53 protein-coding genes, 1 other RNA gene and 1 other annotated feature (1 of these 55 running past the window's edge) are annotated in these 55301 nt (G+C 69.1%); of the genes, 15 read left to right on the top strand and 39 right to left on the bottom strand.

Annotated elements, in window-relative coordinates:
• From ftsZ to murC, 8 genes are all read right to left on the bottom strand, one after another.
• A protein-coding gene (ftsZ, locus tag ACE3PU_RS13005) for a cell division protein FtsZ (protein WP_374390447.1) crosses the window boundary here: on the bottom strand, positions 1-622 show its 5' portion. The gene continues 968 nt to the left of window position 1, outside the view; 622 of the gene's 1590 nt are visible here — the first part of the coding sequence; the start codon lies at positions 620-622; the stop codon falls past the left edge of the window.
• Positions 623-850: 228 nt separating this feature from the next.
• The gene (locus tag ACE3PU_RS13000; RefSeq protein ID WP_374390445.1) at positions 851-4114 is read right to left on the bottom strand and encodes a TonB-dependent receptor domain-containing protein; all 3264 of its coding nucleotides are present in this window, start codon (positions 4112-4114) and stop codon (positions 851-853) included.
• 226 nt (positions 4115-4340) lie between these two features.
• Positions 4341-5633, bottom strand: a complete 1293-nt coding sequence (gene ftsA, locus ACE3PU_RS12995) for a cell division protein FtsA (protein ID WP_374390526.1) — start codon at positions 5631-5633, stop codon at positions 4341-4343.
• Positions 5634-5697: 64 nt separating this feature from the next.
• Entirely contained in the window at positions 5698-6576 is an 879-nt protein-coding gene (locus ACE3PU_RS12990) for a cell division protein FtsQ/DivIB (protein ID WP_374390443.1), read from the bottom strand.
• Positions 6564-7505: a D-alanine--D-alanine ligase gene (locus tag ACE3PU_RS12985; RefSeq protein WP_374390441.1), complete on the bottom strand. Its 942-nt coding sequence runs from the start codon at positions 7503-7505 to the stop codon at positions 6564-6566. Before ACE3PU_RS12985 ends, ACE3PU_RS12990 begins: the two co-directional genes overlap by 13 nt.
• 113 nt (positions 7506-7618) lie before the next feature.
• Positions 7619-8533: a UDP-N-acetylmuramate dehydrogenase gene (murB, locus tag ACE3PU_RS12980; RefSeq protein ID WP_374390439.1), complete on the bottom strand. Its 915-nt coding sequence runs from the start codon at positions 8531-8533 to the stop codon at positions 7619-7621.
• Entirely contained in the window at positions 8530-8964 is a 435-nt protein-coding gene (locus ACE3PU_RS12975; protein WP_374390437.1) for a GFA family protein, read from the bottom strand. Before ACE3PU_RS12975 ends, murB begins: the two co-directional genes overlap by 4 nt.
• The gene (gene murC / locus ACE3PU_RS12970; RefSeq protein WP_374390435.1) at positions 8961-10388 is read right to left on the bottom strand and encodes a UDP-N-acetylmuramate--L-alanine ligase; all 1428 of its coding nucleotides are present in this window, start codon (positions 10386-10388) and stop codon (positions 8961-8963) included. Before murC ends, ACE3PU_RS12975 begins: the two co-directional genes overlap by 4 nt.
• Before the next feature lie 114 nt (positions 10389-10502).
• Between murC and ACE3PU_RS12965 the strand changes: the two genes are divergently transcribed.
• The 3 genes from ACE3PU_RS12965 (at position 10503) to ACE3PU_RS12955 (ending at position 15189) form a co-directional block, all read left to right on the top strand.
• Entirely contained in the window at positions 10503-11579 is a 1077-nt protein-coding gene (locus ACE3PU_RS12965) for a site-specific DNA-methyltransferase (protein WP_374390433.1), read from the top strand.
• Between the two features lie 206 nt (positions 11580-11785).
• Positions 11786-12901, top strand: a complete 1116-nt coding sequence (locus ACE3PU_RS12960; RefSeq protein ID WP_374390431.1) for a glycosyltransferase family 4 protein — start codon at positions 11786-11788, stop codon at positions 12899-12901.
• Positions 12902-13041: 140 nt separating this feature from the next.
• On the top strand, positions 13042-15189 hold the full coding sequence (locus ACE3PU_RS12955) for a glycogen debranching N-terminal domain-containing protein (protein WP_374390429.1): 2148 nt from the start codon (positions 13042-13044) through the stop codon (positions 15187-15189).
• Here the strand turns inward: ACE3PU_RS12955 and mutY are convergent.
• On the bottom strand, positions 15186-16235 hold the full coding sequence (mutY, locus tag ACE3PU_RS12950; protein WP_374390427.1) for an A/G-specific adenine glycosylase: 1050 nt from the start codon (positions 16233-16235) through the stop codon (positions 15186-15188). The two genes, ACE3PU_RS12955 and mutY, sit on opposite strands and share 4 nt — an antisense overlap.
• Positions 16236-16255: 20 nt before the next feature.
• On the opposite strand from mutY, the gene ACE3PU_RS12945 reads away from it, so the two are divergent.
• The 6 genes from ACE3PU_RS12945 (at position 16256) to ACE3PU_RS12920 (ending at position 22496) form a co-directional block, all read left to right on the top strand.
• Positions 16256-16807, top strand: coding sequence for a DUF721 domain-containing protein (locus tag ACE3PU_RS12945; protein WP_374390425.1), 552 nt, complete (start codon positions 16256-16258; stop codon positions 16805-16807).
• A 96-nt stretch (positions 16808-16903) separates the two neighbouring features.
• Positions 16904-17551, top strand: coding sequence for a DsbA family protein (locus ACE3PU_RS12940; protein ID WP_374390423.1), 648 nt, complete (start codon positions 16904-16906; stop codon positions 17549-17551).
• Positions 17552-17559: 8 nt separating this feature from the next.
• Positions 17560-18180 (top strand): DsbA family protein, encoded by a 621-nt coding sequence (locus ACE3PU_RS12935; protein WP_374390421.1) that lies wholly within the window; start codon positions 17560-17562, stop codon positions 18178-18180.
• A 12-nt stretch (positions 18181-18192) separates the two neighbouring features.
• Positions 18193-21630: a chromosome segregation protein SMC gene (smc, locus tag ACE3PU_RS12930; RefSeq protein WP_374390419.1), complete on the top strand. Its 3438-nt coding sequence runs from the start codon at positions 18193-18195 to the stop codon at positions 21628-21630.
• A complete protein-coding gene (locus tag ACE3PU_RS12925) occupies positions 21627-22040 on the top strand; it encodes a hypothetical protein (RefSeq protein ID WP_374390417.1) in 414 nt (137 codons plus the stop codon). The genes smc and ACE3PU_RS12925 overlap by 4 nt, the downstream gene beginning before the upstream one ends.
• Positions 22041-22109: 69 nt before the next feature.
• Entirely contained in the window at positions 22110-22496 is a 387-nt protein-coding gene (locus ACE3PU_RS12920; RefSeq protein ID WP_374390415.1) for an endonuclease domain-containing protein, read from the top strand.
• On the opposite strand, the gene ACE3PU_RS12915 is transcribed toward ACE3PU_RS12920, so the two are convergent.
• The 15 genes from ACE3PU_RS12915 to sppA form a co-directional block, all read right to left on the bottom strand.
• Complete coding sequence (locus tag ACE3PU_RS12915) at positions 22417-23595, bottom strand: mechanosensitive ion channel family protein (RefSeq protein ID WP_374390413.1); 1179 nt, start codon at positions 23593-23595, stop codon at positions 22417-22419. The genes ACE3PU_RS12920 and ACE3PU_RS12915 overlap by 80 nt on opposite strands.
• 109 nt (positions 23596-23704) lie before the next feature.
• Positions 23705-24829 (bottom strand): undecaprenyldiphospho-muramoylpentapeptide beta-N-acetylglucosaminyltransferase, encoded by a 1125-nt coding sequence (gene murG / locus ACE3PU_RS12910; RefSeq protein ID WP_374390411.1) that lies wholly within the window; start codon positions 24827-24829, stop codon positions 23705-23707.
• 262 nt (positions 24830-25091) lie between these two features.
• Positions 25092-26270: a putative peptidoglycan glycosyltransferase FtsW gene (locus tag ACE3PU_RS12905; protein ID WP_374390409.1), complete on the bottom strand. Its 1179-nt coding sequence runs from the start codon at positions 26268-26270 to the stop codon at positions 25092-25094.
• Positions 26267-27670 carry a UDP-N-acetylmuramoyl-L-alanine--D-glutamate ligase gene (gene murD, locus ACE3PU_RS12900; RefSeq protein ID WP_374390407.1) on the bottom strand — a complete coding sequence of 468 codons (1404 nt, stop codon included), beginning with the start codon at positions 27668-27670 and terminating at the stop codon, positions 26267-26269. The genes ACE3PU_RS12905 and murD overlap by 4 nt, the downstream gene beginning before the upstream one ends.
• Positions 27671-27674: 4 nt before the next feature.
• Entirely contained in the window at positions 27675-28784 is a 1110-nt protein-coding gene (gene mraY / locus ACE3PU_RS12895) for a phospho-N-acetylmuramoyl-pentapeptide-transferase (protein ID WP_374390405.1), read from the bottom strand.
• Positions 28785-28795: 11 nt separating this feature from the next.
• Positions 28796-30235: a UDP-N-acetylmuramoyl-tripeptide--D-alanyl-D-alanine ligase gene (gene murF / locus ACE3PU_RS12890; RefSeq protein ID WP_374390403.1), complete on the bottom strand. Its 1440-nt coding sequence runs from the start codon at positions 30233-30235 to the stop codon at positions 28796-28798.
• A complete protein-coding gene (locus ACE3PU_RS12885; protein ID WP_374390401.1) occupies positions 30228-31697 on the bottom strand; it encodes a UDP-N-acetylmuramoyl-L-alanyl-D-glutamate--2,6-diaminopimelate ligase in 1470 nt (489 codons plus the stop codon). Before ACE3PU_RS12885 ends, murF begins: the two co-directional genes overlap by 8 nt.
• Positions 31694-33373: a peptidoglycan D,D-transpeptidase FtsI family protein gene (locus ACE3PU_RS12880; protein ID WP_374390524.1), complete on the bottom strand. Its 1680-nt coding sequence runs from the start codon at positions 33371-33373 to the stop codon at positions 31694-31696. Before ACE3PU_RS12880 ends, ACE3PU_RS12885 begins: the two co-directional genes overlap by 4 nt.
• Before the next feature lie 95 nt (positions 33374-33468).
• Entirely contained in the window at positions 33469-33900 is a 432-nt protein-coding gene (locus ACE3PU_RS12875) for a cell division protein (protein ID WP_374390399.1), read from the bottom strand.
• On the bottom strand, positions 33897-34862 hold the full coding sequence (gene rsmH, locus ACE3PU_RS12870) for a 16S rRNA (cytosine(1402)-N(4))-methyltransferase RsmH (RefSeq protein WP_374390397.1): 966 nt from the start codon (positions 34860-34862) through the stop codon (positions 33897-33899). Before rsmH ends, ACE3PU_RS12875 begins: the two co-directional genes overlap by 4 nt.
• Complete coding sequence (locus tag ACE3PU_RS12865; RefSeq protein ID WP_374390522.1) at positions 34859-35335, bottom strand: division/cell wall cluster transcriptional repressor MraZ; 477 nt, start codon at positions 35333-35335, stop codon at positions 34859-34861. Before ACE3PU_RS12865 ends, rsmH begins: the two co-directional genes overlap by 4 nt.
• 350 nt (positions 35336-35685) lie before the next feature.
• Positions 35686-36064, bottom strand: an RNA gene (gene rnpB, locus ACE3PU_RS12860) — RNase P RNA component class A.
• 32 nt (positions 36065-36096) lie between these two features.
• On the bottom strand, positions 36097-36858 hold the full coding sequence (locus ACE3PU_RS12855; protein WP_374390395.1) for an N-acetylmuramoyl-L-alanine amidase: 762 nt from the start codon (positions 36856-36858) through the stop codon (positions 36097-36099).
• A gap of 12 nt (positions 36859-36870) precedes the next feature.
• Positions 36871-37194 carry a hypothetical protein gene (locus ACE3PU_RS12850; protein WP_374390393.1) on the bottom strand — a complete coding sequence of 108 codons (324 nt, stop codon included), beginning with the start codon at positions 37192-37194 and terminating at the stop codon, positions 36871-36873.
• A gap of 114 nt (positions 37195-37308) precedes the next feature.
• On the bottom strand, positions 37309-39093 hold the full coding sequence (gene sppA / locus ACE3PU_RS12845) for a signal peptide peptidase SppA (protein WP_374390391.1): 1785 nt from the start codon (positions 39091-39093) through the stop codon (positions 37309-37311).
• Positions 39094-39316: 223 nt separating this feature from the next.
• On the opposite strand from sppA, the gene panD reads away from it, so the two are divergent.
• A complete protein-coding gene (panD, locus tag ACE3PU_RS12840) occupies positions 39317-39673 on the top strand; it encodes an aspartate 1-decarboxylase (RefSeq protein ID WP_249749884.1) in 357 nt (118 codons plus the stop codon).
• 46 nt (positions 39674-39719) lie between these two features.
• Here the strand turns inward: panD and ACE3PU_RS12835 are convergent, their stop codons facing one another.
• Entirely contained in the window at positions 39720-41381 is a 1662-nt protein-coding gene (locus tag ACE3PU_RS12835; RefSeq protein WP_374390388.1) for a putative bifunctional diguanylate cyclase/phosphodiesterase, read from the bottom strand.
• A 23-nt stretch (positions 41382-41404) separates the two neighbouring features.
• Positions 41405-42007, bottom strand: a complete 603-nt coding sequence (locus ACE3PU_RS12830) for a GNAT family N-acetyltransferase (protein ID WP_374390386.1) — start codon at positions 42005-42007, stop codon at positions 41405-41407.
• Between the two features lie 92 nt (positions 42008-42099).
• Positions 42100-42163: a sequence feature (sul1 is cis-regulatory element that is thought to sense ions involved in sulfur or methionine metabolism; They are found in Alphaproteobacteria), on the top strand.
• A 54-nt stretch (positions 42164-42217) separates the two neighbouring features.
• On the opposite strand from ACE3PU_RS12830, the gene ACE3PU_RS12825 reads away from it, so the two are divergent.
• Together ACE3PU_RS12825 and ACE3PU_RS12820 are read left to right on the top strand one after the other, a co-directional pair.
• Complete coding sequence (locus tag ACE3PU_RS12825; RefSeq protein ID WP_374390384.1) at positions 42218-43702, top strand: SulP family inorganic anion transporter; 1485 nt, start codon at positions 42218-42220, stop codon at positions 43700-43702.
• A gap of 48 nt (positions 43703-43750) precedes the next feature.
• Complete coding sequence (locus ACE3PU_RS12820) at positions 43751-43921, top strand: hypothetical protein (protein WP_374390382.1); 171 nt, start codon at positions 43751-43753, stop codon at positions 43919-43921.
• Here the strand turns inward: ACE3PU_RS12820 and ACE3PU_RS12815 are convergent, their stop codons facing one another.
• Positions 43922-44119 (bottom strand): hypothetical protein, encoded by a 198-nt coding sequence (locus ACE3PU_RS12815; RefSeq protein ID WP_374390380.1) that lies wholly within the window; start codon positions 44117-44119, stop codon positions 43922-43924.
• Positions 44120-44332: 213 nt separating this feature from the next.
• Between ACE3PU_RS12815 and ACE3PU_RS12810 the strand changes: the two genes are divergently transcribed.
• Complete coding sequence (locus ACE3PU_RS12810) at positions 44333-44545, top strand: cold-shock protein (RefSeq protein ID WP_249749874.1); 213 nt, start codon at positions 44333-44335, stop codon at positions 44543-44545.
• An 80-nt stretch (positions 44546-44625) separates the two neighbouring features.
• Here the strand turns inward: ACE3PU_RS12810 and ACE3PU_RS12805 are convergent, their stop codons facing one another.
• Positions 44626-44970 (bottom strand): glycine zipper domain-containing protein, encoded by a 345-nt coding sequence (locus ACE3PU_RS12805; protein ID WP_374390377.1) that lies wholly within the window; start codon positions 44968-44970, stop codon positions 44626-44628.
• Positions 44971-45379: 409 nt separating this feature from the next.
• Between ACE3PU_RS12805 and ACE3PU_RS12800 the strand changes: the two genes are divergently transcribed.
• The gene (locus tag ACE3PU_RS12800; protein WP_374390375.1) at positions 45380-45742 is read left to right on the top strand and encodes a hypothetical protein; all 363 of its coding nucleotides are present in this window, start codon (positions 45380-45382) and stop codon (positions 45740-45742) included.
• Between the two features lie 114 nt (positions 45743-45856).
• Here the strand turns inward: ACE3PU_RS12800 and ACE3PU_RS12795 are convergent, their stop codons facing one another.
• Positions 45857-46399 carry a GNAT family N-acetyltransferase gene (locus ACE3PU_RS12795; RefSeq protein ID WP_374390373.1) on the bottom strand — a complete coding sequence of 181 codons (543 nt, stop codon included), beginning with the start codon at positions 46397-46399 and terminating at the stop codon, positions 45857-45859.
• A 146-nt stretch (positions 46400-46545) separates the two neighbouring features.
• Between ACE3PU_RS12795 and ACE3PU_RS12790 the strand changes: the two genes are divergently transcribed.
• A complete protein-coding gene (locus ACE3PU_RS12790) occupies positions 46546-46767 on the top strand; it encodes a hypothetical protein (RefSeq protein WP_374390371.1) in 222 nt (73 codons plus the stop codon).
• A gap of 126 nt (positions 46768-46893) precedes the next feature.
• Here the strand turns inward: ACE3PU_RS12790 and ACE3PU_RS12785 are convergent, their stop codons facing one another.
• The 10 genes from ACE3PU_RS12785 to ctaD all read right to left on the bottom strand — a co-directional run bounded on the left by ACE3PU_RS12785 (position 46894) and on the right by ctaD (position 55240).
• Complete coding sequence (locus ACE3PU_RS12785) at positions 46894-47448, bottom strand: NADPH-dependent FMN reductase (protein WP_374390369.1); 555 nt, start codon at positions 47446-47448, stop codon at positions 46894-46896.
• A 61-nt stretch (positions 47449-47509) separates the two neighbouring features.
• Positions 47510-48721 carry a M16 family metallopeptidase gene (locus tag ACE3PU_RS12780; RefSeq protein WP_374390366.1) on the bottom strand — a complete coding sequence of 404 codons (1212 nt, stop codon included), beginning with the start codon at positions 48719-48721 and terminating at the stop codon, positions 47510-47512.
• Between the two features lie 70 nt (positions 48722-48791).
• A complete protein-coding gene (locus ACE3PU_RS12775; RefSeq protein ID WP_374390364.1) occupies positions 48792-49523 on the bottom strand; it encodes an SURF1 family protein in 732 nt (243 codons plus the stop codon).
• A 109-nt stretch (positions 49524-49632) separates the two neighbouring features.
• A complete protein-coding gene (locus ACE3PU_RS12770; RefSeq protein WP_374390362.1) occupies positions 49633-50541 on the bottom strand; it encodes a cytochrome c oxidase subunit 3 in 909 nt (302 codons plus the stop codon).
• 122 nt (positions 50542-50663) lie between these two features.
• Positions 50664-51113, bottom strand: a complete 450-nt coding sequence (locus ACE3PU_RS12765; protein ID WP_374390360.1) for a hypothetical protein — start codon at positions 51111-51113, stop codon at positions 50664-50666.
• 275 nt (positions 51114-51388) lie between these two features.
• Positions 51389-51811, bottom strand: a complete 423-nt coding sequence (locus ACE3PU_RS12760) for an NUDIX domain-containing protein (protein WP_374390358.1) — start codon at positions 51809-51811, stop codon at positions 51389-51391.
• Positions 51808-52347: a cytochrome c oxidase assembly protein gene (locus ACE3PU_RS12755; RefSeq protein WP_374390356.1), complete on the bottom strand. Its 540-nt coding sequence runs from the start codon at positions 52345-52347 to the stop codon at positions 51808-51810. The genes ACE3PU_RS12760 and ACE3PU_RS12755 overlap by 4 nt, the downstream gene beginning before the upstream one ends.
• Positions 52344-52529 (bottom strand): hypothetical protein, encoded by a 186-nt coding sequence (locus ACE3PU_RS12750; protein ID WP_374390354.1) that lies wholly within the window; start codon positions 52527-52529, stop codon positions 52344-52346. Before ACE3PU_RS12750 ends, ACE3PU_RS12755 begins: the two co-directional genes overlap by 4 nt.
• Positions 52530-52533: 4 nt before the next feature.
• On the bottom strand, positions 52534-53499 hold the full coding sequence (gene cyoE, locus ACE3PU_RS12745) for a heme o synthase (protein WP_374390352.1): 966 nt from the start codon (positions 53497-53499) through the stop codon (positions 52534-52536).
• An 88-nt stretch (positions 53500-53587) separates the two neighbouring features.
• Positions 53588-55240 carry a cytochrome c oxidase subunit I gene (ctaD, locus tag ACE3PU_RS12740; protein WP_374390350.1) on the bottom strand — a complete coding sequence of 551 codons (1653 nt, stop codon included), beginning with the start codon at positions 55238-55240 and terminating at the stop codon, positions 53588-53590.
• Positions 55241-55301 lie beyond the last annotated feature (61 nt).

Below are 55301 nucleotides of genomic sequence, written 5' to 3'. Positions count from 1 at the left end.
CCGGCAGGATCATCAGGTCGGTGATCGAACGCACGCCCGAGTGCAGAACCTGGTCGGCCATGCCGAAGGCGTCGGCGAAGGTCGTGCGTTCGTTAGCGACGCGGAACAGGTTCTGATTCGGAATGACGATCAGCGTGTCGACATAGCGCTGCAGCTCGGCGATGCCGGCGTCGGCCAGGCGCATCCGGTGGCGGCCCTCGAAGGTGAAGGGCTTGGTCACCACGCCGACGGTCAGGATGCCGCGATCACGCGCGCACTTGGCGATGATGGGCGCAGCGCCCGTGCCGGTGCCGCCGCCCATGCCGGCGGTGATGAAGACCATGTGCGCGCCTTCCAGGTGCGCATGGATCTCGTCGGCGCTCTCTTCGGCGGCGTTCATGCCGACCTCGGGGTGAGCGCCCGCGCCCAGCCCTTGCGTGATCGTCTCACCCAGCTGGATGCGGCGGTCCGTCTTGGCGAAGCTCAGGTGCTGCGCGTCGGTGTTGGCCACCACGAATTCGACGCCCTCAAGACCGGCGTCGATCATGTTGTTGACGGCGTTGCCGCCCGCCCCGCCGACGCCGAAAACGACGATCCGGGGCTTCAGTTCAGTGTGTTGCGGCTTGACCAGCGAGAGTGACATTATTTTTCCGACCTTCCGACCCTGCCTCGGAAACCAAGCGAACGCCCCGCCGAATCGCATTGGTTATGAGCGCGTTAAGGAGTGCGCCCATGAGGGTTAAGAGAAGGTTACGGCGATAATATGAGTCGGGGCTCTCGCCACCCTTAAAGGGAAGCTTGGCCGAAGTTTTCGGGCAAAGAAAAGGGGCGGCCCGTTAAGGCCGCCCCCATTCCATCATTTGTTCGCCGATTACCAGGGACGATAGTTCAGGCTGATGGAGTAACGACGGCCGTAGGGGTCGAAGTTGGAATACAACGTCGCCCCGAGCCAGCGCGCTTGTTCGGCGTCGAAGGCGTTCTGGACCGTGGCGGTCACCGACAGATCATCGCGAACCTGGTAACGCGCCGAGAAGTCGTTCCGCATGAAGTTCTTTGTATCCAAATACTTCATGTCCCGGGAATCGGCGTTCTGAACAAAATCACGACGCTGGACGATGTCCTGTGCGGTCTGCCAGTCCGCAGTCCACGAAAGACGAAGCGCTTCGATTGGCGTCTGCCAAGTCAGCTGAGACGTGAAGCGAACGCGCGGATAGAACAGCGTGCTAGACAGCTCCGTAAAATCATTCGGGTTTTCGATGTTGTTGAAGTTTTTCTGCTCAATCAGCCAAGACCCATTGAGAGAATGAGAGAACTCACCCCAGTTGCGGCCCAGCATTTCCTGGGTGTCGAAGCGGTAGTTCGTGGTGAAATCCAGACCACGCACGTTGCGTTTCGCGTAGTTGATCGAGCTCTGGAGGAAATCCACCAGCAAGAACCGATCATCCCGAGGAGTCGCTGGGTCGTTCGTGCCCGTTCTCGTCAGGGTTTGGCAAGCGCTGGTATTCAGCGACGGCCCGTTGACGCAGTTTTCTGCGGCGACCTGAGCGCTAACGGCCGCGATGACCTTATCGATAGTGATTTCGTAATAGTCGAGCACCAGCGAGAAGTTCGGGATGAAGCGCGGCTGAAGGACAGTCGAGAAGGTGAACGATTCCGACTCTTCAGGCTGAAGGTCCGGATTGCCGCCGTTGCGACCTGCGACGCTGGATCCATATTCGGGACGATAGGCGTTGGCGGCCGTCGGATCTTGGAAGTTGAAGGTGAGACCGAACTGCTGAGCCAAAGCAGCGCAGTTCACGATCCGGTTAGCGGCCCGCTCGCGATCCGCCAGGTTTTGGATGGTCACGGTGGCGCAGGGATCGTTGAAGGACAGGAAGGTTTGGGTCTGAGGCGAGTTCGTTTCAGAGAGCGTCGGTGCGCGGACGGAGGTGTTGAACGAGGTCTTGAAGGCGATGTCCCTTATCGGACGATAGACAAGGTTGACGCCATAGACATCGCTCCCGCCGAAGGTCGAGAAGTCACTGTAGCGGTAAGACCCGCTGATTTCGGCATATTCTCCCAAGAAGCTGTCGCGGATCAGCGGAATCGACAGTTCGGCGAAGGCTTCCTTTGTCTCATAGGAAGCCGGCAGGAAGTCGGCCCCACTGTTCAGCTGAGCGTAGGTTGTGCCCAACGAGCGGCTGCGCCCGGTGCCTTCCGTGTATTCCCGGCGATATTCCGCGCCCAAAGCCACGCCGATGGCGCCGGCGCCCCAGAAGTCCCACAGTTGTCCCGAGACCGTCCCCAGAGCGTCGTGCTGCTCGTTGATCTGATCGATGGTCAGCTGAGCGCGCACGTACTGAAGCGCTTCTTCGCTCTGGTTGCCCAAACCGAAGACGTTCAGCGGCTTACAGTTCTGAACGACCGCTGACTGTGCATTCAAGGTGCCGGGAACGTTGGGGTTGCGGCTGGTGACCGTTCCGCCGTTGGCGGTCAGGGCCTGAACCCGGCAAACGATATCGCCGGACGCGTTCCGGACGGCGTCCATGGCGTAGGAGAACCGCTCGATGTCAAGGCCGCGTTCAACGTTCTTGTTGTCCATCCGGCCATAGGTGTAGCCGATATCCCAGTCGATGTTCTTGACGAAGCCCAGATCACCGGCGGAACCATTCAAGCCGGCGACGTAACGCTGAACCTGTTTCTCGTTGGTCTGCGGACGGTCCAGAAGCCAGGCGCTGTACCGTGCGAAGGGCGCAGCCGTAGTTCCGGTTTGAGCGCCGGGGGCCGTAGCCGTCGCTGAGCCGTAAACTGGAGTCGTGTTCGCCCGGATAGCCGCGGCCAGATTGGCGGGAAGGAACGCATTGTCCGTGCGCGTCGTATAGGCGGACGTGCTGAGAATCTGCATCGAGTTTGCAGGGTTCAGCGAGTCTGAAATGTAGATGTCGCCGAACGAATAGCCGGTAGCGAGGTTGGTGGTTTCATCCACATACTTCGCTTCGACATAGAGGTTGATGTTGTTCGTGACTTTGAAGTTCGCGCCCGTCTGGAAGCGCGCATTTTCAGACTTCGGCAACGTCGAGTCGACGTTGAAGATGATGTTCGGGTTCTCTCCATCCCCGCCCACGTTGACCACACGGTTGGTCCCCGTTTGTTGAACCCAGTTTCCGAAGTCGGCGAGACGAGCATTGGGACCATCAAACACCCAGGTCTTGCCGGGGGCGACGCCGAAGCAGGAGGCCGAGGTGATGGACGTGCTGGTGCACTGACCCGTAGGAATGGTGTTGGGGTTGTTCAGCGCGCTGGGCTGGTAGTTGTTGGCCAAAGTGACCTGGCCCCAGCGAAGCAGCTGGAGCGTCCGACGATCCTTGTAGAGCATTGAGTCGGTGATGCCGTCATAGGAGGCGGCGGCCGTATCGGCGTCGCGCCCGACCAAGCCCCATCCGCCCTGGAGCCAATCGATATCGGCCGCCAGCACTTCATCCAGCTCTTCGTATTCCGCGAAGCCATAGACGTTCAGGCGATCGTCGAACAGATTCTTGCCGGCCAACACGGAAAAGCGCTTGGAGTCTTGCCCGCCGTCGTTCAGCTGCGCCCAACGGGTGTCGACCTCCAGGCCTTCGAAATCCTTGCGAAGCTTGAAGTTCAGCACGCCCGATACGGCGTCGGCGCCATAGACCGAGGCCGCGCCGCCGGTGACGATCTCCACGCTCTCGATCAGAAGGCGGGGAATCGTGTCGACGTCCACGGCCAGCGTTCCTTGCGGGGATCCGACATGGCGCCGACCGTCAACGAGGGTCAAGGTGCGTCCAGAGCCGAGCGAGCGCAGGTTCGGCAGCGACAGGCCGCCGGCGTTCAGGACACCGGCGGTCGTGTCCGACGGGACCTGCGAGTTCATCAGGGCGGGGATCGTGGCCAGATAGTCGATGACGGTATTCTGGCCTGTCGTGAGCAGGGTCTCACGATCCACTTGGATCAGCGGGGTCGGCGCGGTGACGGGGTCGCGACGGATCCGTGAACCCGTCACCACAATCTCTTCGACTTCTGTGGCTTGAGACTCTGCAGCGGGCTGCTGAACCTGCGCCCAGGCGGGGGCCGATACCGTAAGTACACCGGCGAGAATCGTGGTGGTGAAAAGGTGGTTACGCTTGAGCGTCATTATGGCATGCCCCAATCAATCAAATTGCCAACGCGAGCCGAAGCGGACCCGCACTGAGGGCACAGGTGTAATGAAATGAGGCAAACGCACAACCATTGCGACCAAAACCAGGCCACCAAATGTCCGTTATGTTACAGCCACGACACAGTTATTTGGCTGACAGGGTAGCCGCCACGGCGAGCGCGGACTCCCAGTAGAAGCTGATACAAGCTTCGGTGAGGCGAGCCTATAAGTTATCCCGCAGCCAGCCCGCCACGCGGCCGACAACGTTGCCGCGGTGGACCCGAGGCGCATCCGCTGCGGTGATCTGGCGGGCCATCAGTTTGCGGGCGGAGACGGCTTCTCGCGGGCCGTAGGCGGCGCGGAGCAGAACGCCGGAGGTGGCGCAGAAGGCGGGGCCGGAGGCGGCGTCGGCCAAATGTGGCGCCCGTTGGGGTTTTCCGAGGCGGACCGGACGGTCGAATACGCGCACGGCCAACTCGCGTACGCCGTTCAACTGGCTGGCGCCGCCGGTCAGGACCAGGCCCGCGCCGGGCTCCAGGCCTACGCCGGCCGCCTTCAAGCGATCGCGCAGCAGCTCCAGCGTCTCTTCCACGCGCGGGGCGATCACGGTCTTCAGCATGGCGCGCGGCACGATGACCGGTCCGGCCGAGGCGTCCTCGCCGCGCGGCGGCGCCTCCAGCATCTCGCGGTCCTCGTTGGCGCTGGCCATGGCCGAACCATGCAGGGTCTTGAGCCGCTCGGCCCCGGCCTTGGAGGTCGACAGGCCGCGCGCGATGTCGCTGGTGACATGGTCGCCGCCGACGTTCAGGCTTTCGATGTGAAGCAGCGAACGCCCGCCCCAGACCGCGGCGCTGGTCGAACCGCCGCCCATGTCGATGCAGACGCACCCCAGGTCCATCTCGTCGTCTTCCAGCGCGGCGAGAGAGGAGACGACCGGCGCGGCGGCCACGCCCTGCAGGTCCAGATGCGCCAGCTCCAGGCAATGGCTCAGGGTCGTGAAGACGCTCTCGGACATCGACACGACCAGCAGGTCCAGCCCCAGCGACCCGCCCCGCATGGCGCGCGGATCGTGGACGCCGCGCGCCCCGTCCACCGACCAGGCGATGGGCAGGACATGGATCGGCCGGCGGTTGGGCAGGCGGATTTGCGCCAGCGCCATGCCGATGGCGCGCGCCAGGTCGGCGTCTCCGACCGGATTGGCCCCCAGCGACACGCGCGCCTGAACCCGATGGCTGGCCATCTGACCCATCGCCGTCGTCACGACCACGCCCGAAACCGGGCTCTGGGCCGCGCGCTCGGCGCGTTCGACGGCGTGGCCGATGGCCTGGGCGGCCTCGTCCATGTTGATGATCGCGCCGCCCTTGACGCCCTTGGACTGCACGTGGCTGGCGCCGGCGACTCGAATGGTGCGGTCGGCGTGGCGCACGCCCTCTGGCTTCATGATGAAGCACGAGACCTTGGAATGGCCGATGTCGAGCGCCGCGACCACTGGCGCGCGGCCGCCCCGGGGGTCCATGCCCCTGCCCTGATCGTTCGCCGCCGTGCGCTGCTTGCCCGCCATCTCAGTTCTTGTTCCTTGGTCAAACGTCGCCGGTCGGGCGCACCGCGACCGCTTCGGGCGTTCTCAGATCGACGCGGGCGAAGCCCAGGTCGAGCAGACGTTCGCGCTGATCCAGCGCATCCAGGCGGATCAGGGCCGCCTCTTGTTCAACGGCCGGCAGCTGGATCAGCCCGCCGTCCTTCAGCCTCAGGTCCCAGCGGCGCTCGTCCACGCGCACCAGGGCGTCGATCCGCCCCATCAGGCGCGGGCGCTGGGCCAGCAGCGGCAGAATATCGCCGGCCGCCCCGTCGGCGCCGCGTCCCACGACCAGCGGCAGGGCCGGATAGCGGCGCGCGTCGGCGCCTTCGATCACCCTGCCGGCCGCGTCGATGACCTTGATCTGGCCGTCCACCTGCCACACCGCCAGACGGTCGTGCTCCTTGACCTCGACGATCAGGGTGTCGGGCAACAGACGCACCACGCGCGCCTCCTTGACCCAGCCGACCGACTGCACCCGGTCGCGCAGGGCGTCCAGATCCAGACTCACGATGGGCTGATCGGCGTGCAGGCCCAAGGCCCGCTGGATGGCCGGCTCCGCCTCGGGCGAGGCGCCGGTGATGTGCACGCGCTTCAGCGTCAGCCCCATGCCGGTGGTGACGCGGTCCAGGCCGCCGGAGACCGACTGGCCGATCCGCTCGGCGCGGGCGCCGGTCGCCAGCACGCCGGCCACGACCAGGGCGCCCGCCGCCAGCGTGATCACCACCGCCCGGGGCGACAGGTCGATGCGGCCGATGGCGGCCATCTTGCCGGGAACGGCCGCAGCGTTCCCACGACCGCCCGCCCGGCCCTTGGGCGCGGCCGCGCGTCGAGGAGACTGCGCCGAATTCTGTCGCCGACCGCCGCGAACTACCGCGGGCATGAGGCGTCCTCCACCATCCACCGAACCAGGTCTTCGTAGCTCATTCCGACGTGGGCGGCCTGCTCGGGAGCGAGCGAGGTCGGCGTCATGCCGGGCTGCGTGTTGACCTCCAACAGGACCAGATCGTCCTTAACATCGTCATAACGGAAGTCGGTTCTGGACACGCCCTTGCAACCCATGGCCGCATGCGCCTGCTCGGCCTGGCGCAGCGCCGCCTCGGAGACGTGCGAGGGGAGGACCGCCGGCAGAACGTGCACCGAGCCGCCCTTCGCGTACTTGGCTTCGTAGTCGTAGAAGCCCTTCTTCGGCGTGATGTCGGTGACGGTCAGGGCGCGCGGACCGGCCTTTTCGCCCAGGACGGTGACCGCTAGCTCCTTGCCCGGAATGAAGGGTTCGACCATCACCCGCTCGCCGTAGGTCCAGTCGGCGGCGCCGACCTCGGAGGCGAAGTCATTGGCGCCTTCGCGCACCAGATAGACGCCCACCGACGACCCCTCGGCGTTCGGCTTGACCACATAAGGCGGCGCGATGACGTGGCGGGACGCGACCTCGCGCCGGTCGAACAGGCCGCCTCCGGGCACCTTCAGCCCCGCAGCCTTCAGCACCGCCTTGGACTTGTCCTTGTCCATCGCCAGCGCCGAGGCCAGGACGCCGGAATGGGTGTAGGGGATCTGCAGCGTTTCCAGCACGCCCTGGACGCAGCCGTCCTCGCCCCACGCGCCATGCAGGCAGTTCAGCGCGACGTCGGGACGGATCAGGCCGGACAGCACATTGGCCAGATCGCGGCCTGCGTCGACGCGGCTGACCCGCGCGCCCTGCCGCTCCAGCGCCTTGGCGCACTCTTCGCCCGACGACAGGGACACCTGCCGCTCCGCCGAAATCCCGCCCATCAGGACGGCGACATGCAGGTCGGAAAGGGGGCGGTTCATCGTGGACTCCGGACTGTCCGCAGCGATGGCCCAGAGGTCGTTAACAGCGCGTCAACCAAACAGGGCCGGACCCGCCCCATCCTAGATCTTTCCCCAGGCCGGCGCAGCGGCGATCAGGCGCCCGCGCGACCGATCCGCCGGATTTCCCAGTCCAGCTGGACGCCGGTCTTGGCCAGGACGTCGGCGCGCACGGCCTCGCCCAGTCCTTCGATGTCGGCCGCCGTCGCCTCGCCGGGGTTGATCATGAAGTTGGCGTGCAGGTCGCTGAACATCGCCCCGCCGCCGGTGACGGCGTGCAGCCGGCCGCGCCAGCCCGCCTCGTCGACCAGCTTCCATGACGAATGGCCTGGCGGGTTCTTGAAGGTGGAGCCGCCGGTCTTCTCGCGGATGGGCTGCGTCTGTTCGCGACGGCTGGTGATCTCGTCGATGCGGGCTTGTACGGCGGCGGGCTCGTCCGCCGCGCCGCGGAAGGTCGCTTCCCCCCAGATGATGTCGGCCGGCGCCTCGGAATGGCGATAGGTGTAGCCGAAGTCGGCCAGGGCGTAGTCGACCCGTTCGCCCGACCGCGTCAGCCCCCAGGCCGACACCAGCACGTCCTTGGTCTCCGCGCCGTAGCAGCCGGCGTTCATGGTCAGCGCGCCGCCGATCGAGCCGGGGATTCCTGCATAGAACTCCAGGCCCGCGATCCCCGCCCTGGCCGCGGCGCGCGCAACCATGCTGTCCAGCGCGCCCGCCCCCGCGGTGACGGCAAGCCCTTCGGTCGTCACCTGCCCCCAGGCGCGGCCCGCCAGACGGATCACCACGCCCTCGACCCCGCCGTCGCGGACGATCACGTTCGACCCGACGCCCAGAACCGTCACCGGAACGCCAGGGTCCAGTGCTGTCAAAAAGGCTGCGAGATCGTCCGCATCGGCCGGAATGAACAGGGCATCCGCGGCCCCGCCCACACGAAACCAGGTGTAGGGGCCCAGCGGCTCGTCACGCAGCAGTTTGCCGCGAACCGGGGGAAGGTCGTCGCGCCAGCTCATCGGTCGGGATCCTGTTGCGGCTTGAAGTCGGGTCGGTTGACCGGGGAATCCGGGCTGGCGCCCGTCGCCTTTTCCGGCAGCCCGTCGCACAGCTTCAACCAGGACAGCCGGCTCTCGACGCCGAAATGCGCCTGCACCGGCGCGCGCTCGGGCTCGTCCAGGCTGCCGGTCGTCACCTCGATGGTGTCCTTGGAATCGTAGTCAAAGCTCAGCGGCGTGCCGCAGCTGGGGCAAAAGCCGCGCTTGGACAGGCTGGAGCTTGGCTCCCCACGTGTCCAGGTCAGCTGATCCTTGCGGACGCCGGACAGGGCGGCGAACACCCCGCCCGTCGCCCGCTTGCACATGTCGCAATGGCAAAACTCGGTATAGGGCTCGGCCGACAGGGAATAGCGGATCGCCCCGCACTGACAGCCGCCGGTCAGAACAGTCACCCCAGCGCCTCCAGCTGCGCGGGCAGGCCATAGGCCCAGCTGGTGATGTCGCCGGCCCCCAGCAGGACGACCACATCGCCGGACCGCGCCTCGTCCTTGATCAGGCGCGGCAGGACGGCGGCGTTCTCCAGCGCCTGGACGTTCCGGTGGCCGTAGCGGCGCACGCCCTCGGCCAGCGCGTGCTTGTCCACCCCTTCGATCGGGGTTTCGCCGGCCGGATAGACGTCGGCCACGATCACGCTGTCGGCGTCGGAGAAGCTGGTCGAGAACTCGTCCATGAGATCGCGCAGGCGGGTGTAGCGGTGCGGCTGGACAACGGCGATGACGCGTCCCCCGCCTTCGGCCGTCTGGACCACCTGACGCGCCGCCTTCAGCACGGCGGCGATCTCGACCGGATGGTGCCCGTAGTCGTCGACGATGCGAACGCCGCCCACCACGCCGGTGGTGGTGAAGCGCCGCTTGACCCCGCCGAACTTGGCCAGTCCTTCGCGGATCGCCTCGTCCGACACGTCCAGTTCGCGCGCCACCGCGATGGCGGCCAGGGCGTTGGAGACGTTGTGCCAACCCGCCATAGGCAGGTGCAGATTCTCGATCCGGTGTGTCTCGCCGTTCTGGATGACCACGTCGAACCGGGCGCCGTCCGGTCCCATCTCGCAACCCTCGGCCCGCACCATGGCCTGCGGATTGACGCCGTAGGTCACCAACCGCCGGTTATCGATCGAGGCGACCAGCCGCTGCACCTCGGGATGATCCAGGCAGACGGCCGCGAAGCCGTAGAAGGGGATGTTCTCCACGAAGTCGCAGAAGGCTTTCCTGACCGCGTCGAAGTCGCCGTAGTGATCCAGGTGCTCGGGATCGATGTTGGTGACGATGGCCACCGTCGACTTCAGGCGCAGGAAGCTGCCGTCGGATTCGTCGGCCTCGACCACGATCCAGTCGCCGTCGCCGACCTTGGCGTTGGTGCCATAGGCGTTGATGATGCCGCCGTTGACCACCGTCGGGTCCAGGCCGGCTGCGTCCAGCAGGGCCGCGACCATGCTGGTCGTCGTCGTCTTGCCGTGGGTGCCGCCGACCGCGATGGAGAACTGCAGCCGCATCAGCTCGGCCAGCATCTCGGCCCGACGGACCAGGGGGATGCGGCGCGCGCGGGCGGCCTTCATCTCCGGGTTCTCGGCCTTGACCGCGGTCGAATAGACCACCGCCGAGACCCCTTCGCCGACATGGGCCGCATCGTGGCCGATGAAGATCTTCGCGCCCAGCTTCTCCAGCCGCTCGGTGTTGGCGCTGGCCTTGGCGTCCGAGCCCTGAACCGAATAGCCGATCTTCAGCATGATCTCGGCGATGCCGCTCATGCCGATGCCGCCGATGCCGACGAAGTGGACGGGACCGAGGTCGAAGGGAACGGGACGAAGGCGTGCGATCATCTGCGCCTCATAACCATGCGCGCGACGATTTGCATCCCCGTTTTCGGGACGGTTACCCTGCCTTAACCGTAAGGATTCACCATGGCGCTCTCTGTTGTTTCGGGGCCGCGTTCCATGTCCGAGCTGAAGACCGACGTCATCCATCGTGGCGACTGCATCGCGGTGCTGAAAAGCCTGCCGGACGCCTCGGTCGACATGGTCTTCGCCGATCCGCCCTATAATCTTCAGCTGGGCGGCGACCTGCTGCGGCCGGACAACTCCAAGGTCGACGCCGTCGACGACGACTGGGACAAGTTCGGCAGCTTCGCCGAATACGACGCCTTCACCCGCGCCTGGCTGGCGGAATGCCGTCGCGTCCTGAAGCCGGAAGGTTCGATCTGGGTGATCGGCAGCTATCACAACGTCTTCCGCCTGGGCGCCGCCATCCAGGACCTGGGCTTCTGGGTGCTGAACGACATCATCTGGCGCAAGTCCAATCCGATGCCGAACTTCAAGGGCACGCGCTTCACCAACGCCCACGAGACCCTGATCTGGGCCGCCCGGTCGCGGGACCAGAAGCGCTACACCTTCAACTACGACGCGCTGAAGGCCTTCAACGAAGACACCCAGATGCGCTCCGACTGGACCTTCGCCCTGTGCACCGGCGAGGAGCGGATCAAGGACGCCGACGGCAAGAAGGCCCATCCGACCCAGAAGCCCGAGGCCCTGCTGCACCGCGTGCTGCTCAGCGCCACCCGCCCCGGCGACGTGATCCTGGATCCCTTCTTCGGCACCGGCACCACGGGCGCGGCGGCCAAGCGGCTGGGTCGTCACTACATCGGCATCGAACGCGACGAGAATTACGCCCAGGTGGCCGAAACCCGCATCGCGTCGGTGGTGCAGGCCAATCCGGAAGACCTGGCGATCATGGGCTCCAAGCGCGCCGAGCCCAAGGTGCCCTTCGGCGCCCTGGTCGAGGCCGGCCTGCTTCACCCCGGCGACCGCCTCTATTGCCCCAAGGGCGAGCGCGAGGCTCGTGTGCGGGCCGACGGCTCGCTGGTCCACGGCGCGCTGAGCGGCTCGATCCACAAGCTGGGCGCGCTGCTGGAGAACGCGCCCGCCTGCAACGGCTGGACCTACTGGCGTTTCAAGACGGATCAGGGCTTCAAGTCCATCGACGCCCTGCGGGCCGAGATTCGCGCGACGATGTAAGGGTGCGGCGGCCCGCCGCATGAGGCGGATCAAGCACTTAGCGAGCGCGCCCACGAAAAGTGCGCGAATTCGTACGCGGAAGCGATCCCAGCTTCGCCATAAGCCGTAGAAACCTATGTGAAAATTCGTCCCGCTGCGACGGAACTTCGCAGGTGCGAAATCATTGTTGTCGACAGCCCCCAGGGATGGGGCGGAGCACAGACATCATGAAGATCGCGCAGGTCACCCCGCTGTATGAGGCCGTACCGCCCAAGCTCTATGGCGGAACCGAACGGGTCGTGGCGCATCTGACTGACGCACTTGTCGACCTGGGACACGACGTCACCCTGTTCGCCAGCGCCGACGCCCAGACGCGCGCGCGTCTGGTTCCGGTCCGCGATCAGGCGATCCGCCTCGATCCGGCGCCGCTGAAGTCGGACCTGGCGGCCCACCTTTCCATGCTGGGCGAGGTGCTGGACCGCGCGGACGACTTCGACGTCATCCATTTCCACACCGACATGATCCACTTCCCGCTGTTCCGGCGGTATGCGGACAAGACGATCACCACGCTGCACGGGCGGCTGGACATGAAGGACCTGCCCGGCGTCTACGCCCGCTGGAACGAGTTCGGCCTGATCTCGATCTCGGACGACCAGCGCAAGCCGCTGCACTTCGCCAACTGGAAGGCGACGGTTCACCACGGCATGCCGGGCGATCTCTACCGCTTCACGCCGAAGTCCGACGGCTACCTGGCCTTCCTTGGCCGCATCTCGCCGGAGAAGCGGCCCGACCGCGCGATCGAGATCGCCACCAAGCTGGGCAAGCGCCTCAAGATGGCCGCCAAGGTCGACGCGGCCGACAAGCGCTACTGGGAAGAAAGCATCCGGCCGATGATCGAGGGCAATCCGCTGATCGAGTTCATCGGCGAGATCGGCGATCACGAGAAGTCCGACTTCCTGGGCGGCGCCGATGCCCTGCTGTTCCCCATCGACTGGCCCGAGCCTTTCGGCCTGGTGATGATCGAGGCCATGGCCTGCGGCACGCCGGTCGTAGCCTTCCGCTGCGGCTCGACGCCCGAGATCATCGAGGATGGCGCCACCGGGTTCCTGGTCGACACCATGGAGCAGGCGGTGGCCGCGGCCGGTCGCGCCCATCTGCTGGACCGCGAGGCGGTGCGTGCGCGCTTCGACCTGCGCTTCTCTTCGACCGCAATGGCGCGGCGTTATCTGGACGTCTACGGCGACCTGCTGGCGCGCCGCCCGTTCGCCGAGGCCCCGCTGGCGGACGTCGTGACGCCCCTGCGCGCTCGGGACGAGGACCGCAGCTTCGCCGCCATCGCCTGATCGATACTAGCCGGGCGCGATAATCGGGCGGCGGAGGTGAACCCTCCGCCGCCTGCTTCATTTGCATCACCAAGCGGCCTTTCAGCGCCGCATTTCGGTGGGACGCTCGGTTTCGGCCTTCAAATCACGGGGAAGACCGCATGGATGACGCCTACACCACGCAACTGACCGCCGGCGAAAGCGTCGAGGCCTCGGGTCTCGAGCAGCTGATGGCGCTGAAGGAAGGCGACACCTTCCTGGTCGCGGACGGCTGGGGCGACATGAAGGGCGGCGCCGACGGCCTGTTCGCGGGCGACACCCGCGTGCTGTCGCGCTGGGTCATGAGCGTGGGCCAGTTGCGACCGTCCCGCCTGTCCTCGGGCGTAAGCCAGGACAACGTCTTCTTCTCCTGCCACACCACCAATCGTCCCCTGCCGCCCATGGGCGGGCGATCGGCGCCGGCGGGCGTGCTGCACATCGAGCGCCGCCGGTTCCTGTGGAACCGCCGCATGTTCGAGCGGGTGCAGATGACCAACCACGGCGTGGAGGACGTGCTGCTGCCGCTGGCCTTCGACTTCGGCGCCGACTTCGCCGACATCTTCCAGGTTCGCGGCACGCCCCGTCTGAAGCGGGGTACGATCGAGACGCCCACGAACGACGGCCGCCGCGTCTCCTTCCGCTATGTCGGCCTGGATGACGTGACGCGCACCAGTTGCCTGTCCTTTTCCGAGCCGCCGGCGCGTCTGTCGCCGACCCGCGCCGAATTCATGTTCAGCCTGCCCAAGGGTCGTCAGCTCGAGCTCTTCATCGAATGCGGCGTCGATTCCTGTGAGACGCCGGACTTCCGCCGCTGGCGGCTGAACGCCATTCAGGCCCGGCTGGCCATGCGGGCCAAACGTCGACGCGGCGCGACCGTGCGCGGGCCGCGCAGCCCGCGCTTCAACGACTGGCTGGACCAGTCGCGCGCGGACATGGCGCTGTTGACCACCGACCTGCCGACCGGCCCCTATCCCTATGCCGGCACGCCATGGTTCTCGACGCCGTTCGGACGCGACGGCATCATCTCGGCCTGGCAGATGCTTTGGCTGGATCCCTCGCTGGCCAAGGGCGTGCTGACCTATCTGGCGAAACGTCAGGCGACCGAGACCTCGCTCTTCCAGGACAGCCAGCCCGGCAAGATCATGCACGAGACGCGCGGCGGCGAGATGAGCGCGCTGCGCGAGGTGCCGTTCGGCCTCTACTACGGCGGCGTCGACACGACCTGTCTGTTCATCGCCCTGGCCGGCGCCTACGCCAGCCGCACCGGCGACCTGGACCTGATCCGCACGCTGTGGCCCAACCTGATCGCCGCGGCGAACTGGATGCGCGACTACGGCGACTCGAACGGCGACGGCCTGATCGACTATCAGCGCGGCGCCGACACGGGCCTGTCCAACCAGGGCTGGAAGGATTCCGAGGACTCCATCTTCCACGCCGACGGCCGCTTTCCCAAGGGGCCGATCGCCCTGCTGGAGGTCCAGGGCTATGCGTTCGCCGCCTGGCGCGCCCTGGCCGATCTGGGCCGCCGACTGCACGACGACCGCGCGCCCGAATGGGCCATGCGCGCCGAGCAGGTCCGGGGACTGGTCGAGGAACGCTACTGGATGGAGGATCAGGGCTTCTACGCCGTGGCGCTGGACGGCGACGGGAACCAGTGTCGCGCCATCGCGTCCAACGCCGGCCATCTGCTGTTCACCGGCCTGCCGTCGGTGGAGCGCGCCCGCCGCGTGACCAGGCGCCTGCTGTCGGCCGAGTTCCGCACCGGCTGGGGCATCCGCACCCTGGAGATGGGCCAGGCGCGCTACAATCCGATGAGCTATCACAACGGCTCGGTCTGGCCGCATGACACGGCCCTGGCCGCCGCCGGCATGGCCAACTACGGCGAGCGCGACGCCGTCGCCGCCATCCTCAGCGAGATCTACGCCGCCGCCGCCCATTTCCACATGCGCCTGCCGGAGCTGTTCTGCGGCTTCTCGCGCGCGCCGGGCGAGCCCCCCATCGCCTATCCGGTCGCCTGCCTGCCCCAGGCGTGGGCGGCGGGATCAGTCTTCCAGATGCTTCAGGCGGCGCTGGGCCTGTCGATCGACGCCTGGACCGGGACCATCGACATGGCCGATCCGGTCCTGCCCGCCGGCGTCGACCGTCTCAAGATCACCAACCTGCGCATCGGCGAGGCCCTCGTGGATCTGAACATCCAGCATGTGGAGGGCCGCTCCGTCGTCATCCCGCGCAACCGCCGCGGCGCGATCTCGGTGCGGACCCTGCGCTAGAGCAGGTCGGGCGCCCCCGCGCGATCCAGCGCCTTGGCGAAGACGGTCGGCAGGGCGTCACGGGCCTGTTCCAGCGGCGTCCACAGATAGGCGTCCTCGTCCGCGGGGATGGTCGCCGTGCGCACATGAAGCGTCAGGCTGAAGTGGGTGAAGACATGCTCCACCGCCCCCGCTTCGCGCCAGTCGCCCGCGACGGGAGGGCGGTCGGGCGGCGAAGCGGTCGTCCAGTCGCCTGTCGGCAGCCCCATCATGCCGCCTAGCAGGCCCTTGTCCGGCCGACGCTCCAGCGCCACGCGTCCCTGCGCATCGAAGATGACGTAAACCACGCCCAGGCGATGCGGCCGCGCCGCCTTCTTCGCCTTGACCGGATAGCGATCCGGCGCCCCGCTCGCCAGCCCGAGACATTGGCCCGAGACAGGGCAGGATCCGCACAGCGGCGACTTCGGCCGGCACACCGTCGCGCCCAGGTCCATCAGCGCCTGCGCCCAGTCGCCCGGCCGCTCGTCCGTGACGAACTGCGCGGCCAGTCGTTTCAACTCCGGTCGCGCCGCCGGAACCGGCGTCTCGACCGCAAACAGCCGCGCCATGACGCGCTCGACATTGCCGTCCACCACATTGGCCGCACGGTCAAAGGCGATGGCGGCCACGGCCGCCGCGGTATAGGCGCCGACCCCCGGCAGGGCCAGCAACGCCGCTTCGGTGTCTGGGAAGATCCCGCCATGCTCGCCCGCCACCGCACGCGCGCAGGCCAGCAGGTTTCGCGCCCGGGCGTAGTAGCCCAGCCCGGCCCAGGCGGCCATCACCTCGCCGTCCTCGGCCGCCGCCAGGTCCGACACCGTCGGCCAGCGCGCGGTGAAGTTCAGGAAGTACGGCGTCGCGTGCGGCGTCGTCGTCTGCTGCAGCATCACCTCCGACAGCCAGACGCGATAGGGCTCGGTCCGCGCCGCCCCCGGCGGGGCGCGCCAGGCCAGGCGGCGCGCGTTGGCGTCGTACCAGGCGAGCAGGTCGGATCGAACGACGGAGACGTCAGGAGAGACTGGGGGCATCGGCCGGGGTATATAGCCTCATGCGCCGCACCCTGCCCACCGACGCCGAGGTCCGCGAGATCCTTTCGCGCCGTCGCACCCGCCCGGCGCCGCGCCCGGCGCCCCGCGCGGGCAAGGCGCTGACGCCTCTGATCAAGAAGCTGGACGCGCAGTTCGGCCGCGGCGCGGGCGCCCTGGAACCGCGCTGGCGCGAGATCGTGGGCGATCGCCTGGCGCGCGTCACCCGCCCTCAGAAGCTGACCAAGGGCAAGGGCGACCAACCCGGCGTGCTGGAGTTGCGCGTCGCCGGGGCCGCGGCCCTGCTGGTCCAGCATCAGTCCGAAGAAATCCTGTCCCGCGTCAACCTGTTCCTGGGCCAGGACGCGGTGGGCCGGCTGCGTATCGCCCAGGGCCCGGTCAAGCCGCTGGCAGAACCCGCCCAGCGCCCGAAGACGGTGCGAAAGCCCCCGCCCCTGCCCGCCGCAGCCGAGGCCGAACTGGCCGCCTCCATCGCCGATGCGCGCGACGAATTGAAGGCCGCCCTGGCCCGGCTGGGCCGTGCGGCGATGTCGCGGCCGAACGGTCAAGATTGACAAAACTTCGCCGCACCTGTTCTCGACAAGTCTCGGGTTGCGCTGTTCCGGGGGAATCGCGCGATCATCCGGCACACATCCGACCAAGGACGTCCCATGGCCCCGACTGAATCCCGCTTCGCCCGCATGAGCCGCCGCGCCGCCATCACGGGCGCCGCCCTGGCGACCATGGCCCTGGCCGCCTGCAGCGGCGGCAACGCCGGCGGCGCCGCCGAGGGCGACATCGGCATGGGCGCGCCCGAAGGCGCCAAGGTCACCGTGGTGGAATACGCCTCGGTCACCTGTCCGCACTGCGCCCTGTGGCAGAAGAACACCTGGCCGGGCTTCAAGGCCAAGTATGTCGACACCAACAAGGTCCGCTACGTCTTCCGCGAACTGCCGACCCCGCCGGTCGACGCCGCCACCGCCGGCTTCCTGGTCGCCCGCTGCGCCGGCGAGGACAAGTATTTCGACGTGGTCCACCAGCTGATGGCCACCCAGCAGGAGATGGTGACGAGCTCGCCGCGCGACTGGCTGCTGCGCACGGCCCAGGCCGCCGGTCTGTCGGAAGAGCAGTTCAACCAGTGCATCACCGATCGGGACGCCATCGCCGCCATGGACCAGCGCATCCAGGCCGCCCGCGCCCAGGGCGTGACCGGCACCCCGGCCTTCTACGTCAACGGAACCCAGGTCATCACTCCGGGCGGCGAAGGCGCAAGCCTGGCGGACCTGTCGACCGCCATCGACGCCGAACTGGCCAAGTGAAGCCCGGCATGATCCGCCGTCCGCTGACCAGTCTGGCGTTGATGGGGCTGGCCCTGCTGACCGCGCCGGCGCTCGCCACGACCTCGGCCTGGGCGGCCGAACCGGCGGCGGTCACGGCCGCCGACCGGACGCTGGGATCGGCGGACGCCCCGGTGACGGTGATCGAATATTCCTCGTTCACCTGCCCGCACTGCGCGGACTGGGCCAATACGGTCCTGCCCGAGTTCAAGACCCGCTTCATCGACAGCGGCCAGGTCCGTTTCGTCTATCGCGACCTGCCGACCAACCCCGGGCCGGTCGCCAGCCTGGCCGCCAGGGTCGCGCGCTGCGTGGCGCCGGACAAGGCCTTCGCGGCGATCGAACTGCTGATGGCCCAGCAGGAAGCCGCCCGGCTGATGCGCTATCCGGCCGGCTGGTTCCTGAACGCCATCGAGGTCGGCGGTCGCTCGGCCGAAGAGGTGGGCGCCTGCGTGGAGGACCCGGCCACCCAGGCCGCGCTGGAGGCCCAGATCGCCGACGCCCAGGCGGCCGGCGTGACCGGCACGCCCAGCTTCTTCGTCAACGGCAAGCGGGTCGAGGACACGTCGCTGGACGGCCTGGCGGCGGCGATCGAGCCGCTGCTGCCGTGACCCCCTGAGGCCATGCAGTTCCAGCGCCTCCGGCTCGTCGGCTTCAAGTCCTTCGTCGACGCGGCGGAGGTGCATATCGAGCCTGGCCTGACCGGCGTCGTCGGGCCGAACGGTTGCGGCAAGTCGAACGTGCTGGAAAGCCTGCGCTGGGTCATGGGCGCGAACTCGGCCAAGGCCATGCGCGGCCAGGGCATGGACGACGTCATTTTCGCCGGCGCCGCCGGACGCCCGCCGCGCAGCCACGCCGAAGTCCAACTGACGATCGACAACGCGCAACGGCGCGCGCCCCAGCCGTTCACCGACAGCCCCGTGCTGGAGGTGTCGCGCCGCATCGACCGGGGCCAGGGCTCGACCTACCGGATCAACGGCAAGGAGGTCCGCGCGCGCGATGTCCAGCTTCTGTTCGCCGACGCCTCGACCGGCGCCAACTCCCCCGCCCTGGTCCGCCAGGGGCAGATCAGCGAACTGATCGCCGCCAAGCCGCAGAACCGCCGCCGCATCCTGGAAGAGGCGGGCGGCGTGGCCGGCCTGCACACCCGCCGCCATGAAGCCGAGCTGCGCCTCAAGGCCGCCGAGACGAACCTGGAGCGGCTGGACGACATCGGCCGCGAGCTGGAGACGGCGCTGAACCGGCTGAAGCGCGAGGCCCGCCAGGCTGAAAAGTACAAGAAGATCTCCGCCGAGATCCGCGCCCTGCAGGCCGCCCTGCTCTATGTCCGCTGGAACGACGCCCGGCTGGCCGCCGAAGCCGCCGCCGGCGATTTGCGCGACGCCGACCGCGCCGTGGCCGAGACGACGACCGCCGCCGCCGCCGCCCATACCGCCGCCCTGGCCGCGCAGGAGGCGTTGAAGCCCGCGCGTGAAGAGGACGCCGTCGCCTCGGCCCTGTTGCATCGCGCCAGCCTGGAGCGCGACCGGCTGGACATGGCCGAACAGGCCGCCCGCGCCGAGGTCGAACGCCTGAAGGCCGAGGCCGCCCGCATCGCCGCCGACGCTGAACGCGAGGCGCGCATGGCCGCCGACGCCCGGCGCGAGTTGGAGCGCCTCGACCATGAGCTGGAACGGCTGAAGGCCGAGATCGCCGCCGCGCCCGAGCGCGGCCCCGAACTCGACAAGGCCCTGGCCGACGCCGAGGACGCCCGCAAGGCCGCCGACGCCGAGGTCGAACGCCTGGCCGGAACGCTCGCCGCCGTCGAAGCCCGCGCCAACGCCGAGACGGCCAGAAAGCGCGACGCCGAGGCCCGGCTGTCGCGCGTCACCGGCCAGTTCGACCAGGCGAAGCGGGAGCGCGAGGCCCTAGGCCCGCTGGAGACGCCCGAGCTGGAGACCGCCCGCCTGGCGCTGGAGGCGGCCCAGAGCGACCTCGCCGTCGCCCGCGAAGCCGTCGAGGCCGCCGAGGCCCGGCGCGGCGACCTGGCCCGCGCCGAACAGGAGGCCCGCACCGCCGCACGCGCCGCCGAGGATCGGCTGGGCCGTCTTCAGACCGAAGCGCGCGGCCTGGCCCAGTTGCTGGTCACCGACAAACGGGACCATCCGCCGGCGCTGGACCAGGTTCGCGCCGACAAGGGCTATGAGGCCGCCCTTGCCGCCGCCCTGGGCGACGATCTGGACGCCGCGCTGGATCCGAAGGCCGCCGCCTACTGGGGCGGGGCGGATGCGCCGACGCCCGTCTGGCCCGCTGGGGTCGCGCCGCTGTCGGCTCATGTGCAGGGGCCGGATCAGCTGAGCGCCCGTCTGGCGCTGTGCGGCGTCGCGCCTGGCGGCCAGGCGGCGACGCTGGCGAAGGCTCTGCCGACCGGCGCGCGCCTGGTGACGGTCGAGGGCGACCTGTATCGCTGGGACGGCTTCGTCAGCCGCGCCGAGGCGCCCCGCCCCGCCGCCGTCCGCCTGGCCCAACGCACCCGGCTGGCCGAGCTGGAGGCCGAGATCGACAAGGGCAAGCCGGCGCTGGAGCAGGCGCAGGCCGCGCAGAAATCCGCCACCGACGCCTTCCGCACGGCCGAAGAGGCGGTGAAGACCGCCCGCCTCAAGCCCTTCGCCGCCGACAAGGCCGTCGCCGCCGCCCGCGACCGCGTCGAGACCCTGGCCCGCGACCAGGCCCGGCGCGAGGCCCGCGCCCAGGCCCTGGACGACACCGTGGCGCGGCTCGCGGCCGAAGTCGCCGAGGCCCAGGCCGCGCTGGACGCCGCACAGACCACCGAGGCGCCGTCCGAGACCTCGGCCGGTCTGCGCGACGAACTGACAGCCGCCCGCGCCGCCGCCGAGACGGCCCGCGTTTCCGCTCAGACCGCCCGCTCGGACCGCGACGCCGAGGCCCGCGATCGCCAGGGTCGCGAGCAGCGGCTGGGCAGCCTGACGCGCGCCCGCGACGGCTGGGTGGTCCGGTCAAAGGACAGCGCCGCCCGCATCGCCGCCTTGGACAAGGACGCCGAACGGACCGCCGCCCTGCTGAAGCAGGCCGAGGTGGCGCCCCAGGGGTTCGCCGAGCAGCGCGGCAAGCTTCTGGATACGCTGACCGCCGCGGAACAACGCAAGCAGGCGGCGTCGGACGCCATGGCCGTCGCCGAAACGGCTGCGACCGAGGCCGACCGCGCCTCCCGCGCCGCCGAAACCGCAGCGTCGCAGGCTCGCGAGGCCCGCGCAGGCCTGGCCGCCCGCGCCGAAGCCGCCGCCGAGAAGCTGGCCGAGGCCGAGGCCACGGTCCGCGACACCGCCCAGATGTCGCCGGAAGAGCTGGGCCGGAAGCTGACCGACGACGCCATCGCCCGTCCGCCCGACGCCGCCGGCGCCGAGAGCCTGCTGTTCGGCCTGGAGCGCGAACGCGAGGCCCTGGGGGCCGTCAACCTGCGCGCCGAAGACGAGGCGGTCGAGTACGGCGACCGGCTGCAGAGCATGAAGTCCGAGCGCATCGACCTGACCCAGGCGATCGCCAAGCTGCGCGACGGCATCGACGAGCTGAACGCCGAGGGCCGGGAGCGGCTGGTGGCCGCGTTCGACGTCATCAACGCCAACTTCAAGGCCCTGTTTGAGGCCCTGTTCGGCGGCGGCCAGGCCGAGCTGAAGCTGGTCGAGAGCGACGATCCGCTGGAGGCGGGGCTGGAGATATACGCCTGCCCGCCCGGCAAGCGGCTGTCGGTCATGAGCCTGATGTCGGGCGGCGAGCAGGCCCTGACGGCGGCCGCCCTGATCTTCGGCGTCTTCCTGGCCAACCCCGCCCCCGTCTGCGTGCTGGACGAGGTGGACGCGCCGCTGGACGACGCCAATGTGGACCGCTTCTGCCGGATGCTGCACGAGATGCGCAGCCGCACCGACACCCGCTTCATCGTCATCACCCACAACCCGGTGACCATGAGCCGGATGGACCGCCTGTACGGCGTCACCATGCCCGAGCGCGGCATGAGCCAGCTGGTGTCGGTGGACCTGCACCAGGCCGAGACCTTGGTCGCATGATCGCCCTGCTGTTGGCCCTGGCCGATCCCCAACTGGTGGAGACGGGCGTGGGGCGGTTCGCGCAGTTCGCGGATGCGGGCTCCATCGAACGCGAGGGGGACGTCGCGCGGATGCGGAGCCTGCAGGTGGCCGAGCAGGGCTTCCGCGTCGGCGAGGTCTTCTACGTCGGCGGCTGGTCCCGCTGGGCCTTCGATTGCCGGACGCGGACGGCGGATCGGCTGGACTTCGCCTCCCTGCGCGCCGACGGGGTCGAGGGGCCCGCGACGCCCGATCCCGCCCCGCCCTACCCCGCCGCGCCGGGCGGGGATGCGGCCGAGCTGCTGGCCGTGGCCTGCGGCGAGACGCGGCCGGCGAACGCCCTGGCGCTGGACCAGGCCGTCAGGCGGGGCCAGGCGGCGCTGGCGGACTGACTCTTGCCTCTCCCTCCCCTTCAGGGGAGGGTGGTCGAGCAAAGCGAGACCGGGTGGGGGCGGCCCAGAATGGCCAGGATCGCCAAGGCCAGAGCCATGCGGAAGGCCATGAGCCCGCCGGAAGCCCGACTGTGGCTGGCGCTCCGCGGTCTCCGCGCCCAAGGATTCCACTTTCGGCGCCAGCATCCTCTTCATGGCTACTATCTCGACTTCGCCTGTCTCTCGAGGGGGCTTGTGGTGGAGGTGGACGGCGGATCACATGAGGGGCGCGGGGACTGGGACGCAGCCCGGGACGCCTCCCTCGCCCGCGCGGGTTTGAAGACCCTCAGAATCCCCGCTTCGGAGGTTCGTGACCGTCTGCCGGAAGTGATGGACTTCATTCTTCGGGAACTGACGACGGCCGCCCCCACCCGGCCGCTGCGCGGCCACCCTCCCCGTCCCGGGGAGGGAGATTAGGCGCCGCCTCGCCCTGCGGCCATTCGATCCGGTCCTTCGGCAGGGCCTCGCGGCAATGGTCGCGCATGAAGGCCATCAGCTTCTCGCGAATCTCGCAGCGCAGGTCGAAGGCGACGCCGGCGTTGCGGGCGCTGGCCAGGCAGCGGACCTGAAGCACCCGTTCGGTGATGTCGGTCACCTGCATGACCTGAACATCGCCGTCCCAGTGGCTGGACGCCCGGACGATGTCCTCAAACGCCGCCCGCAGCCGGTCGATCGGCGCCTCATAGTCGACGTAGAAGAAGGCCGAGCCGATCAGGCGGGCGTTTTCGCGCGTCCAGTTCTGGAAGGGCGTGGTGATGAAGTAGGACAGCGGCAGGACCATGCGCCGCCAGTCCCAGATCTTGACCACGACATAGGTCGAGGTGATCTCCTCGACGTTGCCCCACTCGCCCTCCACGATGACGGCGTCGTCGATGCGGATGGGCTGGGTCAGGGCGATCTGGATGCCGGCGACCATGTTGGTCAGGATCGGCTGCAGCGCCAGACCGGCGATGATCCCGACCACGCCGGCCGAGGCCAGCAGGCTGACGCCCCACTGGCGGAAGCCCGAGATGGTCATCAGGGCCAGGCCCACGGTGACGATGACCAGCACCACCTTGGCGACCCGCTGCAGGATGCGGGTCTGGGTCAGATGCTTGCGGGCGACGAGGTTGTCCTCGGTGGCGATGTTGAACCGCTTCAGGTGCATCACCGTCCACATGTCCAGCACGCCGGACGCCAGCCAGCCGAGCGCCAGGACGAACAGGAAGACCAGGACGTCGCGGATGTCCTCGGACGGCGCCGGATCCATGGGCGAGACGGTGACGCCGATGCCGACGCCGATGATGATGATCAGGACCCGCAGCTTGGTGCGCGCCCGCTCGACCACGCCGCGCCAGAAGACGTCCCTGTTCTTCACCAGACGGCGCAGGACCGCGAAGGCGACCTTGTGCGTCAGCCAGCCGCCGCCGACGAAGACCAGCAGCACCAGGGCGACGACGGCCCATTCCGGCAGCCAGTCGAAACGGCGCCACAGCGCGACGATCTCGCGGGTGAGGTTGGTTATTTCGGGAGGCATCGTCTCCTAACGCATCACGGGCGGGGCGGTTGTCATTCTCTCCCTTACGGGTCGGGGCGGCCCGGCGGGGACGCGCCCGCCGACCGGCGAAGGGCCGACGGGACTTCTCTCAGCCACCCTGCCCTGCGGGGGGAGGGAGAGTCGAGGCGCGCCCCGCGGTGGCCTCCACCAGATCGGCCAGGCGCTGGGCGGCGTCGGGGATGGCGACGGAGCGGGCGGCGGCGGACATGGCCGAAAGGCGCGCGGGGTCGGACAGGGCGCCTTCCAGCGCGGCGGTCAGGCGGTCGACGGTCAGCGCGTCTTCCAGGATCACCTCGGCGGCGCCGGCGTCGACCAGGGCCTTGGCGTTCAGGCGCTGGTGGTCGTCGGTTGCGATCTTGAGCGGGATCAGGATCGACGGCACGGCGGCGACGGCCAGTTCGGCGCAGGTCGAGGCGCCGGAGCGGCCAACGACCAGATGCGCCCGCGACAGCCGGTCGGCCATGTCGCGGAAGAAGGGGGCGACCTCGGCCTTGACGCCCGCGTCCAGATAGACCTGGCGGGCGGCCTCCAGCGTCTCGGGCCGCGACTGCTGCTGCACCTTCAGACGGCGGCGGATCGCCTCGGGCAGGGCGGCCAGCGCGCGCGGCGCGGTCTCGGACAGCAGGCGGGCGCCCTGGCTGCCGCCCGTGATCAGGACGTGGATCGGGCCGCCCTCGACCGGCGCGACATAGGCGCGGTCGAACAGGGCGCGGATGTCGGCGCGGACGGGCGAGCCGACGACATGGGCGCGACCCTGAACCGCCGCCGGCGCGCGCTCCAGCGTCGGGAAGGACGAGGCCACCTGTTTCACGTGCGGCGCCAGAGTGCGGTTGGTGCGGCCCAGCACGGCGTTCTGCTCATGGATCACGGTCGGACGGCCCGAGACGACCGCCGCCACCAGCGCCGGGGCGGACGGATAGCCGCCGAAGCCGACCACGACGTCCGCCCCCAGCCGGTCGAAGGCGGCGCGCGCCTGCATCACGCCGCGAAAGATGGCCAGGCCCGCCTTGACCAGACCCAGCGGGCCGGAGCCGGTCGCGGCGTCCAGCGCCAGGCGTTCCTCGGCCGGGAAGGCGTGGGCGTACTGTTCGCCGCGATGGTCGGTGGCCAGCACCACGCGCCAGCCGCGCGCCGCCAGCTCGCGCGCCAGGGCCTCGGCCGGGAACATGTGGCCGCCGGTGCCGCCGGCGGCGACGACGCAGAGCTTGGACATGGAGGTCTCCGGAAAAAACACCGTCTGAATAGTGTGAATCGTCTGAAATCCGGGCGAGGGCGCCGAAAAAAGAGAGTCTGAATGGTGTGAAAGGTGTGAAATCCAGCCCTTCGCCCTCCCTCAATCACCCAGGGTGTCGGGGGCGGGTCGGGCGATGATCGCACGGTTTCGGAGCGTGATAGGAAGATCGTTTCGGTTCGCCGTTAAGGCGCTGATCTCACGGGTGTTCCGGCGCGGAAAAAGGATTGCACTCTCCGCTGGATCACAGCAGCCGCCGTCGGGGCCCCGGCAGGGTGGCGCCCGGCTCATAGGCGCCGGGGCGGCGACGGGTCAGGGCCAGGGCGAAACCCATGGTCAGGCCCATCGCCAGCATGGACGAGCCGCCGTAGCTGATGAACGGCAGGGTCATGCCCTTGGTCGGGATCAGGTTCAGGTTCACCGCCACATTGATGCAGGCCTGAAGCCCGATCAGCATGAACAGGCCGGCCGCCGCCGTCTGCTCGAACGAGTCGGTCAGCTTCATCGCGCGGCGCATGCCCCGGATGACGATGAAGGCGTAGAGGCCGATCATCGCCAGGCTGAGCACCAGGCCGAACTCCTCGGCGCCGACGGAATAGATGAAGTCGGTGTGCAGGTCGGGGACGTGACGCTTCATCACCCCCTCGCCGATGCCGCGCCCGACCAGGCCGCCGGCGCGGATGGCCTCGGACGCCGCGTCGATCTGGTGGGTGTCGGTGCTGTCGGGCGAGAAGAAGCGGCTGAGACGGTCGCGCATGTGGCCGAAGACGAAATACAGCGAGACCAGCCCCGCCATGCCCAGACTGGCCAGGACCGCCATCCACTTGAACGGCACCCCGGCCATGAAGAAGACGGCCATGAAGGTGGTGGTGATCAGCAGGGTCTGGCCGATGTCGGGCTGGATCAGCAGCAGGCAGACCGTTAGGGCGTAGAAGCCGAAGGCGATGGTGACGCCGGGCACGCCCTGGCCCTTCTGCGCCTCGGCGAACATCCAGGCGGCGAAGACGATCAGGCCGGGCTTGGCGAACTCGGACGGCTGAAGGCTGAACGGCCCCAGGTTCACCCAGCGGGCGGCCCCCTTCACCGTGTCGCCGATGAACGGCAGGGCCATCATGACGACGATCGCGCCCAGCAGCGCCAGGAAGGCGATCCGGCGCACGCCGCGCGGCGACATCAGCGAGGAGGTCAGCATGGCGACCAGGCCGGCCCCGGCGAAGACCATCATGCGCCAGGAATAGTGGAAGGGGTCGGTGATCGACTCGTCCGCCAGGATCGCCGCCGGGCTGGAGGCGAAGCTGAGCGCCACGCCCAGCGCCATCAGCGCCAGCGCCGCGCCCAGCAGGCCGCGATCCACGGTCCAGAACCAGCGGGCGACCAGGCTCTGGTCATTGCGCGAGAAGGCGGGAACGTAGGACGCGCTCATGATGCGGTCTCCGGCGCGGCGCCGAGGTTGAGGGCGGCGGCGCGGAAGGCTTCTCCGCGCGCCTCGAAGTCGGGATACTGGTCGAAGCTGGCGCAGGCGGGCGACAGCAGGACGATCTGATCGCCGCCGGCCGAGGCGGCGTCGCGCGCGGCGGCGGCGACGGCGGCCTCCATCGTGGTCGAGACGACGTGGGGGGTTTCGCCCAGAGCGACGGCGAAGGCTTCGGCCGCCTCGCCGATCAGATAGGCCTTGGCGATGCGCGGGAAGAGGTCCGCCAGGTCGTCGATGCCGCCGTCCTTGGCCCGGCCGCCGGCGATCCAGAAGACGGACGGATAGCTGGACAGGGCCTGGCGCGCGGCGTCGGCGTTGGTGGCCTTGGAGTCGTTGATGAAGCGGACCGGACCGATGCGGCCGATCGCCTCCATGCGGTGGGCCAGGCCGGGGAAGCTCAGCAGGCCCTGAACGGCGACGTCGTGCGACACGCCCAGCGCGCGGGCCGTGGCGTAGGCGAAGGCGGCGTTCTGGGCGTTGTGGCGGCCGGGGAGCGAGCGCGCGGCGGTGAGGTCGATGGCCGCGCCTTCATCGATTTCGATACGGCCGGGAGCGGCCCGCACGACGCCTTCCCCCGCGAGGGTGGAAGAAGATGCGGTGCGGACCTGGACCGCAGAACGGCCGGCCCCGCGCAGATCGGCCGCGATCTCCCGCCCCCAGCGCTCGTCCACGCCCACCAGCGCCGTCGCGTCCGGTCGCTGCGCCTGGAAGATCCGCTTCTTGGCGGCGACATAGCCGTCCATGCCGCCGTGCCGGTCCAGATGGTCCGGGCTGATGTTGGTCAGGATGGCGACGTCGGGGGCGAAGGTGGTGGTCAGGTCCAGCTGGTAGCTGGACACCTCGATGACATAGACGGCGCCGGCCGCGGGGGCCGGCAGGGCCAGGACGCCGATGCCGATGTTGCCGCCGACATGGACGGTCAGGCCGGCCTGTTTCAGCACCCAGCCGATCAGGGCGGTGGTGGTGGACTTGCCGTTGGTGCCGGTGACGGCCACGACCCTGGGGCGGGCGTCCTGCGGCAGGGCGGCGACGGCGCGGGCGAACAGTTCGATGTCGCCGATGACGGGCGCGCCGGCGTCGCGCGCCCGCTCGACGGTCCAGTGCGGCTTCGGATGGGTCAGGGGCGCGCCGGGGGACAGGACCAGGGTGTCGAAGCCGGACCAGTCGGCGACGGTCAGGTCCTCGACGGCGAAGCCTTCGGCCTGGGCCTGCATCCGGCCCGAGACGCCGTCGTCCCACAGGATGGGGATGGCGCCCCCGGCCTGGAGGGCGCGCGCGGCCGTGATCCCCGACCGTCCCAGGCCGAAGACCGCGACCCGCCTGCCCTCATAGCCGGGAACGGGGATCATGGCGTCAGCGCAGCTTCAGCGTCGACAGGCCGACCAGGGCCAGGGCGCCGGCGATGATCCAGAAGCGGATGACGACGGTCGATTCCGGCCAGCCCATCTTCTCGAAATGGTGGTGGATCGGCGCCATCAGGAAGATGCGCTTCTTGGTCAGCTTGTAATAGCCGACCTGGATCATGACCGAGGCGGCCTCCATCACGAACAGGCCGCCGACGATGCCCAGCACCAGCTCGTGCTTGGTGGTGACGGCGATCGCGCCCAGCGCGCCGCCCAGGGCCAGCGAGCCGGTGTCGCCCATGAAGATCTTGGCCGGCGGGGCGTTGTACCAGAGGAAACCCGCCCCCGCGCCGATCATGGCGGCGCAGAAGATGGCCAGCTCGCCCGAGCCGGGGACATGGTGGATCTGCAGATATTCCGAGAAGACGAAGTTGCCGGCCAGGTAGCTTATCACCCCGAAGGCGGCCGCCGCCATCATCACCGGCACGGTCGCCAGGCCGTCCAGCCCGTCGGTCAGGTTCACCGCATTGGAGAAGCCGACGATGGTGAAGGCGGCGAAGGCCACATAGAACCAGCCGATGTTCAGCAGCACCGCCTTGAAGAAGGGGAAGGCGATCGACGTCTCCAGCCCCGGCGAGGTGGGCGAATGGGTCATCCACAGCACGGTCAGCACGCCGGCGACGACGGCCACCAGGGTCTGGGCGGCCAGCTTCTGCTTGGACGTCAGGCCGGCCGAGGTCTGTTTGGTCACCTTGGCGTAGTCGTCGATGAAGCCCAGCACGCCGAACGCCGCCGTCACGCCGGACACGATCCAGATGTAGGGATTGGTCAGGTCGCCCCACAGGAAGACCGACACGCCGATGCCCGCCAGGATCATCAGCCCGCCCATGGTGGGGGTGCCGACCTTGGACAGGTGGCTGACGGGGCCGTCGTCGCGGATCGGCTGGCCCCGGCCCTGCTTGGCGCGGATCCAGTTGATGAAGCGGCTGCCCATGGCGACGGCGACGATCATGGCCGTGGCCAGCGCCAGCGCCACGCGCACGGTCTGGTACTGGACCAGGTTCAGCAGCGGATACTGGTCCGCGACATCGGCGTAGTAGAGATAGAGCAGATAGAACATTCTTCTTTTCCCTACCGCGCCGCCTGCGGGGCGTCGCTGCTTGAGGGGGCGCCGTCGGCGCTTTGGAGATCGGCCAGGGCTTGGGCCACCAGCGAGGCCTTGGAGCCGTTGGAGCCCTTGACCATGACGATGTCGCCGGCCGCGGCCAGCAGGGCGGCGTCGGCGGCCAGTTCGGCGGCGGTCGCGCGCCACAGGCCGCGGCGCGTGGCCGGCAGGGCGTCGTAGAGCCAGCGCATCTGAGGTCCGGCGGCGTGGACCAGGTCCAGCCCGGCGGCGTCGATGGAGGCGGCCAGGCCTTCGTGCAGGGCGCGGCTGTGGTCGCCCAGCTCCAGCATGTCGGTCAGGACCACGATGCGGCGGCCGGTCGCGGGGCGGGCGCCCAGGCTGCGGAAGCCCGCCGCCATCGACAGCGGATTGGCGTTGTAGCTCTCGTCGATCAGGGTGAAGGCGCCGCCGGGCACGGCGACGGTGCGGGTCTGGCCACGCCCGGCCAGCGGCTGGAAGCCGGCCAGGGCCTGAAGCCCCGTCTCCAGCGGCACGTCCAGAGCGTCGAGCATCAGCAGGACGCACAAGCTGTTCAGGCCCCAGTGGGCGCCGGACTGGGCCAGGCGGTACTGCAGCGGCTTGCCGAACAGTTCGGCGGAGACGCTGGTGCCCTCGGCGTCGGGGCGGAAGTCCACAAGGCGGGCGTCGTGCGAAGCGTCGGAGCCGAAGGTGAGCAGGCGCGCGCCCAGCCGCCGGGCCGCATCGGCCAGCACGCCGGAAAAGGCGACGTCGCCGTTGGCCACGGCCGCGCCGCCGGGGACCAGGCCGTCGAAGATGGAGGCCTTCTCGCGCGCCACGCCCGCCTCCCCGTCCGCAAAGGCCTCGATGTGCACGGGGCCGACGGTGGTGACGCAGGCGGCGTGGGGGGCGACGAAGCGCGACAGGGGCGCGATCTCGCCCGGCGCGTTCATGCCGATTTCGAACACGGCGCGTTCGGTTTCGATCGCCATCCGGGCCAGGGTCAGGGGCACGCCGATTTGGTTGTTGTAGCTCTTGATCGAGGCGTGGGCGGGCCCGGCCAGGTCGAGGCCGGCCTTGATCGCCTGGGTCACGCTGGTCTTGCCGACGCTGCCGGTGACGGCGCCGCGCTTCACATGCGGCGCCCGATCACGCGCGGCGACGCCGAGCGCCTCCAGCCCGCGCAGGGTGTCGGGCACCACGACATAGGGTCCGCCGTCGACCGGACGGTCGACCAGGGCGGCGGCGGCGCCCGAGGCGAAGGCGGCGGCGGCGAACGCGTGGCCGTCGCGCGCCCCGTGCAGGGCCAGGAACAGGTCGCCGGGGACGATCTCGCGGCTGTTGTAGGTCAGGCCGCCGATGGGGCGGTCGTCGCCGGTCAGCGCGCCGCCCGTGGCGGCGGCGACTTCGGCGGCCGTCCAGAGCGGGCGGGCGGCGGGTTCAGGCATCGATCGACAGGGCCTCGGACGCGACGGAGACGTCGTCGAACGGGTGGGTCACGCCGCCGACGATCTGACCCTGCTCATGCCCTTTTCCGGCGATCACCACCACATCCCCGTCACGCATAATTTCGACGGCGGCGGCGATGGCGGCGCGGCGGTCGCCGATCTCCATCGCCTCGGGGCAGCCGGCCTTGACCTGGGCGCGGATGGCGGCGGGGTCTTCCGAGCGGGGATTGTCGTCGGTGACGATGGCGACGTCGGCCAGGCGCCCGGCGATGGCGCCCATCTGGGGCCGCTTGCCCCGGTCGCGGTCGCCGCCGGCGCCGAAGACGACGATCAGCCGCCCCGCAGCGTGCGGGCGCAGCGCCGTCAGCATCGTCTCCAGTCCGTCGGGGGTGTGGGCGTAGTCGACATAGACCTCTCCGCCCCGCGCGCCGCCGCCGACGCGCTCCAGCCGCCCGCGCGCGCCGCTGAGGCTTTCCAGCGCGGCGATCACGGCGTCCGGCCGGTCGCCGGCCGCGATGCACAGTCCCGCCGCCACCAGGGCGTTGGAGGCCTGGAAGGCGCCGGCCAGCGGCAGCAGCACCTCATGGATGTCGCCGCGCACGTCCAGGGTCAGGCGCTGGCCCTCGGGCACGGCGCGGCGGCCGATCAGGGTCAGGTCGCGTCCGCGTTCGCCCACGCCCATCACGCCCAGGCCGGCCATGATGGAGGCCGAGGCGAAGGTCGAATAGGCCTCCGAATCCGCGTTCAGCACGGCCGTGCGGCCGCGCGGCAGCAGGGTGTCGAACAGGCGCAGCTTGGCGGCGCGATAGGCCTCCATGTCGCCGTGATAGTCCAGATGGTCCTGGGTCAGGTTGGTGAAGGCCGCCGCCTTCAGCGCCACGCCGTCCACGCGCCGCTGGTCGATGCCGTGCGACGACGCCTCCAGCGCCAGATGGGTCACGTCCTTGCGCGCCAGTTCGGCCATCAGGCGGGCGGCCTCGGCGGCGTCGGGACTGGTCAGGCCGGGGCCGGTCAGGGCGTAGGTCTTTTCGCCCTTCTGGCCGACCAGGCCCAGGGTGCCCATGCTGGCCGACTTGTGGCCGATGGCGGCCCAGATCTGGCGGCAGAAGGTGGCCACCGAGGTCTTGCCGTTGGTGCCCGTCACGGCGACGCAGGTCTTGGGCTGGGTTCCGTAGAAACCGCGCGCGGCGATGGCGTAGGCCCGTCGCACGTCGCCCGAGGTGACCAGAACCGGCGCGGCGCCGGCCGGGGTGTCGACCGGCGCCAGCACGGCGGCGGCGCCCTGGGCCAGCGCCTGGGGAATGAAGGCCCGGCCGTCGGCCGCCGTGCCCGGCAGGGCGACGAACAGGGCGCCCGGCTGGACCTGGCGGCTGTCGGCGGTCACGGCCGTGATCATGGGGTCCGAGGACAGGTCGCGGCGCAACAGGTCGGACAGGCGGACTTGCCCGGCGGGAAGGCTCATCGGCCGTCCCCTTCCACGTCCTGGTACTCGGGGATCTTGTCGCCCTGGGCCGTGCGCCAGTGGTCGGCGCGGCGCTCGACGCCCAGGAAGCCGGCGATGCGGTCGGCGATGTTGCGCACCGCCGGGGCGGCGACATAGGCGCCGGTGCGGGGATATTTGCCGGGCTCGTCGACGACGATCAGGATGGCGTAGCGCTTGGCGTTCAGCGGCCCGTCGACGGGGAAGACCGCCGCGAAGGAGCCGACCGCGTGGGTCGCGTCATAGCGGCCGTTGACCAGCTTGTTGGCCGAGCCGGTCTTGCCTCCGACGCGCAGGCCCGGGGCGTCGGCGAAGCCGCCCGAACCCTTGACCACGTTGCGCCGCATCAGGTCCAGGATGGTGCGCGACGTATCCTCGGTGACGATCTGGCGCGGCTGCGTGTTGGCGGCGCCGCCGCGACGCAGCGACAGCGGCACCATGCGGCCGCCGTTGGTCAGGGCGCCCATAGCCTGGATCACCTGGGCCGGCGTCACCATGATGCCATAGCCGAACGACAGCGACGCCAGGGTGGAGTCGTCCCAGCGACGCGGCAGGACCGGCCGCGCCGACTCTTTCAGCTCGACCGAAGAGGCGTTGAGCAGGCCCAGCCGCTCGAAATAGTCGCGCATCCGGTTCGGGCCCATCTGCACCGCCAGTTGCGAGGTGCCGATGTTGGACGAGTGGAGATAGACCTCCTCCAGCGTCATCACCCGGTTCTGGGCGTGGAAGTCCTTGATCTTGCGGTTGCCGATCTGAAGCGCCTGGGAGGCGTCGAACAGGGTGTTCATGTCCGCGAGACCCAGGTCCAGGCCCGCGGCCACGGTGAAGGTCTTGAACACCGAGCCCATTTCGTAGTGGCCCGAGACGGCCCGGTTCAGCGTGGCCCCGTCCGGCGCGGCGCCGCGGTTCTGCTGGGTGAAGGTCGGCCAGCTGGCCATGCCCAGGACCTCGCCGGTCTGGACGTCGGTGACGATGCCGACCGCGCCCTTGGCCTGGTTCTCGATCGCGGCGGCGGCCAGCTCGTTCTCCAGCACGCCCTGGACGCGCAGGTCGATGGACAGCGGGAAGCTTTCGCCGCGGGCGCCCGCCGCGCGGATCTCGTCGTTGAAGGCCAGCTCGGCGCCTGAGACGCCCACGCCGCCGGTGTCGGCGTCGCCGATCAGGTGGACGGCAGAGGAGCCCAGCGGATAGGCGCGGCGGTCTTCGGGTTCGAAGGTCACCCCGCCCAGGGCCAGGTCGTGCACGGCCGCCTTTTCGCCCGGCGTCAGGCCGTTCAGCACCACCAGGCGGCGGTCGCCGGCCAGGACCTTTTTCAGGCGCGCGGCCGAGACGCGCGGCAGGGCGCGGCGGATCTGGCGGGCCGCCAGGTCGCGGTCCCACACCTCGCGCGGGTCGATGTAGAGGCCGTAGTGGATGATGTTGGCGGCCAGCAGCTGACCGTTGCGATCGGTCAGGTCGCCGCGCACCAGGGCGTTCGGATTGCCGCCGGCCCAGCGGCCGCCCGACTCGGCGAACAGGGCGCGATAGCCGGCGCCCACGGCCAGGCCGGCGAACACCACCGAGAAGACCAGGGTGATCAGGAAGATGCGGACGCGCGTGTCGTCCTCGGGCCGGGCGTCCGCGCGGGCGCGCTCGAACCCATGCTCCAGCCGCAGCACCAGCTCGGAAAGGGCGCGCCAGAACGGCGAAAGCCGACCCTGGAGGTCGACGCCCGGCTGGGGCCGGTAGGCGCGGTGGTCGTGGTCCTGGACGCTCACTGCGCGGGCTCCCCATCCGGAGCGGCGGGAGCGGCCGGGGCCGGCGCCGGGGCGCGGGCGGGCGCGGCGGCAGGCGTGGCCTCCACCTTCAGCTCGGGCAGGTCGTCGGCGTCGGCCTGTTTGTGAACGTCGACCGGCCCGAGGCCCATCTGGCGCGACAGGGCCTCCAGCCGGGCCGGCTGTTCGAGGCGCGCGGCCTCGGCCTTGAGCAGGCGGACGCGCTGGCCGTTCTCGCGGATGTCGCGCTCCAGCTCGGCGATGCGGGCGCTTTCGCGCGCGGCGGCGGCCTTGGCGACATAGACCGACATGATCATGACCGCGACCAGGGCCACGCCGATGAGCTCGACCCAGCGGACGCCGCGCACCTTCCAGTCGAACAGGCGCTGCAGCGGATTCTTGCGATAGGCGAAGGGGCTGGTGCTGGTCATGCCGCCGCCCTCCAGGCCGGGGCCTCGGTGCGGATCGCCGCGCGCAGCTTGGCCGAACGGGCGCGCGGGTTGACGGCGCGCTCCTCGTCGGTGGCTTCCCGGGCGCCCTTGAACGACAGGGCAAAGCTGGGCTTGCGGGTGTCGACGGCGACCGGGGCGTGGCGCGATCCGCCGGGCGCATTGCCGCTGCGCTCGGTCAGGAAGGCCTTGACGATGCGGTCTTCCAGCGAATGGAAGGTGACGACGGCCAGACGGCCGCCCGGCGCCAGCGCGGCCTCCGCCGCCGCCAGCCCGCGCTCCAGCTCGCCCAATTCGTCGTTCACCGCGATGCGGAGCGCCTGGAAGACGCGCGTGGCCGGATGGATGGGCGCGCCGCGACGGCCGCCCAGCGCCTTTTCGACGACCTCGGCCAGATCCAGGGTGCGGGTGAAGGGCTGTTCGACGCGGCGGCGCAGGATGGCCGTGGCGACCTGCCCCGACTGACGCTCTTCGCCGTACAGTTTGAAGATGTGGGCCAGGGGGCCGTGGTCCCAGGTGTTGACGATGTCGGCGGCCGTCGCCCCCTCGTCGGACATGCGCATGTCCAGCGGCCCGTCGCGCATGAAGGAGAAGCCGCGCTCGGCCTGATCCAGCTGCATCGATGAGACGCCGATGTCGAACACCGCGCCGTCCAGCCGCGCCTCGCCGCTGTCGGCGAAGGCCTCGGCCAGGCCCGAGAAGGGCGTGCGCACCAGCCGGAACTGGCCGGGAAAATCGTTGGCGACGGCGTCGGCGTGCGGCTGGACCGTCGGGTCGCGGTCCAGGGCGATCACCCGGGCGCCCGCCGCCAGGATGGCGCGGGTGTAGCCGCCGGCGCCGAAGGTGGCGTCGATGACGACCTGGCCGGGCGCGGGCTTCAGCGCCTCCAGGACCTCGGCCAGCAGGACGGGGGCGTGCGGGGCCTTTTCAGCGTGGACGGTCATGATCCGCCGCCCGCCAGCTTCATCTGGGCCGCCAGCTTCAGGGCGCCGATCTGGGCCATGCCCGCCTTGGCCAGGGCGCGCTGCTCGGCGCGGCGCGCCGCCCACTTCTCGCGCGACCAGATCTGGAACCGGTCGTTCAGGCCGACGATCACCACCGTCTCGCCCAGGCCCGCCTCGGCGCACAGCGCCTCGGGCAGGGTGATGCGACCGCCGGAATCGAAGGCCAGGCGCACCTGCTCGCCCATCACCTGCCACTCCAGCGCCGAGCGCTCCTCGGAGCCGAACGGCAGGGATTCGATCATCTCGGCATAGACGGCGAACAGCCGGTCGCCGCCCGCCTCCAGGCAGTCGGCCTCGATCGAGGGGAAGATGAAGACGCCGCCCGCCGCGCCGTTCTCGGCCGTGCGGAAGTCGTTCGGGATCAGGAGACGGCGCTTGCCGTCCAGCTGCTTCTCGTAGGTCGAGAGAAACACGCCCTGCCCCATCGGACCCTTCGGCCCGTCCCTAGATGCCTTGGCCCGCGCCCGCCGCGCACGCCTCTCAGCCCCATCTCATGGTCAATGGGATAGCATGGGATCAGATGGGCCTCAATGGGATCAGCCCCACGACTTAACCATGTTTTGACCTGTGGCGACCTAGCCGCAGTCGGCTCAACAGAACATACACAGAACAATACAAGTATTCACAGGCTGTGCAGGATTCTAACCTCGGCCCGGCCGGCAAGGGGTTAACGGCCAGGCCGCCTGTGGACGCCGGGCGGCGTCCGGAAATCGGGGGATGAATCGGCCTCGATCAGGCCGAAGGCCGGCGGGCCGAAAATAAAAACGCCAGACGGCCTGTAAGCCGGGTTCTGTTCCGTCCGAAGACGGCGACGATCATTCCTCTGGACCGCCCATTGCTGGACGGTTCTCGCGACCTACCCGGACGTCTGGGGCGGTGAACCCCGCGAAGCGAACTCCGCGCGACGTCCCTATTTGGTCTTGCTCCAGGCGGGGCTTGCCATGCCGTCGACGTTGCCGCCGACGCGGTGGGCTCTTACCCCACCCTTTCACCCTTACCGGCCTCGCAAGACCGGAGGTTTGCTTTCTGTGGCGCTATCCCTCGGGTCGCCCCGGGCGGAGGTTATCCGCCGCCTCTTCACCGTGGAGCCCGGACTTTCCTCGACGAGGGCAAGCCCCCGCCGCGACCGCCCGGCCGTCTGGCGCGCGCTAGATGCGCGCTGGCGGCGGTCACGTCAATCCAGGACGCCCGTCGGGCTCTCGGCGCTGGCCAGCTGCAGCAGGCCCACCAGGCGGGCGCGGGTCTCGCCGTCGGCCACGCCGTCGATGCGGGCGGGGCGCCAGTGGCGCTGGAAGGCGCGCACCGTGGTCTCGGTGTCCGCGTCATAGTCGCCGCCGGGCTGGAGGCCGTAGCCCAGCCGGTGCAGGCCGGCGCGCAGGACCACCACGCCGATGCCCTGGTCGCCCTTCTGCAGCAGGCCGCCCAGCGCCTTGACCCGCTCCGGCGCCGGTTCGAACCACAGGCCGTGCCCGGCCTCGGCCAGCCGCTTCCACGGGAACAGTTCGCCGGGGTCTTCCTTGCGGTCGGGCGCCAGGTCCGAGTGGGCGATGATGCGGTTGTCGGGAATGGTCCAGCGTTCGCGGATGTCGCCGACCAGGGCGACCACGGCCGCGACCTGCGCCTCCGGGAAGGGGCGATAGCCGAATTCGTGGCCCGGATTGACGATCTCGACGCCGATGGAGGCGGCGTTGCAGTCGGTTTCCCCGCGCCAGACGCCGCGCCCCGCATGCCAGGCCCGGCGCTCCTCCGGGACCAGCTGGAAGACGCGGCCGTCCTCCTCGACCAGATAGTGGGCCGAGACCTTGGCGTCGGGATCACGCAGGCGCGCCAGGGCCGCCTCTCCGGTCGCCATGCCGGTGTAGTGCAGCACCAGCATGTCGGGCGGCGCGCGGCGCGCGTCGAAGTTCGGCGACGGCGCGTCGATCAGTTCGATCATGGGGAAAGGGCCTCAGCGGCCGTGGCGCTCCCAGCCGTAGGCGACCCAGGTGTCGCCGACCTTCTGCGCCTCGATCACCTCGGGATCGCTGGCGCGGCGGCGCAGGATCATGGTCCGGCGCGCCCGCAGGGCCAGGCCCGCCAGGAACACCAGCACGCCGGCGATCAGGGCGATCACGGCGACCGCCGCGGCGGTGAAGACGGCGAGGATCGCGCCGACGGCCAGCGCCGCCATGCCCGCGACCAGGCCGCCCAGCCACATCACCGAGGCGACGAGGCCGTTGGGGCGGCGACGTGCGGCGAAGCCGATGGTGGCGAGACGTTCGGGCTGGAACATGGTCGATCCTCTTCAGGCGCTTCATGAAACGCCGAACCTTCAATGTCGGTCCATCCCGCCGCCCGGTCAAGGACGGCGGCCCTCACGTCCAGGTGCGGCAGACCGACGCGCCGGTCAGAACATCGGCTGGTCCGCCAGGACGACGGCGCCCTCGCTGCGCATCCGCTCGCCCTGGATCCGCTGCATGACGGCCTGGGCCTGAGGATCGGCCATGACGCCGCCGACCATGACGAGGGCCCGGGCGGCCTCGCTCTGGACGCCGAACGCCTCGGACAGGGCCTCCCACGGCGACTGGGCCTTGGGGAAGTGCTTGAAGCGCACGGGCTGGTCGGCCGGCAGCTTGGCCAGCGCCTTGGCCTTGGCGACGGCCTCCGTCAGGCCGCCCAGCTGGTCGACCAAGCCCAGGGGCAGGGCCTGGGCGCCGGTCCAGACGCGACCGCGCGCGATTTCGCGCACCCGCTCCGGCGGCAGCTTGCGGCCCGTCGCCACGCGGGTGATGAAGTCGTCGTAGATGCGATCCATCGAGCCCGCGAAGGCGGCCCGCTGCTCGGGCGTGAACGGCTGGGTCGGCGAGAAGGCGTCGGCGTATTCGCCGCCGACGGACAGGCCGCGCATGTCGACGCCGAAGCGGCCCAGGGCGTCGGCCACGACGAACTTGCCGCCGAACACGCCGATGGAGCCGGTGATGGTGGTGGGCTGGGCCACGATCCAGTCCGCCTCGGAGCTGATCCAGTAGCCGCCCGACGCGGCGTAGCTGCCCATCGACACCACGACCGGCTTGCCCGCCGCACGCGCGGCGCGCACCGCCGCCAGGATCTGCTCGGAGGCCTCCGGCGAGCCGCCGGGCGAGGAGACGCGGAAGACGATGGCCTTCACGTCCTTGTCCTTGATGGCGTCGTAGATGGCCTCGGCCGTGTCGTCCGAACGGATCATGGCGCCGCCGCCGAACGGGCTGGCGCCGCCGCCCCGGCCGGTCACGATGGCGCCCTCGCCGCCGACGATGGCGACGGCGTTGCGGCCCGAACCCTCGCGCGCGCCCTTGTCGGAGGCGTATTTGTCGAATTCGATGATCTCGGCGCCGGCGCCGGCGCGGCGCTTGATCTCGGCCTCGGCCTCCTCGACCTGACCGACCTTGTCCACCAGACGGTTGGCGAGCGCCTGCTCGGCCGTATAGGGGCCGGCCTCGATCACCGTCTTCAGCGCCTGGGGCGTCGACTTGCGGTCGCGCGCGACGTGCGCCAGGGCGCTGTCGTAGATGGAGGTCATCCACGCCGTCTGCGCCTCGCGGTGGGCGGGGGTGTAGTCGCTCTGGGTGTATTCGTTGACGGCGTTCTTATACTCGTAGCGCTGCTCGAAATCGGCGCGCACGCCGTACTTCTCGAAGGCCCGGCCCAGGAAGACGTTGTCGGTCGCCAGGCCCGTGACCTGGAAGCCGGCGGTGTTCTGCATCCACAGCTCCGACGCCGCGGCCCCCACCATGTAGGACGAGATCGACGCCCCCACGGGCATGAAGCCCTGGCTGTGGGCGATCACCGGCTTGCCCGACGCCTTGAAGCGCACGATGGCCTGGCGCAGCTCGTCGGCGGCGGCCGGCGTGATCCCCGATTCCGGCAGGCGGATCAGCAGACCCTTCACATTGCGGTCGTCCTGGGCCTGGATCAGCGTGTCCACGACCTGGAGCACCGACAGGCCGGAGCCGGAGAAGACGGCGAACGGATCGGTCGACGGCTGGTCGCTGATGCCTTGGCGCAGGTCCAGTTCAAGGACCGAGGCGGCCGGCGTGACGGGTTTCGACGATCCCGCGGCGATGGCGAAGGTGAGCAGCACCACCGGCACGACGACGAGGAACAGCACCAGCCCGGTGAAGACGCCGAGCACGGTCAGAAAGAACTGTTTCAAGGAGATAGGTCCCGCAGCGGGCCGTGGATGGCCGCGCGCGACAGCATAGAGGGGGCCGCGTCGTCGTCAAATGAAGGTCCGGCAATGTATGGACCGCCTTCGCGCCGCACCATCGTCGCATTGCGGCGCAGCGGACGCGATTGATGCGGCGGGCCGAAATCCCTATATGAGCCGCCTGCGAGCGGGGGCCTATCGCCCCGCGTGTCCGTTCGGGAGACCTGCCATGCTGGTCACCATGATGAAGTCCAAGCTGCACCGCGCGACGGTGACGCAAGCCGATCTCGATTACGAGGGCTCGATCGCCATCGATCGCGACCTGCTGGACGCGGCCGGCATCTTTCCCAACGAACAGGTCGACGTGCTGAACATCACCAATGGCGCGCGCTTCACCACCTACGCCATCGAGGCCCCGCGCGGATCGAAGGTCATCGGCGTCAACGGCGCCGCCGCGCGCCTGGTCCAGAAGAACGACAAGGTGATCGTGGTCACCTACGGCCAGCTGGAGCAGGAAGAAGCCCGCCAGTGGGAGCCGAACGTGGTGCTGCTGGACGACCACAACGCCATCAAGCGCGCGGCCTGAGCCGCCCCTCCCCCGCCGTCCCCGGACTTGATCCGAGGATGAGGCGTCAGGCCGAGCGCTGCTTCAGCGGCGCGGTTCCGTCGGCCAGGCTTTCGGCCAGATAAACCTCCGCCTCCTGGGCGGGCAGGGCCGGCGCATAGCCGAAGCCCTGGCCATAGTGGCATTGGGCGTCCAGCAGCAGGCGCGCCAGTTCGGCGTTCTCCACGCCCTCGGCGACGACCTCGAGCGACAGGTCGCGACCCAGATTGACCACCGACTTGACGATCTTGGCCGAGCCCTCGTCCTTGTTCATCGTCAGCACGAAGTAGCGGTCGATCTTGAGCGTGTCGAAGGGCAGGCGCGCCAGGTAGGAGAGCGACGAGAAGCCGGTGCCGAAGTCGTCCAGCGCCAGCGACGCGCCGACGTCCTTCAGCGACCTGAGCACCTCGGCGGCGCGCGTGGTGTCGCGCATGATGTCGCCTTCGGTGACCTCCAGCTTCAGCGCCCCGCGCGGCAGGTTGCTTTCCTTGATGATGCGCTCGACGTCCTCGACCAGGTGACGACGCTCGATCTCGCCGACCGACAGATTGACGCTGCAGAACAGCTTGCCGGCCAGGGGATGGCGCTCCAGCCATTCGGCCAACTGGCGCGCTGACTGGGTCATCATCAGGAGGCCCAGGTCGTTCATCATGCCCAGGTCGTTGGTCAGGCCCAGGAACTCGTCCGGCGGGACCAGGCCGCGCCGGGGATGACGCCAGCGCGCCAGGGCCTCGAAACCGGCGACGGCGCCGGTCTTCAGGTTCACGATCGGCTGGAAGAAGGGGGTGATCTCGCCGCGGACGAAGGCGTTGCGCAGGTCCGCCTCCAGCGCCAGGCGGCTGAGGCTGTCGCTCTCCAGGGCCCGGCCATAGGCGGCCGATCCGCCGCGGCCCGCGCCCTTGGCCGATTCCACCGCCAGTTCGACGCGGCGCAGGATCTCGGCCGGGTCGGGCGCGTCGGGCCCGCCCTCCACGACCACGGCCCCGATGGAGACGGTCGGATAGATGTCGAAGCCGGCGACGCGCAGCGGCTGCTCCAGCGCCTCGCGCACGCGATAGCTGACATGGGTCCCGCTCTTGGGGACGATGATGGCGAACTCGTCCTCGCCGATGCGGGCGGGGCTGGCCTCCTTGGCGAAGGCGGCGGCCAGGCGCGAGCCCAGGGCGGACAGCACCAGGTCGGTGCGCTCGTGCCCCAGCGCCTCGTTCAGGCGGCGAAGGCGGTCGACGTCGCCCACCACCAGCTCGTACTCGCCCGGCTGGACCAGCACCTCCCCGACCCGGGTCAGGAAGCCGCGACGGTCCAGAAGGCCCGTCAGATTGTCCCGGTCGCCCCCGGCGAACTTGGTCTCCAGCGCAACCACGCCGGCGGCGCGCAGCCCGTCCTCCAGCCAGACGCCCCGCCACAGGCAGGTCTCGGCGCCGCGCATGCGCAGGCGGACGGCGACCTCGGTCCCCTCCTCCTGCGGCTTCAGCATCTTCTCGGCCAGCGAACGGTCCTGCGGCATGGCCGAGGCGACGAAGCCGGCGCCCGAACATTCCGGCGCCAGCGGCCCCAGCCCCAGCGGACGGGTCGCGCCGGTGAAGCGGATCTGATCCTCGGACGGGGTCCACACCCACAGCGCCGTGTCAGCCGCCGCGAGCGCCTCTATGGCGGTCGTGGCGTCCCAGGCCAGCGATCTGGGTCGCATGTTCACAGGCGTTCAGGCCCCCTTCAGGACGACGTTCGGCCGCCGCGATCGATCTCGTCCACGACGAGGCCGAACAGCAGATGGTCTGCCCACTCCCCGTTAATTTTCAAATAAGCGCGGGCGTATCCTTCGCGCCGGAAGCCGGATTTCTCCAGCACGCGCCGCGATCCGTCGTTCGTGGGCAGACAGGCCGCCTCCAGCCGATGCAGATCCAGCCGGTCGAAGGCGTAGCGGACCAGCGCGCGCACCGCCGCCGTCGCATGGCCCCGCCCCGCGTAGGGTCGACCGATCCAGTAGCCGATGGTCCCCGTCTCGGCGACGCCGCGCCGCACGTTCGACAGGGTCACCGCGCCGTACAGGGTGCGGCCGTCGTCACTGAAGACGAAGAAGGGCCAGGCGTTGCCCAGCTCCATCTCCCGCGCATAGATCGACAGCCGACGCTTGAAGGCGGCCTTGGTCAGGTCGTCGTCGGGCCAGGCCGGCTCCCACGGCTGGAGATAGTCGCGCGAGCCCGCGCGCAGCTCGGACCAGGCGACGTAGTCCGACGCGCGCGGCGGGCGCAGACGCACGCCGTCGCCACGGACCAGCGGTCCGGCCGCATCGCTCATCCAGTCCAGGAGGGCCATGACGTCAGCCTAACGCCTGAGCGGCGGATTGGCGACGGGCGGCACGCGAACTTGATTTCCGCGCCGCGACGGAGCATGACGCCCGCCATCACCTTGGACCCGCCCCTGTTCGCAGGCGACGGGTGGCTATCCCCGCCGCCGATCCGCTGGGAAACCGAGCCGCCTTGAAACCGAACCGTCGGGCGCGGCTCATCCAGATGAAAAACTGACATGTCCCTCATCGCCTCCGCGCGCCAGCAATGGCTCGCCACCCCCCGCCGCGACCTGCTGGCGGGAACCGTCGTCGCCCTGGCCCTGATCCCGGAGGCCATCGCCTTTTCCATCATCGCCGGGGTCGATCCGGCGGTCGGGCTTTACGCCAGCTTCGTCATCGCCGTGACCATCGCCTTCGTCGGCGGGCGTCCGGCCATGATCTCGGCCGCCACCGGGGCCATGGCCCTGCTGATGGGCGGGCTGGTCCGCGATCACGGCATCGAATACCTGTTCGCCGCCTCGCTGCTGTGCGGGGTGATCCAGATCGTCGTGGGCCTGCTCAGGCTGGGCCGCTACATCAAGTTCGTCAGCCGCAGCGTGATGACCGGCTTCGTCAATGCGCTGGCGATCCTGATCTTTCTGGCCCAGATGCCCGAACTGATCGGCGCCAACTGGCAGACCTTCGCCCTGGTCGGGGCGGCCCTGGTCATCATCTACGGCTTTCCGCGCATGACGAAGGCCGTGCCGTCGCCCCTGGTGGCGATCGTGCTGATCAGCGCCTTTGTCATGATGACCGGGCTGGACGTGCGCACGGTCGGCGACATGGGCCGGCTGCCGAGCGCCCTGCCCGCCTTCCACCTGCCCGGCGTCCCGCTGACGTGGGAGACGCTGGCCATCATCGCGCCGGTCTCGGCCACCCTGGCCTTCGTCGGCCTGCTGGAGAGCCTGCTGACCGCCAATCTGATCGACGACGTCACCGACACCCCCTCGGACAAGGACCGCGAGACGCGCGGCCAGGGGATCGCCAACATCCTGTCGCCCCTGTTCGGCGGCATGGCCGGCTGCGCCATGATCGGCCAGTCGATGATCAACGTCAGCTCAGGCGCGCGCGGGCGACTGTCGACCCTGTGGGCCGGGCTGTTCCTGCTGTTCCTGATCCTGGTGCTGCAGGACTGGGTCGCCCAGATCCCGATGGCGGCCCTGGTGGCGGTCATGATCATGGTGTCGGTCGGCACGTTCGACTGGGGCTCGGTGCTGAAGCTGCGCTCCACGCCGCTGCAGTCGTCGATCGTGATGATCGCCACGACCGTCACCGTGGTGGCCACCCACGACCTCTCCAAGGGCGTGGTGCTGGGGGTGCTGCTGTCGGCGGTCTTCTTCATGCGCAAGGTCGGCAAGACCCTGTCGGTCGCCGAGATCGAGACGCCGGAAGACGGGGTGCTGCGCTATCGCGTGACCGGCCAGCTGTTCTTCGCCTCGGCCGAGCTGTTCGCCGCCAGCTTCGAGCACCACGGCCATCCGAAGCGCGTCGAGATCGACATGGCCGACGCCCATCTGTGGGACCTGACCGGGGTCGCGGCGGTGGACAAGGTCGTCTTCCGCTATCGCCGACAAGGCGCGGAAGTGGTGGTGACGGGCATGAACCAGGCCGCCCGCACCCTGGTCGATCGCGTCGGCCGGTTCGAGAAGCAGCATCTGCCCGAGGGCGCCGCCGCGCATTGAGCGGGGAACCGCCGGGCGCGCCGTTCGCTACGCAGCCAGGAGGTCCTCATGGACAAGAAGCAGACTGACGGCCGCAAGGGCAACGGCGCCGTTCCCCCCGGCAAGCCGGACGCCTCGACATCGGACGACGCCGTCAAGAGGACGGGTCAGAAGGAGCGACGCAGCGCCGGGCCCGACGGGCCCGACGCCACAGCGGTGGGCGACACCTTCAAGCGCTGACTATTCTGTCGTGGCGGCCTGGGCCGGCATCTTGCAGATGCGGTTCAGGTCGGCGCGGATGGACGACCCCTGGAAGTGCGAGATTTCGGCGCCGGAATAGCCTTCGGCGGACAACGCCTTCACGACATCGCCGGTGTTCTGGCATTCAGGGGTGCGGGCAAGCTGGTAGGCGCGCTCGACGACGTGGATCTGGTTCATGGCATGTCTCTCGTTGAGACATAGAACGCCCCGCCACCTTGGCCGTTCCTCCGTCAAGCTTGCCTTTTGCCGAAAGACCTGCGCAATGGCGCCTGTCGATCTCTCTGCGTAACGCCCACTCTCTCTGCGAACGCAACGAGTCCAGGCCGATCCATTCAGACCCGACAGGCCGCAGGGACGTTCCCTCGGTCAATTTCCAAACGGAGGTCCAAGATGGCTACCGGTACTGTTAAGTGGTTCAACGCGACCAAGGGCTACGGCTTCATCCAGCCGGACGACGGCGGCAAGGACGTCTTCGTCCACATCACGGCCGTGGAAGCCGCCGGCCTGCGCGGCCTGGACGAAAACCAGAAGGTTTCCTACGAGCTGGAGCGCGATAAGCGCTCGGGCAAGGAATCGGCTGGCCAGCTCCAGACCGTCGGCTGATCCCAGCTTACGCCTGATACGGAAACGGCGGCTCCTGACGGGGCCGCCGTTTTCAATTGCGCCGGGCCCTGCCGGGGGGCTCAGTAGTAGCCGTAGTCGCCCCGGCGCGGCACGCGCGTATAGCCGTAGCGACCGTCGCGGTTGTAGCCGCCGAAGCCGTATCCACAAGGGTCGTCCCGTTCGGACAGCTGGTTGCCCAGGAGGCCGCCCGCGATGGCGCCGATGGCCGCGCCCCTTTCCCGATCGCCCTCGCCGGCGATGGCGGCGCCCGCCAGCGCGCCCAGGGCCGCGCCGCTGGCCGTCGCATACTGGCGGTTCTGCGCATAGTCGCGCTCGCATCGCGAGGCGTAGCCGTCCGTCGTCGCGCAGCCGCTGGCGATCAGCCCGCACCCCGCCACCGCCGCCAGGCTCAGAAACATCCGCATGCGATCACCCTTTCCTGAACAAGGTCCGAACCGCAACGCTGCGGCCGACGGGATGTTCCGGGGTTGGGCGGTGCCGAACGCCGGCTGCGGGGTCAGTTTCGCCTGACGGCGGACGCAACAGGCGTCGGCTGTGGGGGTTAGCAGGCCTAGGGCACTGCGGTCACAGGGCCAGTTCGCCCAACCAGCTCCAAATCTGGTTGACCGCCGTTCGCCCCATCTTCACTATAAACCTATGATTGAGAAGTTTGCGACACTCGTCGGCCTCCTCGGATTGTCGGTTGCCTGCACGGAACGACCTCAGCCAAGCCCCCCACGGAGCATCAATATCCCGGTGATGGACCTAGTCAGCGCGAGTGGCGGCGTGGAGACTGGGTGGTCGCCCGTGGGGACGACCCCTTCCCGACCGTCCATGAGTCTATACGAGTTCCGCCGCCCATCGATGATCATGGTCTGCGAAGGTATGTCGCTCAGAGTTCAGGTTCGCGACTTCGAGCCCAAGCAGGCTTGGCCGCAACCTGAGTTGAGCATCGCTTTTGGAGCCGTTGAGCGATCCGCAGTGCCGGACGTCCGGAACATCGGCGAGCAGGTCGCTTATGAAATCAGCTTTCGGATCGCCGACGACGTTCTCGATCAGATATCTGCTGGATCCCCCATCGAGGCGCGCTTCAACGATCAGTCGAAAGCCTTCCTGGCAACGCCTAAAGCTGAAGCACAAGCGTTCTCATCCGGCTGCGCCGCCTTGCTTCCGCCCCCGCTGCGTCGACCGAACTGAAAGCTGTATCCACAACGGGTCCGGCTTGCGAAATTAATAGCAGCGCGGAAAGCGGACATCGGCCCCGCAGCCCGAAAGCGGGCGCGTGTCATTGCAGCCAAGGGTGACAGGCCCCTAAGCTATTGCGGGCTTGGTCAGAGCATAGCAGTCGCTCGGTCCGGCAACTTCGCCGAGTTGAGGGCGTGCTTCCCAATTGGCCAGGGTGGCTTCGTAACTCAGCCCCACCCGGCGGAGGACCCCAGCTGACGCGGCGTTATTTGGATGGCATGTCGCCCAGACGCGCAGGATCGCGGGCTGCGCAATGGCCCAAGCGACGACGACCGATGCAGCTTCGGTAGCGAAGCCGTTTCCCCAAAAGGTCTCTGCGAAGATGTAACCGAAGTCGGCCTTGGGCGGCGACAGCCGCAGTTCCAGCACGCCAAGGAAATTGCCAGACGTTTTCGCAGTGACGGCCCAGGGAAAGGCCGAGCCCGCAATCCAGCAATGTTCACAGCGCTGGGCGAACGCCAAGCTTTCAGCGATGTCCTGATGGCGCCGAAACGGCATGAAGCGGGTCGGAGACGCCTCGCCGGCATACTGGAAAATGCTCGCGGCATCCGATCGCTGGACCGGACGAAGGCGCAAGCGCTCAGTTTCAAAAGTGTCGGGAGCCCGCATCCGCCGACGATATGCGCCGGCGCCAAACGTCCGCAACGGGTCGAGAACGGAGACTCGTTCCAGGACGAGTTGCTGACTTCCAGCTGCCAAGCCGCTAAGAGCGCGGGTCGGCGCTGCCGCGCGGGAACCCCTGACGGGACAAGATCGTGTTCCAGTTCATCCTTATGGCCTCTCTGGAATTTGTCGGCGGCTTCACCCAGTCCTTGGTTGACCGTCCCCTCGCCGCCACCAGAAGACTGAATCCGTGGCTGCGGTTTCCAGCCGTCACCCTGGTGATCGTCCTCTGGATTGCGGGACTGTTGGCGGCGAGTTTGCTGCTGGCGGCTCTGGTGACGATCGTCGTCGCGGTTCTGGCGCAGATGGTCTGAACCTCCCTGTCCGCAACGGATCGATTCCGGTCGGGGCCTTCGCGCTCAGCAGCTGGCATCCGGGCGCCGAACAGCCGCGCCGGAGACGGCGAGCGCGCCGAGTTGGCGGAGCGAGCGCCTTCGCAATCAGCCCTTGGTCTTTTCGATCCAGTCCGAAAAGGCGTCGACGAAGGTCTTGAGGAAGTCGCGCGTGCCTTCGTTGGTCAGCCGGCCCTCGTCGTCCAGCAAGGCCCCGACATTGCCGACATAGGCCTCCGGCTGCTGCATCGTGGGCATGTTCAGGAAGACCAGCGGCTGGCGCAGGTGGTGGTTGGCGCCGAATGCGCCGATCGCGCCGGGCGAGACGCTGACGATGGCGGCGGGTTTGGCCTGCCAGACGCTGTGGCCATAGGGGCGCGAGCCGACGTCGAGCGCGTTCTTCAGCGCGCCGGGGATGGAGCGGTTGTATTCCGGCGTGACGAACAGCACGGCGGCGGTCGCCGCAACCTCCGCCCGGAACCGTCGCCAGGGCGCGGGCGGCGCATCCGTCTCCAGATCGGGATTGTAGAGCGGCAGGTCGCCAATCTCGACCGGGACCAGCTCCAGGCCCGGCGCCGCCAGGTCCTTCAGCGCCATGGCGACGGCGCGGGAATAGGAGCCTTCGCGCAGGCTGCCGACGATCAGGGCGACACGGACGGACATTCAGGCTCTCCCGGTTTGGATGCGTCAGAACAACCGTCGCCGGGCGGGGGCGGTTCCGGCGTCAGCCGAACAGGGCCGCCTCGAACGCCTCGCCCGCGCCGCCGGCGGCCCGGGGGCCCAGGACCGCGCTGGCCGCCTTGCCGCCGGACAGCAGGCGGGCGCCGACCGCGCGGACGTCCTCGACGGTCTGGGCCTCCAGCTGTTCGGTCATGGCCGCGCTGCTCAGGGGCCGGCCGAAGATCAGGGTCTGGGCGGCGTTGCGGCCGGCGCGGCTCATCGGATTCTCGTCCGACATCCAAAGGCCGGCCTTCATCACCGCCTTGGCACGCGACAGCTCGGCCGCCGTCGGGCCGGCCTCGGCCAGGTTTCGCACCTCGGCGGCCGAGACCTGCGCCAGCTCCCTGGCGCGGTCCGCCGCCGCGCCGGCGTAGACGCCCAGCACGCCTGTGTCGGCATAGGGCTCCTGATAAGCGTCGATGGCGTAGGCCAGGCCGCGCTCCTCGCGCGCGCTCTGGAACAGGCGCGAGGCCATGCCGCCGCCCAGGATCTCGCTGAACAGACGCATGGCCGGCAACTGCGGGTCGGTGGCGCCCAGGGCGGGCAGCTGGAAGACCAGATTGGCCTGTTCGATCTTGCGGTTCAGCCGGGCGTGGCCGCCGACGAAGGCGGCGGGTCCCGGCGCATCGGCGGGCATGGGCTTGGCGTCGCCGAACCAGCGCTCGGCCAGGGCCAGCAGTTCGGCCTCGTCCACCGCGCCCGAGACGGCGACCACCATGCGATCGGGCGAGTACAAGCGCGCACGCCATCCCTCCACGCCGGCGCGGTCGGCGGGCTTCAGGCTGGCGACCGAGCCCAGGATGGGGCGGCCCAGCGGCTGGCCCCGGAAGGCGCGCGTCTGGACCATTTCGAACACATGGTCGTCGGGGGTGTCGAAGGCCTCGGCGATCTCCTGGGCCACCACGTCCTTCTCGCGCTCGATCTCGGCGGGGTCGAGGATGGGCCGGAACACCAGGTCCGACAGCACCTGCATCGCCAGCGGCAGGGAGCCGTCCAGCCCGCGCACCTCGAAACTGGTCCGCTCATAGCCGGTGGCGGCGTTGATCGTGCCGCCCTCGGCCTCGATCCGCTCGACGATCTCGCGCGCGGCCATGTCGCCGGCGCCCTTGAACACCAGATGCTCCAGCAGGTGCGACCAGCCCGAGCGATCCTCCGGCTCCCACCGCGCGCCGCCCTGGACCGTCACGACGACGGCCAGGGTCTTCAGCCCCGGCATGGGATCGCAGACGACGCGGACGCCGTTCGACAGGGTGTGCAGGGAGGCGGTCAGGAGCTTTGTTCTTTCCCTATCGTTCCGCGCGCGGCGCCGGACGGCTTGAGGGGCGCCCATCGTTCAGGCGCCGGCGAAGGAGGGCCACATAGAAGCCCGCCAGCGCGATCGCCAGTCCGAACCAGGTCAGGGCGTAGCCGAAATGATTGTTCGAGAAGGCCGCCGGCGGCGCCGAGGGGCGCAGGGCGGGAACCTCCGGGTTGATCGCGGTCAGGGCGAAGACCGTCTCGGGCCGCACCGGTCCCTCGACCCCCAGCGCCTTGGCCATCGCCGCATTGTCGCGGGCGTAGAAGCGATTGTTGGCGGGCGGCGGCGTCAGGGCGCCGGGCGGCGGGGTCCGGCGCAGCTCGCCGATCAGGACCAGCGGCAAGGTCGAAGCCAGCACGCGCGGCCGCGCCGTCTCCGGGTCGGCGATGAAGCCGCGATCGATCAGCAGCCCGTCGGCGCGCCCGGCCGGGCGGCAGACCGAGATCAGGCGCACGCCCGCCTGGCCGTCATGGATGCTCTGCAGCTCGACATAGGGGGCGGTGGCCAGGCCGGGGCAGACCATCAGCACCTTGCGGAACTCGACGTCGCCGCCGGCCAGGACGGCGTCCAGCGGTTCCGGCGGCCTCGTCGCCGCCGCCTGGGCCGCCGTGATCAGCCCTTCCTTCCAGCGCAGCCGCTGCACCTGCCACACGCCCAGCCCGATCAGCAGGGCGATCGCGGCGGCGGTGAGGATGGTCAGGATCCAGGGAAAGCGTCTCATAGGTCGTCTGCCGTGAAGCGCAGCGTGACGGGGGAGGATCGCAAAACGGCGACGGCGCGGGACGATCCCTCGTCCCGCGCCGCCCGAACCGTGTCGTAAGAGCCTTGGATCAACCGAAGACGACGTAGACGAAGGCGAACAGGAACAGCCACACCACGTCCACGAAGTGCCAGTACCAGGCCGCAGCCTCAAAGCCGAAATGCTTCTCGGGGGTGAAGTCGCCGCGCAGCAGGCGGATCAGGCACACGGTCAGGAAGATGGTGCCAACCAGAACGTGGAAGCCGTGGAAGCCCGTCGCCAGGAAGAAGACCGAGCCGTACAGACCCGAGTTCAGGGCTTCCTCGTTGAAGAACAGGTTCTCGTGGATGATGTGGTGGTACTCGTACGCCTGGACACAGGTGAACAGCACGCCCAGCACGACGGTGATGATCAGGGCGATCTTGGCGCCCTGCCGGTCGCCGACCTGCAGCGCATGGTGGGCCCAGGTCACGGTGCAACCCGACAGCAGCAGGGTCACGGTGTTCAGCAGCGGCAGTTGCCACGGGCTCAGCACCTCGACGCCCGCCGGGGGCCAGGTCGACCAGGCCCTGGCGGTGTCGGCCCAGGTGCCGATCTCGGGCGTGAGGGCGCGCGACTCGGCGAACAGGGCCATGTCGAAGAACATCCAGAAGAAGGCGGCGAAGAACATCACTTCCGAAGCGATGAACAGGATCATGCCGTAGCGCAGGCCGATCGAGACGACCGGCGTATGGTCGCCCGCCTTGGATTCCTTGATCACGTCCGACCACCAGCCGAACATCGACACCAGCACGCCCGCCAGGCCGGCGAAGAACAGGCCCTTCTTGCCGTCGGCCAGGAAGTTGGCGGCGATCGGGCCAGCGTCCGCGGGCGCCAGGCCCTTCATCCAGACGACCGCGCCGATGAACATGATGCAGGCGGCCAGGGAGGACACCAGCGGCCACGGGCTGGGGTTGACCAGGTGATAGTCGTGGTGCGGAGCGGCGTGGGCGTCGGCCATGAATCGCGTCTCTTTGGTCGGCGAGAGTCGGTGATGACAGCGGCTATAGCGTCCCCTCTTCCACGACGCCAGAGCCCGGCCGCGTTTCGGCCTTTATCCCCGCCCGCGCGGGTCAGGCGCGGTCATTTGTCCGAAATCGGCGTCACGGCCGGAAGGGGACCGCGTCGTCCGGAGGCCACCGCACGGCGGCGGAACGAGGCACGGACGCCGAGAATGGCCAAGGGGATGGCGAACAAGTTGAGGACGGAGCCGCCCATCCGGTAGCCGAAGACCGACGCCCCGCCGAAGATCTCGACGCCGAGCCACGCCAAGATGACCAGGCTGGGCCAGATGGTCCTGCCCTTCACGACAGCCACGCCCGCCAGAACCGCCAGTCCGGTCAGGCCGCCGTGAATCAGCAGGCTTTCCCAGTTCTCGCTAAACAGTCCCCCGAGCGCGAAGAATCCATGAACCACAACGAGTGGCAGAACGGCTCCGGCGCCGCCCTCCAGCCCCTCCCGCAGGCGCTCCTTGCTGTTCAAGGGTTCGAACGCCGCAGCCATCACTCTCTGCTGCGAATTTGCGGCGGACAAGGCGTCTCTCCAGGTGCGCCGGGGACCGGTCACCCGGTCGGACAAGGGGCGGGGTTTACTGTCGCGAGATCGGGGCATGGCCCTCTTGTTGTCGCGTTCAGGTTGACGGACCGTTTCCCTGCGGTCAGTCAAACGCGCCTGATCGGCGTCTCGACAGGCTTACCCTGACAGTCCCGCCCTTTCCGCCGGCTCCGCCCTCGCGACCGCCTGCCCTGCCTCCGCCGGAGGAGGAACGGGCCGGCCCCTGCAGGGCGGCCAGGTCGGCGGAAAAGCGCCTAGCGCGCCGCCAGCGCCTCGAACGCCCGGGCCGCGAAGACCGACAGGGGCTGGGGCGGATCGGCGGGATCGAACCAGTCCAGGGCCGACAGCGTGTCCGGCTCGACCAGCGTCGGCTCGCCCTCGAAATCGCGCGCCAGATACATCAGGGAAACCCAGTGCTGGCCGTCGGCGGGCAGTATCTCTTCGGTCACGCACAGCAGATCGACCTCGCCGATCACCAGGCCCGTCTCCTCCTCGGCCTCGCGACGCGCGGCCTGTGCGGCGGGCTCCATGGCGTCGACCTTGCCGCCGGGGATGTTCCAACTGTCCGCCTCGGGCGCCTTCAGCCGACGGCACAGCAACACCCGGCCGTCGGCGCGCCGGATCACCAGGCCGCAGCCGACGCCGGGAAAATCGACGCCGGGACGGGACGCGCTCACCCCTGCGCCGCCGGATCGTCGGCGGGGTAGAAGGTGTAGCTGAGAGTGATCTCGCGTGCGCCCTTGGCCTCGCGGTCGGTGGCCAGCTCGGGGGCGATGAAATACTGGACCGGGAACTGGCGCGTCTCGCCCGCCGCCAGGGTCTGGGTCTCGAAGCAGAAGCATTGCAGCTTCTGGAAATACGGCCCGGTGTATTCCGGCACGACGTTGTAGCCGGCGCGGACCTGGATCGGCTTGTCCGAGGTGTTGGTGACGTCGAAATAGGCCAGGCCCGTCTCGCCGATGCGCACGCGCTGGGTGGTCTGCTCCGACACGAACTTCATCGGCACGCCGCGAACATTGGTGTCGAACCGCACCATCACCGTCCGATCCAGGACGGTGTCGGGGGCCTTTTCAGCCTTGCGCACCGTGCCGTCGAAGCCTGTGACCTGACAGAACATCTGATAGAGCGGCACCGCCGCGAAGGCCGCGCCCGTCATGGCCATGACGCCCACGACGCAGGCGATGGCGATGGCGTTCTTCCGGTCCTTCCTCATCGCGCCGCGGGCTCCGCCGTGACCACGCCCGGCGCCGCGAGCGCGGCGCGGGCGTCGGCCTGGTTCTGCTGCAGGCGCAGGACGGTCGTCAGGAAGACCAGCACGATGAAGGCCAGCAGTCCCAGGGCGATGAACAGGTTGCGACGCTTGCGTGCGCGCAATTCGTCGGGGCTCAGACGCATGGCTTTACGCTCCCATACCGGACAGGGCCTCGACCAGCAGCGCCGCGAACAGCGCCATCAGATAGAGGATGGAGAAGGCGAACAGGTCGCGGGCCGGTTTGGCCTGGGTCCGCACGTCGTACAATGCGGCTTCGCGCCCCACCGCCTCGGCCTTGTCGGGTTCGTCCCCGGCGCGCGAGCGATAGAGGCGCAGCGCCAGGCCCAGAAAGCCCAGGCCGCCCAGCACCGAGACGATCAGATAGACCACGCCGCCCATGCCGAAGACGGCGGGGGCGATGGCGGCGGGCACGAAGACCAGGCTGTAGATCAGGATCTGCAGGCGGGTGGACTTGGCGCCGCGCACCACGGGCATCATGGGAATGCCGGCCTTGGCGTAGTCGCCGGCCGAATACAGCGCCAGCGCCCAGCTGTGCGGCGGGGTCCACAGGAAGATGATCAGAAACAGCAGCCAGGCCTGCCACGGCGCCTGGCCGGTCGCGGCGGCCCAGCCGATCACCGGGGGAAAGGCGCCCGCCGCCCCGCCGATGACGATGTTCTGGGGCGTGCGGCGCTTGAGCAGCAGGGTGTAGAAGCCGGCGTAATAGACGATGGTCAGCGCCAAGAGGCCCGCCGCCAGCCAGTTGGCGTTCATGCCCAGCAGCATGACCGAGAACAGGCTGAGGATGACGCCGAAGGCCATGGCCTCGTTCTTGCGCACCCGTCCGGCGGCGACGGGCCGGCCGCGGGTGCGGCGCATCAGGGCGTCGGTCTCGCCCTCCAAGGCCATGTTCAGCGCCCCGGCCGCGCCGGCGCCGACCGCGATGCACAGCACGGCGATGGCGGCCACGAAGGGATTGATCGACCCCGGCGCCACGACCAGCCCGGTCGCAGCGGTGAACACCACCAGCGACATGACGCGCGGCTTCAGCAGCTGGAAATAGTCTTCCGGCTGGGCGGTCGAGAGGACGGGGCGGGTCTGGACGTCGGTCATGGTCGCGGGCGGCTTAGCATACCGGAAAGCAGAAGGCCGCCCCTTCGTCGGAAAGGGCGGCCTTGTTTTTACGCGCGTGGGCTGACGATCAGTGCTCGTCGGCCCTGACCACCGGCAGCTCGTTGAACTGGTGCTGCGGCGGCGGCGAGGACAGGGTCCACTCCAGGGTGGTGGCGCCTTCGCCCCACGGATTGGCCACGCCCTTGCGGCGACGGATGGCGGCCTCGGCCAGCATGACCAGGAAGACCACGACGCCCACGACGGTGATGGCGTAGCCGATGGACGAGACGTGGTTCCACAGGGTGTAGGCTTCCGGATAGTCGATGTAGCGACGCGGCATGCCCTGCAGGCCCAGGAAGTGCTGCGGGAAGAAGATGATGTTCACGCCGATGAACATGATCCAGAAGTGCAGCGCGCCCAGGAACTCGTTGTACTTCACGCCGAACATCTTCTCGAACCAGTAGTAGAAGCCCGCGAAGATCGAGAAGACGGCGCCCAGCGACAGCACATAGTGGAAGTGCGCCACGACGTAGTAGGTGTCGTGCAGGCTGTAGTCGATGCCGGCGTTCGACAGGACCACGCCGGTCACGCCGCCGACGGTGAACAGGAAGATGAAGCCCATCGCCCAGAGCATGGGCGTCTTGAAGCTGAGCGAGCCGCCCCACATGGTGGCGATCCAGCTGAAGATCTTCACCCCCGTCGGCACGGCGATGATCATGGTCGCGGCCACGAAATAGGCGCGCAGATTGATGCTCATGCCGACCGTGTACATGTGGTGCGCCCACACGATGAAGCCGATGAAGCCGATGGCGACCATGGCGTAGGCCATCGCCAGATAGCCGAAGACCGGCTTGCGGCTAAAGGTCGAGACGATGTGGCTGATGATGCCGAAGCCCGGCAGGATCATGATGTAGACTTCGGGGTGGCCGAAGAACCAGAACAGGTGCTGGTACATCACCGGGTCGCCGCCGCCGGCCGGATTGAAGAAGCTGGTGCCGAAGTTGCGATCCGTCAGCAGCATGGTGATGGCGCCCGCCAGGACCGGCAGCGACAGCAGCAGCAGGAAGGCGGTGATCAGCACGCCCCAGGCGAACAGCGGCATGCGGTGCAGCGTCATGCCCGGCGCGCGCATGTTGAAGATGGTGGTGATGAAGTTGATCGCGCCCAGGATCGAGCTGGCGCCCGCCACGTGCAGCGAGAAGATCGCCAGGTCGAAGGCCGGGCCGGTGTGGCCGGTCGTCGACAGCGGCGGATAGGCCGTCCAGCCGCCGCCGAAGCCGCGCCCCGGTCCGCCGTCGACGAACATCGACAGGCACAGCAGCACGAAGGCGAAGAACAGCAGCCAGAAGGAGATGTTGTTCATGCGCGGGAACGCCATGTCCGGCGCCCCGATCATGATCGGCACGAAATAGTTGGCGAAGCCGCCCATCGTCGCCGGCATGACCACGAAGAACACCATGATCAGGGCGTGGGCGGTGACCGTGACGTTGTAGCCGTGCTTGGTCGCCTCGACGAGACCCAGCTGCTGGATGATGGTGCCTTCCTTGAACAGCTGGATGCCCGGCTCGGCCAGTTCCCAGCGGATCAGGCCGGACAGGGCGCCGCCGATCAGGCCCGCGAAGATCGCGAAGCCCAGGTACAGCAGGCCGATGTCCTTGTGGTTGGTGGACAGGAACCAGCGGGTGAAGAAGCCCATCTTGTGACCGTGATCATGGTCATGGGCGGCGGCTGCGGTGGCCATCGTCTTTTCAGCCTCTCGCGAAGTTACTGGGCCGCCGGCGCGGCGGCCGGGGCGGGTTGGG

Source organism: Brevundimonas sp. (assembly GCF_041911375.1).
GTDB lineage: Bacteria > Pseudomonadota > Alphaproteobacteria > Caulobacterales > Caulobacteraceae > Brevundimonas.
Note: the sequence above shows the minus strand (reverse complement) of the source record. Positions and strands in the feature narration are given on the sequence as shown.

What these genes read in the sequence shown, in the direction of transcription:
- ACE3PU_RS12815 (WP_374390380.1), bottom strand. Translation starts at nt 44,119, where the DNA reads ATGAACCAGATCCACGTCGTCGAGCGCGCCTACCAGCTTGCCCGCACC.
- murD (WP_374390407.1), bottom strand. Translation starts at nt 27,670, where the DNA reads ATGATCCCCGTTCCCGGCTATGAGGGCAGGCGGGTCGCGGTCTTCGGC.
- ACE3PU_RS12795 (WP_374390373.1), bottom strand. Translation starts at nt 46,399, where the DNA reads ATGCGGGCTCCCGACACTTTTGAAACTGAGCGCTTGCGCCTTCGTCCG.
- murF (WP_374390403.1), bottom strand. Translation starts at nt 30,235, where the DNA reads ATGCCTGAACCCGCCGCCCGCCCGCTCTGGACGGCCGCCGAAGTCGCC.
- murG (WP_374390411.1), bottom strand. Translation starts at nt 24,829, where the DNA reads ATGTCCAAGCTCTGCGTCGTCGCCGCCGGCGGCACCGGCGGCCACATG.
- ACE3PU_RS13000 (WP_374390445.1), bottom strand. Translation starts at nt 4,114, where the DNA reads ATGACGCTCAAGCGTAACCACCTTTTCACCACCACGATTCTCGCCGGT.
- ACE3PU_RS12800 (WP_374390375.1), top strand. Translation starts at nt 45,380, where the DNA reads ATGAGTCTATACGAGTTCCGCCGCCCATCGATGATCATGGTCTGCGAA.
- ctaD (WP_374390350.1), bottom strand. Translation starts at nt 55,240, where the DNA reads ATGGCCACCGCAGCCGCCGCCCATGACCATGATCACGGTCACAAGATG.
- ACE3PU_RS12960 (WP_374390431.1), top strand. Translation starts at nt 11,786, where the DNA reads ATGAAGATCGCGCAGGTCACCCCGCTGTATGAGGCCGTACCGCCCAAG.
- ACE3PU_RS12820 (WP_374390382.1), top strand. Translation starts at nt 43,751, where the DNA reads ATGGACAAGAAGCAGACTGACGGCCGCAAGGGCAACGGCGCCGTTCCC.
- ACE3PU_RS12920 (WP_374390415.1), top strand. Translation starts at nt 22,110, where the DNA reads ATGGCCAGGATCGCCAAGGCCAGAGCCATGCGGAAGGCCATGAGCCCG.
- murB (WP_374390439.1), bottom strand. Translation starts at nt 8,533, where the DNA reads ATGAGCTGGCGCGACGACCTTCCCCCGGTTCGCGGCAAACTGCTGCGT.
- ACE3PU_RS12925 (WP_374390417.1), top strand. Translation starts at nt 21,627, where the DNA reads ATGATCGCCCTGCTGTTGGCCCTGGCCGATCCCCAACTGGTGGAGACG.
- ACE3PU_RS12935 (WP_374390421.1), top strand. Translation starts at nt 17,560, where the DNA reads ATGATCCGCCGTCCGCTGACCAGTCTGGCGTTGATGGGGCTGGCCCTG.
- panD (WP_249749884.1), top strand. Translation starts at nt 39,317, where the DNA reads ATGCTGGTCACCATGATGAAGTCCAAGCTGCACCGCGCGACGGTGACG.
- ACE3PU_RS12755 (WP_374390356.1), bottom strand. Translation starts at nt 52,347, where the DNA reads ATGAGGAAGGACCGGAAGAACGCCATCGCCATCGCCTGCGTCGTGGGC.
- ACE3PU_RS12875 (WP_374390399.1), bottom strand. Translation starts at nt 33,900, where the DNA reads ATGACCAGCACCAGCCCCTTCGCCTATCGCAAGAATCCGCTGCAGCGC.
- ACE3PU_RS12855 (WP_374390395.1), bottom strand. Translation starts at nt 36,858, where the DNA reads ATGATCGAACTGATCGACGCGCCGTCGCCGAACTTCGACGCGCGCCGC.
- ACE3PU_RS12805 (WP_374390377.1), bottom strand. Translation starts at nt 44,970, where the DNA reads ATGCGGATGTTTCTGAGCCTGGCGGCGGTGGCGGGGTGCGGGCTGATC.
- rsmH (WP_374390397.1), bottom strand. Translation starts at nt 34,862, where the DNA reads ATGACCGTCCACGCTGAAAAGGCCCCGCACGCCCCCGTCCTGCTGGCC.
- ACE3PU_RS12985 (WP_374390441.1), bottom strand. Translation starts at nt 7,505, where the DNA reads ATGAACCGCCCCCTTTCCGACCTGCATGTCGCCGTCCTGATGGGCGGG.
- ACE3PU_RS12885 (WP_374390401.1), bottom strand. Translation starts at nt 31,697, where the DNA reads ATGAGCCTTCCCGCCGGGCAAGTCCGCCTGTCCGACCTGTTGCGCCGC.
- ACE3PU_RS12955 (WP_374390429.1), top strand. Translation starts at nt 13,042, where the DNA reads ATGGATGACGCCTACACCACGCAACTGACCGCCGGCGAAAGCGTCGAG.
- cyoE (WP_374390352.1), bottom strand. Translation starts at nt 53,499, where the DNA reads ATGACCGACGTCCAGACCCGCCCCGTCCTCTCGACCGCCCAGCCGGAA.
- ACE3PU_RS12915 (WP_374390413.1), bottom strand. Translation starts at nt 23,595, where the DNA reads ATGCCTCCCGAAATAACCAACCTCACCCGCGAGATCGTCGCGCTGTGG.
- ACE3PU_RS12810 (WP_249749874.1), top strand. Translation starts at nt 44,333, where the DNA reads ATGGCTACCGGTACTGTTAAGTGGTTCAACGCGACCAAGGGCTACGGC.
- ACE3PU_RS12945 (WP_374390425.1), top strand. Translation starts at nt 16,256, where the DNA reads ATGCGCCGCACCCTGCCCACCGACGCCGAGGTCCGCGAGATCCTTTCG.
- ACE3PU_RS12750 (WP_374390354.1), bottom strand. Translation starts at nt 52,529, where the DNA reads ATGCGTCTGAGCCCCGACGAATTGCGCGCACGCAAGCGTCGCAACCTG.
- mutY (WP_374390427.1), bottom strand. Translation starts at nt 16,235, where the DNA reads ATGCCCCCAGTCTCTCCTGACGTCTCCGTCGTTCGATCCGACCTGCTC.
- ACE3PU_RS12825 (WP_374390384.1), top strand. Translation starts at nt 42,218, where the DNA reads ATGTCCCTCATCGCCTCCGCGCGCCAGCAATGGCTCGCCACCCCCCGC.
- murC (WP_374390435.1), bottom strand. Translation starts at nt 10,388, where the DNA reads ATGATCGCACGCCTTCGTCCCGTTCCCTTCGACCTCGGTCCCGTCCAC.
- smc (WP_374390419.1), top strand. Translation starts at nt 18,193, where the DNA reads ATGCAGTTCCAGCGCCTCCGGCTCGTCGGCTTCAAGTCCTTCGTCGAC.
- ACE3PU_RS12775 (WP_374390364.1), bottom strand. Translation starts at nt 49,523, where the DNA reads ATGAGACGCTTTCCCTGGATCCTGACCATCCTCACCGCCGCCGCGATC.
- ACE3PU_RS12780 (WP_374390366.1), bottom strand. Translation starts at nt 48,721, where the DNA reads ATGCCGGGGCTGAAGACCCTGGCCGTCGTCGTGACGGTCCAGGGCGGC.
- ACE3PU_RS12990 (WP_374390443.1), bottom strand. Translation starts at nt 6,576, where the DNA reads ATGCCCGCGGTAGTTCGCGGCGGTCGGCGACAGAATTCGGCGCAGTCT.
- ACE3PU_RS12940 (WP_374390423.1), top strand. Translation starts at nt 16,904, where the DNA reads ATGGCCCCGACTGAATCCCGCTTCGCCCGCATGAGCCGCCGCGCCGCC.
- ACE3PU_RS12965 (WP_374390433.1), top strand. Translation starts at nt 10,503, where the DNA reads ATGTCCGAGCTGAAGACCGACGTCATCCATCGTGGCGACTGCATCGCG.
- ACE3PU_RS12835 (WP_374390388.1), bottom strand. Translation starts at nt 41,381, where the DNA reads ATGCGACCCAGATCGCTGGCCTGGGACGCCACGACCGCCATAGAGGCG.
- ACE3PU_RS12770 (WP_374390362.1), bottom strand. Translation starts at nt 50,541, where the DNA reads ATGGCCGACGCCCACGCCGCTCCGCACCACGACTATCACCTGGTCAAC.
- ACE3PU_RS12850 (WP_374390393.1), bottom strand. Translation starts at nt 37,194, where the DNA reads ATGTTCCAGCCCGAACGTCTCGCCACCATCGGCTTCGCCGCACGTCGC.
- ACE3PU_RS12830 (WP_374390386.1), bottom strand. Translation starts at nt 42,007, where the DNA reads ATGGCCCTCCTGGACTGGATGAGCGATGCGGCCGGACCGCTGGTCCGT.
- mraY (WP_374390405.1), bottom strand. Translation starts at nt 28,784, where the DNA reads ATGTTCTATCTGCTCTATCTCTACTACGCCGATGTCGCGGACCAGTAT.
- ACE3PU_RS12905 (WP_374390409.1), bottom strand. Translation starts at nt 26,270, where the DNA reads ATGAGCGCGTCCTACGTTCCCGCCTTCTCGCGCAATGACCAGAGCCTG.
- ftsA (WP_374390526.1), bottom strand. Translation starts at nt 5,633, where the DNA reads ATGGACCCCCGGGGCGGCCGCGCGCCAGTGGTCGCGGCGCTCGACATC.
- ACE3PU_RS12785 (WP_374390369.1), bottom strand. Translation starts at nt 47,448, where the DNA reads ATGTCCGTCCGTGTCGCCCTGATCGTCGGCAGCCTGCGCGAAGGCTCC.